This window comes from Modestobacter lapidis (genome assembly GCF_054780755.1).
This window is the reverse complement of the sequence record NZ_BAAGVS010000005.1, coordinates 1-56,465: the sequence shown is the minus strand read 5'-3', so window position 1 is coordinate 56,465 and position 56,465 is coordinate 1. Positions and strand designations below refer to the sequence as shown.

The 56,465-nt window shown below is 74.7% G+C and carries 53 protein-coding genes and 1 rRNA gene (1 of these 54 running past the window's edge); 27 read left to right on the top strand and 27 right to left on the bottom strand.

All coding sequences use genetic code 11. The annotated features are described in order from the left end of the window. Positions 1 to 791: the 5' portion of a saccharopine dehydrogenase family protein gene (locus ACYVG5_RS08685; protein ID WP_222049005.1), read on the bottom strand. It extends 316 nt beyond the left edge of the window; only the first 791 of its 1,107 coding nucleotides appear in the window; it begins with the start codon at positions 789 to 791; its stop codon lies off the left edge, out of view. A 123-nt stretch (positions 792 to 914) separates the two neighbouring features. Further along, positions 915 to 1,595 carry a response regulator gene (locus ACYVG5_RS08680; RefSeq protein ID WP_222049006.1) on the bottom strand — a complete coding sequence of 227 codons (681 nt, stop codon included), beginning with the start codon at positions 1,593 to 1,595 and terminating at the stop codon, positions 915 to 917. Positions 1,596 to 1,700: 105 nt separating this feature from the next. Here ACYVG5_RS08680 and ACYVG5_RS08675 point away from each other — a divergent pair, with 105 nt between their 5' ends. From ACYVG5_RS08675 to ACYVG5_RS08665, 3 genes are all read left to right on the top strand, one after another. Continuing rightward, on the top strand, positions 1,701 to 2,411 hold the full coding sequence (locus tag ACYVG5_RS08675) for a sensor histidine kinase (RefSeq protein WP_222049007.1): 711 nt from the start codon (positions 1,701 to 1,703) through the stop codon (positions 2,409 to 2,411). Positions 2,412 to 2,524: 113 nt separating this feature from the next. Beyond that, the gene (locus ACYVG5_RS08670; protein ID WP_222049008.1) at positions 2,525 to 3,388 is read left to right on the top strand and encodes a manganese catalase; all 864 of its coding nucleotides are present in this window, start codon (positions 2,525 to 2,527) and stop codon (positions 3,386 to 3,388) included. 116 nt (positions 3,389 to 3,504) lie between these two features. Then, a complete protein-coding gene (locus ACYVG5_RS08665) occupies positions 3,505 to 3,831 on the top strand; it encodes a hypothetical protein (protein WP_460683099.1) in 327 nt (108 codons plus the stop codon). Positions 3,832 to 3,936: 105 nt separating this feature from the next. Here the strand turns inward: ACYVG5_RS08665 and ACYVG5_RS08660 are convergent, their stop codons facing one another. From ACYVG5_RS08660 to ACYVG5_RS08650, 3 genes are all read right to left on the bottom strand, one after another. Further along, the gene (locus ACYVG5_RS08660; protein WP_222049009.1) at positions 3,937 to 5,550 is read right to left on the bottom strand and encodes a solute symporter family protein; all 1,614 of its coding nucleotides are present in this window, start codon (positions 5,548 to 5,550) and stop codon (positions 3,937 to 3,939) included. Further along, a complete protein-coding gene (locus ACYVG5_RS08655) occupies positions 5,543 to 5,917 on the bottom strand; it encodes a DUF485 domain-containing protein (protein WP_222049010.1) in 375 nt (124 codons plus the stop codon). The genes ACYVG5_RS08660 and ACYVG5_RS08655 overlap by 8 nt, the downstream gene beginning before the upstream one ends. 158 nt (positions 5,918 to 6,075) lie before the next feature. Further along, on the bottom strand, positions 6,076 to 7,305 hold the full coding sequence (locus ACYVG5_RS08650) for an MFS transporter (protein ID WP_222049011.1): 1,230 nt from the start codon (positions 7,303 to 7,305) through the stop codon (positions 6,076 to 6,078). A 160-nt stretch (positions 7,306 to 7,465) separates the two neighbouring features. Between ACYVG5_RS08650 and ACYVG5_RS08645 the strand changes: the two genes are divergently transcribed. From ACYVG5_RS08645 to ACYVG5_RS08620, 6 genes are all read left to right on the top strand, one after another. Further along, positions 7,466 to 8,701 carry a sensor histidine kinase gene (locus ACYVG5_RS08645; protein WP_222049012.1) on the top strand — a complete coding sequence of 412 codons (1,236 nt, stop codon included), beginning with the start codon at positions 7,466 to 7,468 and terminating at the stop codon, positions 8,699 to 8,701. Further along, positions 8,698 to 9,405 carry a response regulator gene (locus ACYVG5_RS08640; protein ID WP_222049013.1) on the top strand — a complete coding sequence of 236 codons (708 nt, stop codon included), beginning with the start codon at positions 8,698 to 8,700 and terminating at the stop codon, positions 9,403 to 9,405. Before ACYVG5_RS08645 ends, ACYVG5_RS08640 begins: the two co-directional genes overlap by 4 nt. A 72-nt stretch (positions 9,406 to 9,477) precedes the next feature. Then, the gene (locus ACYVG5_RS08635; RefSeq protein WP_222049014.1) at positions 9,478 to 10,656 is read left to right on the top strand and encodes an AAA family ATPase; all 1,179 of its coding nucleotides are present in this window, start codon (positions 9,478 to 9,480) and stop codon (positions 10,654 to 10,656) included. A gap of 219 nt (positions 10,657 to 10,875) precedes the next feature. Then, the gene (locus ACYVG5_RS08630) at positions 10,876 to 11,631 is read left to right on the top strand and encodes an ABC transporter ATP-binding protein (protein ID WP_246630377.1); all 756 of its coding nucleotides are present in this window, start codon (positions 10,876 to 10,878) and stop codon (positions 11,629 to 11,631) included. 5 nt (positions 11,632 to 11,636) lie between these two features. Then, complete coding sequence (locus tag ACYVG5_RS08625) at positions 11,637 to 14,099, top strand: ABC transporter permease (RefSeq protein WP_222049016.1); 2,463 nt, start codon at positions 11,637 to 11,639, stop codon at positions 14,097 to 14,099. 64 nt (positions 14,100 to 14,163) lie between these two features. Next, positions 14,164 to 15,363 (top strand): MBL fold metallo-hydrolase, encoded by a 1,200-nt coding sequence (locus ACYVG5_RS08620; protein ID WP_460683098.1) that lies wholly within the window; start codon positions 14,164 to 14,166, stop codon positions 15,361 to 15,363. Here ACYVG5_RS08620 and ACYVG5_RS08615 read toward each other — a convergent pair. Both ACYVG5_RS08615 and ACYVG5_RS08610 read right to left on the bottom strand, forming a co-directional pair. After that, entirely contained in the window at positions 15,360 to 16,127 is a 768-nt protein-coding gene (locus ACYVG5_RS08615) for a hypothetical protein (RefSeq protein ID WP_222049018.1), read from the bottom strand. The two genes, ACYVG5_RS08620 and ACYVG5_RS08615, sit on opposite strands and share 4 nt — an antisense overlap. Positions 16,128 to 16,182: 55 nt before the next feature. Next, positions 16,183 to 16,878: an HAD family hydrolase gene (locus tag ACYVG5_RS08610; protein WP_222049019.1), complete on the bottom strand. Its 696-nt coding sequence runs from the start codon at positions 16,876 to 16,878 to the stop codon at positions 16,183 to 16,185. Positions 16,879 to 16,968: 90 nt separating this feature from the next. Here ACYVG5_RS08610 and ACYVG5_RS08605 point away from each other — a divergent pair, with 90 nt between their 5' ends. Further along, entirely contained in the window at positions 16,969 to 17,817 is an 849-nt protein-coding gene (locus ACYVG5_RS08605) for a hypothetical protein (protein WP_246630378.1), read from the top strand. A 21-nt stretch (positions 17,818 to 17,838) separates the two neighbouring features. On the opposite strand, the gene ACYVG5_RS08600 is transcribed toward ACYVG5_RS08605, so the two are convergent. From ACYVG5_RS08600 to ACYVG5_RS08580, 5 genes are all read right to left on the bottom strand, one after another. Next, positions 17,839 to 18,711: an Fpg/Nei family DNA glycosylase gene (locus ACYVG5_RS08600; RefSeq protein WP_222049020.1), complete on the bottom strand. Its 873-nt coding sequence runs from the start codon at positions 18,709 to 18,711 to the stop codon at positions 17,839 to 17,841. 80 nt (positions 18,712 to 18,791) lie between these two features. Continuing rightward, a complete protein-coding gene (locus ACYVG5_RS08595; RefSeq protein WP_222049021.1) occupies positions 18,792 to 19,847 on the bottom strand; it encodes a MalY/PatB family protein in 1,056 nt (351 codons plus the stop codon). Positions 19,848 to 19,957: 110 nt separating this feature from the next. Further along, positions 19,958 to 21,436 carry an NAD-dependent malic enzyme gene (locus ACYVG5_RS08590; RefSeq protein WP_222049022.1) on the bottom strand — a complete coding sequence of 493 codons (1,479 nt, stop codon included), beginning with the start codon at positions 21,434 to 21,436 and terminating at the stop codon, positions 19,958 to 19,960. A gap of 108 nt (positions 21,437 to 21,544) precedes the next feature. Then, positions 21,545 to 22,054, bottom strand: a complete 510-nt coding sequence (locus ACYVG5_RS08585) for a DUF309 domain-containing protein (RefSeq protein WP_222049023.1) — start codon at positions 22,052 to 22,054, stop codon at positions 21,545 to 21,547. A gap of 6 nt (positions 22,055 to 22,060) precedes the next feature. Beyond that, entirely contained in the window at positions 22,061 to 23,023 is a 963-nt protein-coding gene (locus ACYVG5_RS08580) for an anti-sigma factor RsbA family regulatory protein (protein WP_222049024.1), read from the bottom strand. Between the two features lie 264 nt (positions 23,024 to 23,287). On the opposite strand from ACYVG5_RS08580, the gene egtA reads away from it, so the two are divergent. The 8 genes from egtA to ACYVG5_RS08540 all read left to right on the top strand — a co-directional run bounded on the left by egtA (position 23,288) and on the right by ACYVG5_RS08540 (position 31,013). Then, the gene (gene egtA / locus ACYVG5_RS08575) at positions 23,288 to 24,559 is read left to right on the top strand and encodes an ergothioneine biosynthesis glutamate--cysteine ligase EgtA (RefSeq protein ID WP_222049025.1); all 1,272 of its coding nucleotides are present in this window, start codon (positions 23,288 to 23,290) and stop codon (positions 24,557 to 24,559) included. Then, positions 24,547 to 25,863, top strand: coding sequence for an ergothioneine biosynthesis protein EgtB (gene egtB / locus ACYVG5_RS08570; RefSeq protein WP_222049026.1), 1,317 nt, complete (start codon positions 24,547 to 24,549; stop codon positions 25,861 to 25,863). Before egtA ends, egtB begins: the two co-directional genes overlap by 13 nt. Continuing rightward, positions 25,860 to 26,858 (top strand): L-histidine N(alpha)-methyltransferase, encoded by a 999-nt coding sequence (gene egtD / locus ACYVG5_RS08565; RefSeq protein ID WP_222049027.1) that lies wholly within the window; start codon positions 25,860 to 25,862, stop codon positions 26,856 to 26,858. The genes egtB and egtD overlap by 4 nt, the downstream gene beginning before the upstream one ends. 15 nt (positions 26,859 to 26,873) lie before the next feature. Next, entirely contained in the window at positions 26,874 to 28,016 is a 1,143-nt protein-coding gene (gene egtE / locus ACYVG5_RS08560) for an ergothioneine biosynthesis PLP-dependent enzyme EgtE (protein WP_222049028.1), read from the top strand. Positions 28,017 to 28,090: 74 nt separating this feature from the next. Further along, positions 28,091 to 28,912 carry a DUF4397 domain-containing protein gene (locus ACYVG5_RS08555; RefSeq protein WP_460683097.1) on the top strand — a complete coding sequence of 274 codons (822 nt, stop codon included), beginning with the start codon at positions 28,091 to 28,093 and terminating at the stop codon, positions 28,910 to 28,912. A 25-nt stretch (positions 28,913 to 28,937) separates the two neighbouring features. Further along, positions 28,938 to 29,624 (top strand): class F sortase, encoded by a 687-nt coding sequence (locus ACYVG5_RS08550; protein ID WP_222049029.1) that lies wholly within the window; start codon positions 28,938 to 28,940, stop codon positions 29,622 to 29,624. A gap of 50 nt (positions 29,625 to 29,674) precedes the next feature. After that, a complete protein-coding gene (locus ACYVG5_RS08545) occupies positions 29,675 to 30,277 on the top strand; it encodes a sigma-70 family RNA polymerase sigma factor (RefSeq protein ID WP_222049030.1) in 603 nt (200 codons plus the stop codon). Next, positions 30,258 to 31,013 carry an anti-sigma factor gene (locus tag ACYVG5_RS08540; RefSeq protein WP_222049031.1) on the top strand — a complete coding sequence of 252 codons (756 nt, stop codon included), beginning with the start codon at positions 30,258 to 30,260 and terminating at the stop codon, positions 31,011 to 31,013. Before ACYVG5_RS08545 ends, ACYVG5_RS08540 begins: the two co-directional genes overlap by 20 nt. A gap of 14 nt (positions 31,014 to 31,027) precedes the next feature. Here the strand turns inward: ACYVG5_RS08540 and ACYVG5_RS08535 are convergent, their stop codons facing one another. The 12 genes from ACYVG5_RS08535 to ACYVG5_RS08480 all read right to left on the bottom strand — a co-directional run bounded on the left by ACYVG5_RS08535 (position 31,028) and on the right by ACYVG5_RS08480 (position 44,137). Then, the gene (locus ACYVG5_RS08535) at positions 31,028 to 32,392 is read right to left on the bottom strand and encodes an 8-oxoguanine deaminase (protein ID WP_222049032.1); all 1,365 of its coding nucleotides are present in this window, start codon (positions 32,390 to 32,392) and stop codon (positions 31,028 to 31,030) included. A gap of 74 nt (positions 32,393 to 32,466) precedes the next feature. Beyond that, the gene (locus tag ACYVG5_RS08530; protein WP_246630379.1) at positions 32,467 to 33,300 is read right to left on the bottom strand and encodes a maleate cis-trans isomerase family protein; all 834 of its coding nucleotides are present in this window, start codon (positions 33,298 to 33,300) and stop codon (positions 32,467 to 32,469) included. Continuing rightward, positions 33,300 to 35,750, bottom strand: coding sequence for a xanthine dehydrogenase family protein molybdopterin-binding subunit (locus tag ACYVG5_RS08525; RefSeq protein WP_222049033.1), 2,451 nt, complete (start codon positions 35,748 to 35,750; stop codon positions 33,300 to 33,302). The genes ACYVG5_RS08530 and ACYVG5_RS08525 overlap by 1 nt, the downstream gene beginning before the upstream one ends. Beyond that, entirely contained in the window at positions 35,747 to 36,304 is a 558-nt protein-coding gene (locus tag ACYVG5_RS08520) for a (2Fe-2S)-binding protein (protein WP_222049034.1), read from the bottom strand. Before ACYVG5_RS08520 ends, ACYVG5_RS08525 begins: the two co-directional genes overlap by 4 nt. A gap of 11 nt (positions 36,305 to 36,315) precedes the next feature. After that, positions 36,316 to 37,362 (bottom strand): M29 family metallopeptidase, encoded by a 1,047-nt coding sequence (locus ACYVG5_RS08515; RefSeq protein ID WP_222049035.1) that lies wholly within the window; start codon positions 37,360 to 37,362, stop codon positions 36,316 to 36,318. Positions 37,363 to 37,387: 25 nt separating this feature from the next. After that, the gene (locus tag ACYVG5_RS08510; RefSeq protein ID WP_222049036.1) at positions 37,388 to 38,224 is read right to left on the bottom strand and encodes an alpha/beta fold hydrolase; all 837 of its coding nucleotides are present in this window, start codon (positions 38,222 to 38,224) and stop codon (positions 37,388 to 37,390) included. After that, on the bottom strand, positions 38,221 to 38,847 hold the full coding sequence (locus ACYVG5_RS08505) for a hypothetical protein (protein WP_222049037.1): 627 nt from the start codon (positions 38,845 to 38,847) through the stop codon (positions 38,221 to 38,223). Before ACYVG5_RS08505 ends, ACYVG5_RS08510 begins: the two co-directional genes overlap by 4 nt. Continuing rightward, positions 38,844 to 39,503, bottom strand: a complete 660-nt coding sequence (locus tag ACYVG5_RS08500; RefSeq protein WP_222049038.1) for a CoxG family protein — start codon at positions 39,501 to 39,503, stop codon at positions 38,844 to 38,846. The genes ACYVG5_RS08505 and ACYVG5_RS08500 overlap by 4 nt, the downstream gene beginning before the upstream one ends. Further along, positions 39,500 to 40,417 (bottom strand): FAD binding domain-containing protein, encoded by a 918-nt coding sequence (locus tag ACYVG5_RS08495; RefSeq protein WP_222049039.1) that lies wholly within the window; start codon positions 40,415 to 40,417, stop codon positions 39,500 to 39,502. Before ACYVG5_RS08495 ends, ACYVG5_RS08500 begins: the two co-directional genes overlap by 4 nt. Beyond that, the gene (locus ACYVG5_RS08490; protein ID WP_222049040.1) at positions 40,414 to 41,514 is read right to left on the bottom strand and encodes a PEP/pyruvate-binding domain-containing protein; all 1,101 of its coding nucleotides are present in this window, start codon (positions 41,512 to 41,514) and stop codon (positions 40,414 to 40,416) included. The genes ACYVG5_RS08495 and ACYVG5_RS08490 overlap by 4 nt, the downstream gene beginning before the upstream one ends. Then, positions 41,511 to 43,406, bottom strand: a complete 1,896-nt coding sequence (locus ACYVG5_RS08485; RefSeq protein ID WP_222049041.1) for a PEP-utilizing enzyme — start codon at positions 43,404 to 43,406, stop codon at positions 41,511 to 41,513. The genes ACYVG5_RS08490 and ACYVG5_RS08485 overlap by 4 nt, the downstream gene beginning before the upstream one ends. After that, entirely contained in the window at positions 43,403 to 44,137 is a 735-nt protein-coding gene (locus tag ACYVG5_RS08480; RefSeq protein ID WP_222049042.1) for an isochorismatase family protein, read from the bottom strand. The genes ACYVG5_RS08485 and ACYVG5_RS08480 overlap by 4 nt, the downstream gene beginning before the upstream one ends. 435 nt (positions 44,138 to 44,572) lie before the next feature. On the opposite strand from ACYVG5_RS08480, the gene ACYVG5_RS08475 reads away from it, so the two are divergent. The 7 genes from ACYVG5_RS08475 to ACYVG5_RS08445 all read left to right on the top strand — a co-directional run bounded on the left by ACYVG5_RS08475 (position 44,573) and on the right by ACYVG5_RS08445 (position 52,212). Beyond that, on the top strand, positions 44,573 to 45,979 hold the full coding sequence (locus tag ACYVG5_RS08475) for an ammonium transporter family protein (RefSeq protein ID WP_222049043.1): 1,407 nt from the start codon (positions 44,573 to 44,575) through the stop codon (positions 45,977 to 45,979). Between the two features lie 218 nt (positions 45,980 to 46,197). Then, on the top strand, positions 46,198 to 46,833 hold the full coding sequence (locus ACYVG5_RS08470; RefSeq protein WP_460683096.1) for a GntR family transcriptional regulator: 636 nt from the start codon (positions 46,198 to 46,200) through the stop codon (positions 46,831 to 46,833). An 18-nt stretch (positions 46,834 to 46,851) separates the two neighbouring features. Beyond that, positions 46,852 to 47,733, top strand: a complete 882-nt coding sequence (locus ACYVG5_RS08465; protein WP_222049045.1) for an FAD binding domain-containing protein — start codon at positions 46,852 to 46,854, stop codon at positions 47,731 to 47,733. Between the two features lies 1 nt (position 47,734). Next, entirely contained in the window at positions 47,735 to 48,217 is a 483-nt protein-coding gene (locus ACYVG5_RS08460) for a (2Fe-2S)-binding protein (RefSeq protein ID WP_222049046.1), read from the top strand. Beyond that, complete coding sequence (pucD, locus tag ACYVG5_RS08455; RefSeq protein WP_222049047.1) at positions 48,214 to 50,583, top strand: xanthine dehydrogenase subunit D; 2,370 nt, start codon at positions 48,214 to 48,216, stop codon at positions 50,581 to 50,583. The genes ACYVG5_RS08460 and pucD overlap by 4 nt, the downstream gene beginning before the upstream one ends. A gap of 102 nt (positions 50,584 to 50,685) precedes the next feature. Beyond that, positions 50,686 to 51,528 carry a DUF4397 domain-containing protein gene (locus tag ACYVG5_RS08450; RefSeq protein WP_222049048.1) on the top strand — a complete coding sequence of 281 codons (843 nt, stop codon included), beginning with the start codon at positions 50,686 to 50,688 and terminating at the stop codon, positions 51,526 to 51,528. Between the two features lie 12 nt (positions 51,529 to 51,540). Then, complete coding sequence (locus ACYVG5_RS08445; RefSeq protein ID WP_460683095.1) at positions 51,541 to 52,212, top strand: class F sortase; 672 nt, start codon at positions 51,541 to 51,543, stop codon at positions 52,210 to 52,212. Between the two features lie 111 nt (positions 52,213 to 52,323). Here the strand turns inward: ACYVG5_RS08445 and alc are convergent, their stop codons facing one another. Further along, entirely contained in the window at positions 52,324 to 53,460 is a 1,137-nt protein-coding gene (gene alc, locus ACYVG5_RS08440; RefSeq protein WP_222049049.1) for an allantoicase, read from the bottom strand. 31 nt (positions 53,461 to 53,491) lie between these two features. Then, positions 53,492 to 54,835, bottom strand: a complete 1,344-nt coding sequence (gene allB / locus ACYVG5_RS08435) for an allantoinase AllB (RefSeq protein WP_222049050.1) — start codon at positions 54,833 to 54,835, stop codon at positions 53,492 to 53,494. A gap of 279 nt (positions 54,836 to 55,114) precedes the next feature. Between allB and ACYVG5_RS08430 the strand changes: the two genes are divergently transcribed. Further along, the gene (locus tag ACYVG5_RS08430) at positions 55,115 to 56,020 is read left to right on the top strand and encodes an ATP-binding cassette domain-containing protein (RefSeq protein WP_222049051.1); all 906 of its coding nucleotides are present in this window, start codon (positions 55,115 to 55,117) and stop codon (positions 56,018 to 56,020) included. Further along, positions 56,017 to 56,190 carry a hypothetical protein gene (locus ACYVG5_RS08425; RefSeq protein ID WP_222049052.1) on the top strand — a complete coding sequence of 58 codons (174 nt, stop codon included), beginning with the start codon at positions 56,017 to 56,019 and terminating at the stop codon, positions 56,188 to 56,190. The genes ACYVG5_RS08430 and ACYVG5_RS08425 overlap by 4 nt, the downstream gene beginning before the upstream one ends. Positions 56,191 to 56,371: 181 nt before the next feature. On the opposite strand, the gene rrf is transcribed toward ACYVG5_RS08425, so the two are convergent. Next, a 5S ribosomal RNA gene (gene rrf / locus ACYVG5_RS08420) occupies positions 56,372 to 56,465 on the bottom strand; the annotation flags it as partial.

Below are 56,465 nucleotides of genomic sequence, written 5' to 3'. Positions count from 1 at the left end.
CGGGCGGCCCAGGGGGTCAGCGGCGCGAGCCGGTGGGCCACCGGGGCGGCCGGACCGAACCAGTCGAGGAAGACCCCGACCTCCTGCAGGGTCGGGGCGAGCGCCGGCAGCGTGAGGTGCTCGGAGCCGCCGACCGACAGCCCGCGCCGGACCCGTCCGCCCACCTCGAAGCGCCACAGCCGGGCCCCGGCGGGCTGCACCACCAGGCGCCCGCCGGTGAAGGCGTGGCCCGGTTCCAGCAGCACCCCGAGCAACGAGCGCAGCGTGCCGCGGGAGAACGCCTGCCCGCTCGTGCCGTCGGTGGTGTAGCCGACGTCCAGCCGGTGCGCCCGGTCCCCCGCCTCGGCGAGGGCCATCGCGCCGGCCAGCACCCCCGGCACGTAGTCGTGCCCGAACGCCGGCAGCAGCGCGGCCCCCGACCGCCGCGCCCGCGGGCCGGCGTGCTCGAACACCCGGCGCAGGAAGGGTGGCTCGCCGGTGGAGTCCAGGTACACCGCACCGGCGTCGACCGCGGCGGCCACGGCCGCCCCGCCCAGCTGCAGGAAGGGGCCGACCGTGGTCACCAGCACGTCACCGGGGCCCAGCAGCTCGCGCACCGTCGCCGGGTCGGTGACGTCGGCGGCCGCCGTCTCCAGCGGCTTGCCGTCCCCGGCCAGCCGCTCGGCGAGGGGTGCGAGCCGGGCCGGGTCGCGGCCGGCGAGCACCGGCCGGGCGCCGGCGGCCGTCAGCGCGCGGGCGGTCAGCCCGCCGGTGTGCCCGGTCGCGCCGAGCAGGACGATGCGTGCGGCCATCGCCGGACAGTAGCCAGCGCGCGCCGCGGGCGCCGCCGGTTCCGGAACCGTGCGTTCCTCTGCCGGCGCGCAGGCGTGTCGATCACCGCCCCGGGTAGCTGGGCGGCGATGAGACCGATCGGCTCACCCCCGGGACCAGTGCGCCGCGCTGCGGCCGCCGCCCTCGGGGTCGGCCTCGAGCCCGACCCGCCCGGCCAGCGCCGCGGCCTCCACCCGGGTGGCCACCTTCAGCTGTCGCAGCAGGTTGGCCACCAGCCGCTTCACCGTGCGCTCGGACACGTGCAGCGTGGTGGCGATGTCCACGGTGCTCGTGCCGGCCGACACCAGCCGCCACAGCCGGCGGTCCTCGCTGGTCAGCCGCTCGACGATGCCCTGGTCGTCGCTCGGCGCGGAGTCGGCCAGCAGCTGGCGCAGCAGCGGCTCGGGGATCACCGACCAGCCGTCGAGCACCGCCAGCAGCGGGAGCACCAGCGCCTCGGGCGTGGCGGTCTTGGGCAGGAACCCGGCCGCCCCGGCGCGCAGCGCCTCCAGCGCGGCATCCGGCTCGGCCAGCCCGGACAGCGCGATGATCCGGGTCATCGGCGCGGCCCGGCGGATGGCCGCGATCGCCCGGACGCCGCCGGGTGGCGGCATGTGCAGGTCGACGACGGCGACGTCGGCCATGTGCCGGCGGACCAGCGCCGCCCCGGCCGAGGCGTCGTCCGTCGTCCCGACGACCCGCACCCGGCCCTCGCTCACCGGCGGCAGCAGCAGCGACAGGCCGCGACTGAACAGCGGGTGGTCGTCGATGACCACCACGTCCACCGGAGGACCGTGCCCAGCCCCGGCACCGATCCCGTGTTCTCCCACGTCACTCCCTGAACGAGCTGCGCCCGGCGTGGCTGACCGACCGCACTCCCGGAGGTGCCCGTGACCCTGTCCGCCGACACACGCCCGTCCATTCCGACCGGACTGCTCACCGACCTGCTCCAGGCGGTCCGGTCCCGGCTGCGGCCCCGCCCCACCGAGCCGGTCGCCCCGGCCGACGCGCTGGTACGTGCGCTGTGCCACGACATGCGCAGCCCGCTCGCGTCGCTGGAGTCGCTGCTGGACCACCTCGACGGGAACACCCCTCCGCAGCTGGTGCAGCTGGCCCGGGACCAGGCGCACCAGCTCGCGTCCATGCTGCGCACCGCCGACGCCACCGGCGGGGCCCCCGAGCGGCGCGGCACCCGCCGGCTCGGCGACGTGGTGCGGGCCTCGGTGGCCTCCGCCGGCCTGCCCCGCGCCCAGCTCACCGTCGAGCTCGGCGAGGACGCCTGCAACGTGGTGGTGGCCGACGCCCGGGTGCAGCGGATCCTGACCAACCTGCTGGAGAACGCGCACCGGCACGGCCGTGGGGCCGCGGTGCGGCTGCGGGTGGACCGTCGGGACGTCTGGGTCGACCTCGCACTCACCCAGGCCGGCGTGCCGGCCGACCAGGTGCTCGGCCACCTGACCCGGACCGAGCCACCGGTGGACCTCACCGGGCTGGGGTTGTGGTCGGTGCAGCGCCAGACCCTCGAGCTGGGCGGCCGGCTGGCCTGGTACACCGACGACGACGGCGCCTTCACCCTCGTCGTCCGGCTGCCCGACCGTTGAACGACAGGTCGGCCCCGGCGGGCCACCGGACGGCACGGGGGTGACACCCGGCGCGGGCAGATCAGAGACGTCACCGCGAGGGCGGCGACAGCGACGACGCAGAGGAGACGCCCGTGTTCACGCACACCCACGCCCTGCAGTACGAGGCCAAGCCCGACGGCCCCGACGCCAACTACGCCCGCCGGCTCCAGGAGGTGCTCGGCGGCCAGTGGGGCGAGATGACCGTCGCCACCCAGTACCTGCTGCAGGGCTGGAACTGCCGGCTGCCCGGCAAGTACAAGGACATGCTGCTGGCCATCGGCACCGAGGAGCTGGCCCACGTCGAGATCCTGGTGACGCTGATCGACCGGCTGCTGGACCACCAGCCGCTCAAGCCGGACTCGGCCGACCACTCCAAGGAGAGCGCGGCCGCCTACGGGCAGAGCAACCCGCAGCACGCCATCGTCAACGGTGGTGGGGCCTCCTACATGGACAGCATGGGCGTGCCGTGGAGCGGCGGGTACGTGACCGCCAGCGGCAACCTGATGGCCGACTTCCACTACAACGCCACCGCCGAGATGATGGGCCGGCTGCAGGTCTCCCGGCTCTACAACATGACCGACGACCCGGGCGTGAAGGACACCCTCCGCTTCCTGATCACCCGCGACCACTACCACCAGATGCAGTGGCTGGCCGCCGCCGAGGAGCTCAAGGCGGACGGGCTGGACGGCATCCCGGTGCCGGAGGCCTACCCGCTGGAGGAGGAGCTGCCGGAGTTCGCCTACACGTTCCTCGACGCCTCCGACGGCCCCGAGGCCGCGGCCGGCCGGTGGGCGAACGGCCCGGCGCTGGACGGCACGGACAACACCATGCGGGCCGCCCCGATCGCCGCGCACGCCGACGCGCCGATCCTCCCGCCGGGTGACCCGCGCCTGTTCGGCACGCCGCCGGTGCCCGGGCAGTCGCTGCTGCAGCGCGCCAAGGACGCCCTCAAGTAGGGGGAGCTCTCCCCTGCGCCGTCGCCGTGCCGGCGCCCCGGACCCGCACCCGCACCCGCGGACCTGGGACGCCGGCACGGCGGGCCGCCCCACCTCGTTCCCGTGGAGGTCCCGCCGTGCACCTGTCCGTCCCCGCACCGCACGTTCCCGCACCGCACGTTCCCGCCCTGCACCTGTCGCTGCCCCGGCTGACCGGGCGGCGCCCGCCCGTGGCCACGGCCCTGCTGACCGCCGTCTACGCCGCGGCCGTCGTCGTGGCGCTGGCCGCGCCCGGTGCCGACACCCTGGCCGGGCTCGTCGTCCTGGCCGGCCTGACCGCCCGCTGGGCCGTGCACCGCCGCCGATCGACCGCCGGCGCGGTCGCCGTTACGACCGGGGCGGCGGACGCCGTCGTGCCGGAACCGGCCGTGGCACCCACCGCCGCCCCGGCGACCGCCGCCTGAAGCACGACGCGAGGCCCGCCCCACCAGGGACGGGCCTCGCGTGCGGCCTCGCTGCAGGGGCCCGCGGCGAACGTGCGAGCCGTGGGGGGGCAGCGAGGTCCTCTTTCAGTGCGGGACCGCCTTCTCCGCGCCGATGCCGGTCAGCGACCGGACCTCCAGCTCGGCGTACTTGTCGACGTCCGGGCGCTCCTTGGAAACCTTGGTGCCCAGCCAGCCGAGGAAGAACGACAGCGGGATGGAGACCAGGCCCGGGTTGTTCAGCGGGAACCAGGCGAAGTCCACGCTCGGGAACATCGACGTCTCCGCACCCGACACGACCGGCGAGAAGATGATCAGCCCGACGCAGACGATCAGCCCGCCGTAGATCGACCACAGCGCGCCCTGGGTGGTGAAGTTCTTCCAGAACAGCGTGTAGAGGATCGTGGGCAGGTTGGCCGAGGCCGCCACGGCGAAGGCCAGTGCGACCAGGAAGGCGATGTTCAGCCCGGCGCGCAGGGCCAGGATGCCCAGGCCGATCGAGACCGCCCCGATGACGACGGCGGTGATCCGGGCGACCTTGACCTCCCCGTTCGGCGGCACCTCGCCCTTCTTGATGACCGAGGCGTAGACGTCGTGCGCGAAGGACGCCGACGCCGTGATGGTCAGACCGGCGACGACGGCGAGGATCGTGGCGAACGCCACCCCGGCGATGATGCCCAGCAGCACGGTGCCACCGAGTTCGAAGGCCAGCAGTGGCGCCGCCGAGTTGACCCCGCCGGGTGCGCCGAGGATGGTCTCGGATCCGACCAGCGCCCCGGCGCCGTAGCCGATCACCAGGCTGAACAGGTAGAACGCGCCGATCAGCCAGATCGCCCAGACCACGGACTTCCGGGCGTCCTTGGCCGTGGGCACCGTGTAGAAGCGCATCAGCACGTGCGGCAGGCCGGCGGTGCCGAGCACCAGGGCCAGCGCCAGGCTGATGAAGTCCAGCTTCGTCGTGCCGGACAGGCCGTACCGCGCGCCCGGCTCCAGGACCTGCGGGCCCTCGGCCTCGACCGCCCCGCCCAGCAGCGAGGACAGGTTGAACCCGTACTTGCCGAGCACCCAGACGGTCATGACCAGCGCACCGGCGATGAGCAGCGTCGCCTTGATCATCTGCACGTACGTGGTGCCACGCATGCCACCGACCAGCACGTAGAAGATCATCAGCGCGCCGACGATGGCGACCACGGCCGCCTCGGCGACCGCGCCGCTCACCCCGAGCAGCAACGCCACCAGTCCGCCGGCACCGGCCATCTGGGCCAGCAGGTAGAACAGCGACACGAACAGCGTCGAGATGGCCGCGGCCGTCCGCACCGGCCCCTGCCGCATCCGGAACGCCAGGACGTCGGCCATGGTGAAGCGGGCGGTGTTGCGCATCAGCTCGGCGACCAGCAGCAGCGCCACCAGCCAGGCGACGAGGAAGCCGATCGAGTACAGGAAGCCGTCGTAGCCGTAGACGGCGATGGCCCCGGCGATGCCGAGGAACGAGGCGGCCGACAGGTAGTCACCGGCGATGGCCAGGCCGTTCTGGGTGCCGGTGATGTTGCGCCCGGCTGCGTAGTAGTCGGCGGCGCTCTTGTTGTTGCGGCTCGCCCGGAAGGTGATGAACAGCGTGATGACGACGAAGGCGCCGAAGATCGAGATGTTGATCGTCGGGTTGCCGATGGTGCCGCCCTCGGCGGCGAGCAGGTCAACCACGGGGAGGCTCCTCGGTACGGTCCGGGCCGGCGAACTCGTGGGCCTCGAGACGGTTGCGCATCTCGTCGGAGATGGGGTCGGTGTTCTTGCTCGCGTGCCGGACGTAGAGCTGGGTGATCACGAAGGTCGAGACGAACTGTCCCAGCCCCAGCAGGATGCCGAGGTTGACGTTGCCGAAGACCTCGGTGGACATGAAGTCCTGGGCGTAGGTCGAGAGCAGCACGTAGAGCAGGTACCAGGCGAGGAACGCCACGGTCATCGGGACGGCGAAGCTGCGGAACTTGCGGCGCAGCTCGGCGAACTCGGGCGAGTCCTGGGCGGCGCGGTACTCCGCCGGACTCAACAGCTTGCGTTCTGGCTGGGTCACGGGACGCCTTCCGTGTGCGTGGCCTGAGGAGTGATCGCCGTCACTTTAGGCGGCCCGCCCACCGGCGGGCAGCGGCCGGGTTCCGGAAAGTGATCGATAAGTGACCGGGAAGCCTTCCGGAACCAGCCCGGTCGACCCGGACCGGGCCGCCCCGCCGATCAGACCGGGACGGCGAAGGCCCCGGACACCTCGTTCCGGTGCGCGGCCAGCAGCCGCCACAGCGCCCCGGCGAGCACGAGCAGCGCGCAGCCGGCGACGACGAAGACCGCCGGCACGCTCGTGACGCCGGCCAGCAGGCCACCGGCCAGCGCACCGAGCGGGATCCCGCCCCAGACCAGGGTGCGGTAGGCGCCCTGCACCCGGCCGAAGAGCTCCTCCGGGATCAGCGCCTGCCGCAGCGACATGGTCAGCACGTTCCAGAAGAGCACTCCGGCCGCCCCCACCCCGAGCAGCACCCCGGCGACGACGCCGTGGGTGGTCAGCCCCAGCGCGAGGGTCATGGCCGCGGCCAGGCCGGCGCCCAGGACCAGCGTGGCGGAGCGCCCGATCCGGGCGGCCAGCGGAGCGGCGGCGAGCCCGCCGAGCACCGCGCCCACCCCGGAGGCGGTGAGCAGCAGCCCGAACCCGGCCTCGCCGATCCGCAGGGTCTCCAGCGCGTAGAGCACCAGGACGCCGGTGGTCATCGACTGCAGCAGCGACGTCGTCGCCGACACCGCGGTGAGCCCGCGGAGGAACCGGTGCCGCCACAGCCAGGCGACGCCCTCGGCGACGTCCCGGCGGATGGTGGTCGGCGGCCCCGCGGCGAGCCTCCCCGGCCGGTGGTTGCCGGCGATGCCCAGCACCAGGACGGCGCCGAGCAGGAACGCCCCGCTGGTGGTCAGCAGCGGCGCGGCGACGGCGAGGGCGAACAGCAGCGACCCCAGCGGCGCGCCGACGAACGCCTGGCTGGCCTCCTCGGCGACGGTGATCAGCCCGTTGCCGCGATCGAGCTGGTTGCGGTGGACGACCTGCGGCAGCATCGCCCGGGCCGCGCTGTCGTACACCGTCTCGGCTCCGCCGACGACGAAGGCGACGACATAGAGCACGGGCAGCGAGAGCGCGCCGGCGAGCACGGTCGCGGCCAGCGCGGCCAGCGCCAGGGCCCGCACGGTGTTGGCCGCGGCCATCGCCCGCTTCCGGTCCACGCGGTCCACCACCGCCCCGGCCGGCAGCGCGAACAGCAACCAGGGCAGGAAGGCCAGCGAGGTCAGCGCGGCGACCAGCACCGGGTCGCGGGTCAGCGTCGCCGCGAGCAGCGGCAGCGCCACCCGGTTCACCCCGTCGGCCAGGTTGGACGACGCGCTGGCGGCGAACAGCCGCCAGAACGCCGGGCCGAGGGAGCGGGACACGCCCGAACCCTGCCAGCCCCGGCGGTGTCCCCGGCACGCGCCGCGCGGAACGGGAGGGGACACCACCGGCACGCTGCCGACGGGGTCATCCCGGGGTGGGACCGGCGGCTCACCCCGCAGGACGACGACGCCGCCTCCCGCGCTACCTAAGGTCGGCAGCATGGACCAGCCGCTGCCCGAACGTCTGGCGGCCCGGCTCCGCAGGCACCCGTTCGCCGTCGACGTCGCGATCGCCGCGGCGCTGGTCCTGGTCGCGCTGCTGTTCCAGGACGGCACGCTCGACGGGGACACGCCGCTGGTCATCCTGCTGCTGCTGGCCCCGCTGGCCTGGCGCCGGCGGGCACCGGTCCCGGCGGCCGGCGTGGTCGTCGCCGTCGGGCTCCTGCAGCTCGTCATCGTCGACGACTTCCTGTTCGCCGACGTCGCCGCGCTGGTCATGGTCCACGCGCTCGCCGCCTACGCGCCCCGCTGGGCCGGCCGCGCCGGGCTGGGAGCCGGCCTCGTCGGCGCGGTGCTGGCGTCGGCCCAGTACTTCAGCGCCGGCGACGTCTACACCTTCGCAGCCAACGCCGGTGCGATCGGGGTGACCGTGGTCGCCGCCTGGGCGCTGGGCGACCTGCGCCGCGCCCGGCTGCAGCAGCTCGCCGGCCTGCAGGAGCGGGCCCGGCTGCTCGAGCTGGAGCGGGAGCAGGAGATGCGGCTGGCGGCGACCGCCGAGCGGGCCCGGATCGCCCGGGAGATGCACGACGTCGTCGCCCACTCCCTGTCGGTGGTGATCGCGCAGGCCGACGGCGGCCGGTACGCGGGGCGGTCCGACCCGGCCGCCGCGGCCGGCGCCCTGGAGGCGATCGCGGCCACCGGCCGGCAGGCGCTGACCGACATGCGCTCCCTGCTCGGGGTGCTCCGCGACGGCGGCGGCGAGGAGTACGCGCCCCAGCCCGACGTCGCGGCGATCGACCAGTTGGTCGCCGACGTGCGGGCCAGCGGCCTGGACGTCGACCTGATCGTGGAGGGCACGCCGCAGCCGCTGCCGGCCGGTCCGCAGCTGGCGGCCTACCGGATCGTGCAGGAGTCGCTGACCAACGTGCTCAAGCACGCGGGCCCGGCGAGCCGCGCCTGGGTGCGGCTGCACTGGCGGCCGGACGGGCTGGAGCTGGCGGTGCTGGACGACGGGCGGGGCGCCTCGGCCGGGTTCGCCGAGCGCGACACCGAGGTGCTGGACGGCGCGTCGGGGAACCGGCCGCGCACCGGGCACGGCCTCGGCGACGGGCTCGGGCAGGGGCTGCTGGGCATGCGGGAGCGGGCCGAGCTGCACGGCGGCCGGCTGACCGCCGCGCCGCGCACCGGCGGCGGCTTCGGGGTGCACGCCCTGCTCCCCTACCGTCCTCCCCGATGAACAGCAGCCCGATCCGCGTCGTCCTCGTCGACGACCAGCAGCTGGTCCGGGCCGGCTTCCGGATGGTCATCGACTCCCAGCCCGACCTGACCGTGGTCGGCGAGGCCGGGGACGGCGCCGCGGCGGTCGACGTGCTGCGCCGGACGGCGGCCGACGTGGTGCTGATGGACGTCCGGATGCCGGGTACCGACGGCATCGCCGCCACCGGGCAGGTCGCCGCGCTGCCCGACCCGCCGCGGGTGGTCGTGCTGACCACCTTCGACCTCGACGAGTACGTGGTGGCCGCGATCGGCGCCGGGGCCAGCGGGTTCCTGCTCAAGGACGCGCAGCCGGAGGAGCTGCTCGCCGCGGTGCGCACCGTGCACGCCGGCGAGGCGGTGATCGCGGCCAGCTCCACCCGGCGGCTGCTGCAGCACGTCGCACCGATGCTGCGCGGTTCGGCCGCGTCGGTGGCGGCCCCGGCCGACGACCGGTCGCTGGCCGAGCTGACCCCCCGGGAGCGCGAGGTCCTGGAGCTGATGGCCTACGGCGCGACCAACACCGAGATCGCCGGGCGGCTGTTCGTCAGCGAGGCCACGGTGAAGACCCACGTGGGGCGGGTGCTGGCCAAGACCGGCTCCCGGGACCGGGTGCAGGCCGTGGTGCTGGCCTACCGCACCGGCCTGGTGGCCCCGGCCGACCTGCTCCGCGACGCGACGAGCTGACGAGCAGCCGCGTGTAAGGAACGATAATGCCGCATAACGTTCTTCCATACACGCTTTGAGGATGAGTTACAGATGGATCCGGTGCTCAATCCGTACAGACCAGGTGCAGGGCGACGGCCACCGTTGTTGGCCGGCCGGGAGTCGACGCTCCAGGCGTTCGAGGTACTGCGCAGGCGGGCCGAGGAGTTTGGCGAGGGCGATCGCAGCTGGGTCCTCAACGGGCTTCGCGGCGTCGGTAAGACGGCGTTGCTCAACGAACTGCTGGCCCGCGCCAACGAGCGTCAGTGGATCACCGCGAAGGTCGAGGCCGGGGCAGGGACGGCGCTGCCCGTGGCGCTGAGCCAATCGCTCGTGCGAGCCACCCGGACGGCGACGGGGGCGCACCCCGGTGGAGGGCTGCAGCGGTGGCTGGGCGTACTCAAGTCGTTCAGCCTCAAGGTCGACCCCAGTGGGGCAGTCGGTGTCGGGGTGGACGTGGAACCGCTTCGCGGACTGGCTGACACAGGCCGATTCGGTGATGACCTCGCGATGCTGATGGAGGTCCTTGGCGACACCGCTCGGACACTCGGGATCGGAGTGCTCGTCCTCGTGGACGAGCTACAAGAAGCGGCGCCGGACGAGCTGCAGGCCATCAACACGGCGATCCACCACCTGGGTCAGCAGGATTCGCCGCCACCAGTCACCTTCGTCGGCGCAGGACTTCCCTCCCTGCCTGCTCAGCTGGCGGACGCGACCAGCTATGCCGAACGGCTCTACGACTACCGACCCATCGGGCTGCTGGGGGAGGACGCGGCACGGGCCGCACTGGTCGTGCCCGCTTCTGCTCGAGACGTCCTCTGGGACGAAGATGCCATCTCAGCAGCGCTGACGACGGCCGGCGGCTATCCCTACTTCCTGCAGTCAGTCGGCAAGCACGTATGGGACCAGGCGCGCTCGACACCGATCACGGCCGAGGACGTGGACATCGGGCTCGCGGATGCACGGCGCGAGGTCGACGACGGGCTCTACCGGTCACGCTGGGAACGGGCCACGCCCGCACAGCGGGATCTCCTGCGCGCCTTGGCTGTCCTCGGAGCGGCCGACCCCGCCTCCATCGCGGACATCGCCCGACACATGCGCAAGGCCAGGACATCAGACCTCTCCGTGGCGCGGATCGAGCTGATCAAGAAGGGTCTCGTGTACGCGCCTGAACGAGGACTGCTCGCGTTCACCGTTCCGGGCATGCACGACTTCGTCGATCGACAGGCGTGACCGTCGGCAGGTCGACCACCGTCGTCCCACCCGCGCTTCGATCGCCTCGACGAAAGACCTGCCTGCCCTACGACCGGGGGATGACGTCGGGTCAGCCCTGGAGGGCAGTCGGGACGGCGCCGAGACCAGCCCGTGCGGCGACGCCGGCGAACGCCTCCGCAGGAGAACGTGATCACGTCCCGATCACCGCCTCTGGAGGCCCTTGTGTCCGTACCCCTGATGACCGTTCCGGGTGAGCCCACGGCGTCGCTGTCCGCCGCCGTCCGCGCCACCGGCCTGCGCAAGATCTACGGCTCCGGTGAGACGGCGGTGCACGCGCTCGCCGGGGTCGACGTCGCCTTCGACCGTGGCGCCTTCACCGCGATCATGGGCCCCTCCGGCTCGGGCAAGTCGACCCTCATGCACTGCCTGGCCGGCCTCGACGCCGCCACCGCCGGCCAGGTCTGGCTGGGCGATACCGAGCTCACCGGCCTGCGCGACGACCAGCTGACCAGGCTGCGTCGCGAGCGGATCGGCTTCGTCTTCCAGTCGTTCAACCTGCTGCCCGTGCTCGACGCGCAGGACAACATGCTGCTGCCGATGCAGCTGGCCGGGCAGCGCCCCGACCGGGAGTGGATGGACGCCGTCATCGGCCGGCTCGGCCTGCGGAACCGGCTCGGGCACCGCCCGCACGAGCTCTCCGGTGGCCAGCAGCAGCGCGTGGCCGTGGCCCGGGCGCTGCTCCCCCGCCCCGACGTCGTCTTCGCCGACGAGCCCACCGGCAACCTGGACTCCTCCGCCGGCGCCGAGGTGCTGGGCCTGCTGCGCTCCAGCGTCCGGGAGACCGGCCAGACCGTCGTCATGGTCACCCACGACCCGGTGGCTGCCGCCTACGCCGACCGGGTCGTGCTGCTGGCCGACGGCCGGCTCGCCGGCGAGGTCCACCAGCCGACCACCGACGCGATCATCAACGCGCTGCGCGGACTGGGGCACTGAGACCGATGCGAGCAGTGACCCTGGCGAGCATCCGGGCGCACCTGCCCCGGCTGGTCGCCGCCACCCTGGCGATCGTCATCGCCGTCGGCTTCGTCGTCGCCACCCTGGTGCTCAACCGGACCGCGAGGTCGACCGTCCTGGAGGCGGCCGGCGCGCAGTACGTCGACACCGACGTCGTGGTCACCTCCGGCGACGGCACCGGCCTGACCGACGAGGTCGACGCCGTGGCGGCGCTGGACGGCGTGCAGGCGGTCGACCCCACCTGGCAGACGTCCGTGCAGGCCGTCGCCCCCGGGCGCACCGGTGCCCAGTACCTGCTGGTGGAGTCCGTGGCCACCGACCCGGCGCTGCGCTGGCAGCAGCTGGCCGACGGCTCGCTGCCGGTGCGACCGGGCGAGGTCGCGGTCAGCGAGCGCGTCGGCGCCGGCGTCGGCGACGTCCTCCCGGTGACCACCTACGACGTCGACGGCGTCGGGACGACGGTCGACGCGACCGTGACCGGCGTCGTCGACCTCCGCGGCGACCCCACCGCCGGCCTCTACGGGCGGGCGTACACCACCGCCGACCAGGCCCGGGCCTGGGGCGCGGTGGACCCGACCGAGCTGCGCATCGCCGGCGCTCCCGGCACCGACCCGGCCGCGCTGGCCGGCGAGGTGCGCGCCACGCTACCCACGGACGTGACCGTGCGCACCGGAACCGAGCAGGCCGCGGCGCAGGCCGCCCAGCTGACCGGGAACTCCGACGTCCTGACCGTGGTCCTGCTGGTCTTCGCCACCGTCGCGGTGCTGGTCGCCGGGCTGGTGATCGCCAACACCTTCGCCGTGCTGCTCGCCCAGCGCACCCGCGACCTGGCGCTGCTGCGCTGCATCGGGGCCACCGCCCGGCAGGTGCGCCGCAGCGTGCTCGGCGAGGCGGCGCTCACCGGGCTCGCCGCCTCCGCGCTGGGGGTGCTCGCCGGCATCGGCCTGGCGGCCGCCGTCTCGACGGTCGTGGCCTCCACCGACTCGCCCATCCCGCTGTCCGGGCTCTCCGTGCCGGTCTCCGCCGTGCTGGTCGGCCTCGCCGTCGGCACCCTCACCACGCTGGTCGCCGCGCTGGCCCCGGCCCGTGCCGCGACCCGGGTGGCGCCGCTGGCCGCGCTGCGGCCGGTCGACCCGGCACCACTGCGCTCGAGGGGCGGCGTCCTGCGGCTCGTCCTCGGCCTGCTGCTCCTGGTGCCCGGCGCCGCCCTCATGGGGGTGGGCGTCGTGCTGCCGAACATCCTGATCGCGCTGCCCGGTGGCGTGCTGAGCTTCCTGGGCGTCGTGCTGCTCGCCCAGCGGGCCGTACCGCCGGTGGTCGCCGCGGCCGGCCGGCTGCTCGGCCGGTTCGGTGGGGTGCCCGGCAAGCTGGCCACCGGCAACGCCACCCGCAATCCCCGCCGGACGGCGGCCACCGCCACCGCGCTGCTCATCGGCGTCACGCTGACCACGGCGATGGTGGTCGGCGCCTCCTCCACCCGGGCCACGGCGCAGGCAGGCCTGGCCGCGGCGTACCCGACGGATGTGATCGTCGACGGCAGCGGCACCCCGCTGCCGGCGTCGCTGCAGGGCCAGCTGGAATCGGTCGACGGCGTCGTGGCCACCACCACGCTCACCGGCGCGACGCTCACCGGGCCGGACGGCGCGGAGACCTGGGCCGCCGGGATCGACCCCGGGCAGGCCCGGCCGGTGCTGCGCTCGACGGCCGACACGACGCTGCCCGCGCCGGGCCAGGTGGTCGTGCCCGGATGGACCACCGACGCCTGGCAGTCGCAGGTCGGGAACCCGGTCACGCTGACCGCCGGCGACCGCTCCCGCACGCTGACCGTGGTGGCCGGGGAGACCGGCTCCCCGCTGCTGAACACCGTGGACCTCCAGGCGCTGGTGCCCGGTGCGCCGGACGCCACGGTCTGGCTGCGGCTGGCCGACGACGCCGACCAGACCGCGGCGATCGACGAGATCACCGACCTGGCCGGGGCCGCGGTGCCCACCGCGTTCGTCACCGGCGTGGCCAGCGAGCGGGCCGCGCTGGACTCGGTGCTCGACGTGCTGCTGCTGATCGTCACCGGCCTGCTGGGTGTGGCCGTGGTGATCGCGCTGATCGGGGTGGGCAACACGCTGGCCCTGTCGGTGGTCGAGCGGCGCCAGGAGAGCGGGCTGCTGCGGGCCCTCGGGCTGACCCGCGGCCAGCTGCGCGGGCTGCTGGCCTGGGAGGCGGTGCTGGTCGCCGGCGTGGCCGCGGTGCTCGGCGTCCTGCTCGGCGGGGTCTACGGGCTGGTCGGTGCGGCGTCGGTGCTCGGCGAGCTGGGGGAGATCGTGCTGAGCGTGCCCTGGCTGCAGGTGGCCGCGATCGTCGTCGTCGCGACGGTGGCCGGGCTGCTGGCCTCGGTGCTCCCGGCCCGCCGCGCGGCGCGGACGCCGCCGGTCGCCGCCATCGCCGGCTGCTGAAGGACCCTGGGAGCGCCCTGACCCCGCGCTCCACGAGGCCGGCGGGCGGGGGATGCTGGCGGACGTGTCCTCCGCTCTCCCGCCCGCCCTCCGCGGCGCCGTCCTGCCCGCCGCGCTCGCCCTCGCCGTCGCCGTGCCGGTGAGCTGGGTGGCCCGGGCCGCCTGGGGCCTGCCGACCGCCCTGGGGGCCGGCCGGCGGCGGCTGCGGCCCACGGTCACCGGCTCCCCGCACTTCAGCGAGGGCAGGTTCCACAACACCCTGCCCACCCCGGTGCTGCCCCCGACCAGCGCCCGCACGGGCCTGCTGCGGCAGATGCACGACGAGCGGCACGTCGGCCTCCCGGCCGCGCCGGTGCCGGTGGTGCCCGCCGCGTTCCCCGCGGCGGCCGGCGACCTCGCGGTCACGTGGTTCGGGCACTCCAGCGCCCTGCTGGAGGTCGACGGCCGCCGCGTGCTCGTCGACCCGGTGTGGAGCGAGCGGGTGTCGCCGTCCCCGCTGGTGGGCCCGCGCCGGCTGCACGGGCCGCCCGCGCCGATCGACGCCCTGCCGCCGGTCGACGCGGTGCTGATCAGCCACGACCACTACGACCACCTCGACCTGCCGACGATCCGGGCGCTGGTGCGCGGGCAGTCCGCGCCGTTCGTCGTCCCGACCGGCATCGGCGTCCACCTGCGCGGCTGGGGCGTGCCCGAGGAGCGCATCGTCGAGCTGTCGTGGGACGACGCCACCACGGTCGCCGGGCTCACCCTGACCTGCACCGAGGCCCGGCACTTCTCCGGCCGCTTCCTGGCCCGCGACACCACCCTCTGGGCGTCCTGGGCGATCGCCGGGCCGCGGCACCGGGTCTACTTCGGCGGCGACACCGGCTACACCCCGGCCTTCGCCGGCATCGGGGCCCGGCTGGGGCCCTTCGACCTGACCCTGCTCCCGATCGGCGCCTACAACGACGCCTGGAAGCACATGCACATGACGCCGGAGGAGGCGCTGCGCGCGCACGGCGACGTCGGCGGCCGGGTGCTCGTGCCGGTGCACTGGGCGACGTTCAACCTGGCGTTCCACCGCTGGGCCGAACCCGTGCAGCGGCTGGCCGCCGGCGCCCTGCGCAGCGGCGTGCAGCTGGTCGTGCCGCGGCCGGGCGAGCGGGTCGACGTGCTGGCCCCGCCCCCGCTGGCCGACTGGTGGTCGGCCGTCGGGTCCGGGAACGACGCACCGGCCGCGCGGCCGGCCGGCCCGGCCGCCCGGACGCCACGGGCGCGGCGCTAGCCGACCAGCAGCGCGCTCCGGTCCGATCGGGTCAGCGCCCGGGCGGTCAGGGCCACGACGACGATGGCCGCCGCGCTGATCGCGGCCACGCTGACCGGGCGTGGGCCGCCGGCCGCGGCGATGGCGACCAGACCCCAGACCACGGCGGCGGCGAACGGCCCGGCGGCGACGTAGGAGCCGAGGACCACCGCCGCGGCGATGCCGGCGACCAGCACCAGCGCCGCCACCGCCCACGCCCGGGACGCCAGGGTCGTGGGTGAGATCCCCAGGGCCACCCCGGTGCTGCCCACGTTGGCCACCGGCGCCACGGTCACCCAGCCCAGCAGCAGCCCGGTGACGGCCCGCGGCAGCAGCCGGGCCGGCCCGTCCACCGGCACCGTCTGCAGGCGGATGTAGGCGACCGCGGCCGCCGCGGTGATGCCGAAGATGAGCACCTGCGCCACGTACAGCCAGACCCCGCCCTGCGGGTAGACGACCTCCCAGACCGCGTTGCCGGCGAACGCCGCCGCCAGCGGCCAGCCGGTGCGCCGGTGCACCTCGCGGTCCCGCTGGGCGGGCAGCGCCTGGTACACCGCCCAGGCCAGCGACCCGGCGAAGATCAGCCCCCAGATGCTGAAGGCCCAGCCGGCCGGGGTCACCAGCGAGCGGGTGTCGCCGCTGACGTCGCCGACGCTGCGGCCGGCGAGCGCCGAGCCCAGCGGGCTGCCGACGATCTGGGCGACGGCTGCTGCGACCACCGCGACGATCCGGGGGGTGTCCCTCATCGGTTCCTCCTCGTTCCGCGCGGCCGTCGGAGCCGGCCACGTCCTCCTCCGGCCGCTACCCGGTCAGCGTGGCCAGCACCCGGGGGAGGTCGGTGAGATCGGTGATCTCGTGCTGCGGCTGCGGCCCGTCCGGGTCGACGCGGTGGCCCGGCCGCTCGACCCGGACGACGGTGAGCCCGGCCTCCAGCGCCCCCCGGGTGTCGCGGGCCGACGCCGGTACGTGCACGTCGACCCCCGCCCCGGCCGCCCGCCGGTAGAGCCGGGCGGCGGGCTTGTAGGCACCCAGCCGCTGGCTGGTGAGGACCGCGGCGTCGTCGGACAGCTCCGCGACCAGCGGCGCCACCCGGGTGCGGGCGAACAGGTCGTCGTCGACGTTGGAGAGCACACCCACCCGGTGGGACCGGGCAACCTCGGGCAGGGCGGCCGCCACGTCCGGCCACAGCGGCCAGTCGGCGAGGGTGCCCAGCAGCGTTCCGGTGTCGGCCGCCGCGTCGTCGTCGGTGGCGAGGCCGCGGGCGGCGTAGGTGGCGGCGAGCGCGCGGCGGCTGTGCTCGGCGAAGGAGACCCAGGGAGCGCCGTCCCCGGCGGGGGTGTCCTTCTGGCCGGCCTTGCTGCGGGTGTCCCACTCGTCGTAGAGGTCGGTTCCCGGCACGCTCCAGCCGTGGGTCGCGGCAATCGCCGACAGCGCGGCCGAGCCACCGGTGCGCGCGTCGATCAGCGCGCTGAACAGGTCGAAGGTCACCCATGCCATGGGGCCATGGTCCACGCTGACGGTTGATCGTGCCGGTTCACGGGCACCACCCGGACGACGATCCAGCCCGGGTCGACCAGGAGGACCGACATGCCCGGCCACCGCCGCGACAACGACCCCGACGATCCCACCCGCGGGCAGGACGCCGTCCCTGGCGCCGCAGCGCCTGGCGGGGCGGCCCCGGGAGGCGACGCGCACGGCAGCACCGCGGTGAGCGGCCCCCCGGCGGATCCGCCGACGCTGGTCCAGCCCGCCGTGGCCCCGACCGACCGGACGCCGACCGCCCCCGTCGCCCCGGTCGCGCCGGTCGCGCCGGTCGCGCCGGTGGCCGGGTCCACGGGGCCGCCCGTCCAGGACACCGGCTTCCACCCGGCGCCGACGGCCGGCCGCGCGGAGGTGGTCGCCGCCCAGCGGGCCGAGTACGGCGGGATCTCCTGGGGCTCGGCGTTCTTCGGCTGGCTGTCGGCCAACGGGGTCGCCGTCCTGCTCATCGCGCTGCTGTCGGCCCTGGGCGTGGCGTTCGGCCTCACCGCGGGCGTGGACGACGCCCGGTCGGCCACCGACCAGGCCACCAGCGGCATCGGCCTGGGCGCGGGCATCGCGCTGCTCGTCGCGCTGTTCCTGGCCTACCTGGCCGGTGGGTACGTGGCCGGCCGGATGGCCCGCTTCGACGGCGCCAAGCAGGGCGTCGCGGTCTGGGTGATCGGCCTGCTCGCCGTGCTGCTGCTGGCGCTGGCCGGGTTGGTCTTCGGCTCGCAGTACAACGTGCTGTCCGAGCTGGACCTGCCGCGCATCCCGATCGACGAGGGCAGCGCGACCACCGCCGGGGTCATCGCACTGGTCGCCGTCCTGGTGGTCACCCTGGTGGCCGCCGTCCTGGGCGGGCTGCTCGGCGCCCGGTACCACCGCAAGGTCGACAAGGTCGGCTTCGACCACTGAAGAAGGACGGGGCCGGGTCCTTCATTTCAGGAACTTGGACAGCCGGCGGTCGGCCAGCGGCTTGCCGCCGGTCTGGCAGGTCGGGCAGTACTGCAGCGACGTGTCGGCGAAGCTGACCTCGCGCACCGTGTCGCCGCACACCGGGCAGGGCAGCCCGGTCCGGGCGTGCACCGTCAGCCCCGAGCGCTTCTCGCCCTTCAACGTCGCGGCGCGCTGACCGACCTGCCGGGCGAGGGCGTCGGCGAGCGTGCCCTGCATCGCGTCGTGGAGACGGACCAGTTCGTCGTCGCTGAGCCGGTCGGCGGGCTTGAACGGCGAGAGCCGCGCGGCGTGCAGGATCTCGTCGGAGTAGGCGTTGCCGATGCCGGCGATCAGCGTCTGATCGGTGAGCGCGCCCTTGAGCTGCCCGTGTTTCCCGGCCAGCAGCGCGGCGAACTGCTCGCGGTCCACGGCCAGCGCGTCCGGGCCGAGCCGGGCCACCCCGGGGACGTCGGTCACCGACCGGACGACGTACACCGCCAGCCCCTTGCGGGTGCCCGCCTCGGTGAGGTCGAACCCGTCGGGCAGCCCGCCGTCCTCGGCCGGGCTCAGGTGCACCCGGAGCGCGAGCGGCCCCTTCCCCGGCTTGGGCGGTGCGGAGGGCAGCGCGGTGCGCCAGTGCAGCCAGCCCGCCCGGGCCAGGTGGACGACCAGGTGCAGCCCGGAGACATCGAGGTCGAGGAACTTGCCCACCCGTGAGGCGCCGGTGAGCTCGAGCCCGCCGAGCGCCGACAGCGGCGGGTCGAAGGTCTTGATGGCCTGGACGGCGGCGAGGTCCACCCGCGTCACGACTCGGCCGACGGCGTTCTCCCGCAGGAACGCCGCCAGCGCCTCCACCTCGGGCAACTCGGGCACCCGGCCATGATCCACGCCGGACCCCACCTGCGGACCCGCCGTCCCCCCGAAGGGCCAAAGTCGCGACTTTGGCCCTTGGGTCAGCCGACGGCGGCGGCCATCCGCTCCACGATCGTCGTGAGCACCGGTCGCGGGGTGGCCAGGTTCAGCCGCACGTGACCGGCTCCCGGCGGCCCGCACTCCAGCCCCTCGACCAGCGCGACACCGGCCCGCTCGAGGAAGAACGCGCCGGGCGGCCCCTCGATCGGGAGCTCGCGGCAGTCCAGCCAGGCCAGGTAGGTGCCCTCCGGCGGGGTGTACCGCACCTGCGGCAGGTGCTCGGCGAGCAGGTCGGCCAGCAGCCGCCGGTTGCCGTCCAGGTAGTCGAGGACGCCGGCCAGCCACGGGCCGCCCCCGGTGTACGCGGCGGTGTTCGCCAGCACGCCCAGGGTGGCGGCGCCGTGCGCGGCGACGTGCCCGACCTCGGCCCAGTGCGCGGCGTCCGCCTCGTTGGACACCAGGAACTGGGCGGCCTTGAGCCCCGGCAGGTTCCATGCCTTGGACGCCGACGTGGCGGTGACCGTGTGCGCCGCGGTGACCGGGGACAGCGACGCGTAGGGCAGGTGCCGCGCCCCGGGGTGCACCAGCGGCGCGTGGATCTCGTCGCTGAACACCCGGGCGCCGTGCCGGTGCACCACCTCGGCGAGGGCCAGCTGCTCGGTGGCGCTGAACACCCGGCCGGTGGGGTTGTGCGGCTGGACGTGCACCAGCAGCCGGCCACCGGCGGCGAACGCCCGGTCCAGCCCGTCGAGGTCGTGGACCGGCCGTCCGTCCGGCCCGGGAACCATCGGCACCTGGATGGTGTCCCGGCCCAGCAGGCCGGGCAGCCAGAGGAACGGCATGTAGGCCGGGGTGGGCAGCACGACCGGCGAGCCGGGCGGGCTGAAGTGCTCGACGGCGGCCTGCAGCCCGGCGAGGACGTCGGGCAGCGGCGTCACCCACTCGGCCGGCAGGTCCCAGCCGTGGTGCTGCCGCTGCCAGTCCGCGCACGCGCGGGCCATGTCGAGGGCGGCCGCGTCGGGCAGGTAACCGAAGGCCGCGGCATCGACCGCGGCGTGCAGGGCCCGGGTGACGGCGGGCGCGGTGCCGAAGTCCATCTCGGCGACGAAGGCACCGATCGCCGGGCCGTACCGGGTCCACTTCAGGCTGCCCGCCGAGCGCAGCGCGTCCTCGGTGAGCGCGTCGAAGGCGGTGGGCGGCCCCTCGGTCAGCTGGTGACCCCCCGGTCCTCGTCGAGGTCGACCGTCGCCCCGGGCTCGGACCGGGCCTCCTCCGCGACGGCGGCGGCCACCGCCGGGGTGACGGCGGGGTCGAAGACGCTCGGGATGATGTAGTTCTCGTTGAGCTGGTCGTCGCGGACGACGGCGGCCAGCGCGTCGGCCGCGGCCAGCAGCATGCCCGGGCGGATCTCCTTGGCCCGGGCGTCGAGCAGCCCGCGGAAGACACCGGGGAAGGCCAGCACGTTGTTGATCTGGTTGGGCAGGTCGGAGCGGCCCGAGGCGACGACGGCGGCGTACTTCCGCGCGCCCACCGGGTCGACGTCCGGGGTCGGGTTGGCCATCGGGAAGACCACCGCCCGCTCGTTCATCCCGGCCAGCGACTCGGCCTGCAGCACGTTGGCCGCGCTCACGCCGATGAACACGTCTGCACCGACCAGCGCGTCGGGCAGCTCACCCCGGCGGCAGCCGGGGTTGGTGCGCCGGGCGAGGTCGAGCTTGGCGGGGGAGAGCCGCTCGTCGTCGGGGGAGAGGATGCCCTCCCGGTCCCAGACCAGCACGTTGGTGGCGCCGGCGGCCAGCAGCAGCGAGACGATCGCCGTGCCGGCCGCACCGCCGCCGGCGACCACGATCGCCACGTCCTCGAGCTGCTTCTCCACGACCCGCAGCGCGTTCCGCAGCGCGGCCAGCACGCAGATCGCCGTCCCGTGCTGGTCGTCGTGGAACACCGGGATGTCGAGCTTCTCGCGCAGCCGGGCCTCGATCTCGAAGCAGCGCGGCGCGGAGATGTCCTCCAGGTTGATCCCGCCGAAGCCGGGGGCGATCAGCTCGACGGTGCGCACGATCTCGTCGACGTCCTGGGTGTCCAGCGCGATCGGCCAGGCGTCGATGTCGGCGAACCGCTTGAACAGCGCGGCCTTGCCCTCCATGACCGGCATCGAGGCTCCCGGGCCGATGTCACCGAGGCCGAGCACCGCCGAGCCGTCGGTGACGACCGCGACGGTGTTGCCCTTGATGGTCAGCCGGCGGACGTCCTCGGGGTGCTCGGCGAGCGCCATGCAGACCCGCGCCACGCCGGGGGTGTAGGCCATCGAGAGGTCGTCGCGGGTCTTCAGCGGAACCTTGGAGGCGACCTCGATCTTGCCGCCGAGGTGCAGCAGGAAGGTGCGGTCGCTGACCTTGTGCACGTGCACGTTGTCGACGCCATCGAGGGCGGCCACCACCTCCTCGGAGTGCGCTGCATCCGCGGCCGAGCAGGTCACGTCGACGGTCAGGCCGTCGGGCCGGGACTCCACCACGTCGATCGCGGTGACCGCGCCGCCGGCGCTGCCGACGGCGGTCGCGATGCGGCCGATGCTGGACGGGTCGCCGTCGGCGGAGAGCCGGACGGTGATCGAGTAGGACGCCGAGGTGACCGGGCCGCGCACGGGGGCTGCGGCAGCGGTGCCGTTCTGGATGTCGATGCTCATGGCACGTGCATCCTGACACTCCTGCCGCTTACTTTCCATTACGCGGGCCGGCTATCCCGCTTGGTGGAAACCACAAGGCCCATCGACCTCACTGGGCACCGCGTGGGGTCAGGGCCGCTGCAACCGCGGCGGCCGCAGCTCCAGCAGGGCGTCCGTGTCGGCCGCGGCCGCCAGCGCGGTCGCCCACGCGGTCAGGCCGCGGGCATCCACGCCGAGCAGGTCGGCCACCCCGGCCGCCGGACCGAGCGACGCGACCCCGCGGGCCAGCAGCGTCTGCGCGCCGGCGCGATTGCCCCGCGCGGCGTGGGTCAGCCCGACGGCCAGCTGAGCCAGGCCCCGCCACAGGTCGCGCTGCTCGGCCGGCCCGGTCTTCCAGGCGTCCTCGAGCACCTCGTGGGCGTGGAAGGGGCGGCCGGCGTCGAGCAGCTCCTGCGCCGCGGCCAGCGTCTCCGCCGGCGTCCGGACGACGCCCTCCGGAGCGCGCTCCTCCCCGGCCGCACCGTGCGGCAGCGGCCGGCCGAGCGCGTCGCGGGGGCGGGCGCTGCGCGCCCGCCCCTCGGCGTCCCGGTCCCGGTCGGCGTCCCGGTCAGCGGCCCGGGGCCGGTCCGGCGTGGCCACCGCCGGTCACTCCAGGACGGTGGTGAGCCGCACGTGCACGCCGTCGCCACCGCCGTCGGGGGTGATGTCGACGTGGTCGCACAGCTGGCGGGCGAGCCACAGGCCCATGCCGCCCAGCGACAGGTCCGAGCCGTGCGCCGGGCCGTAACCGATGAACGGGTCCTCGAAGCCGGCACCGCGGTCGGTGATGGTGCACACCAGCCGCTCGCCGTTCGCCCACAGCCGCAGGCTGACCGGCGGCCGGCCGTGCCGCAGGGCATTGGTGGTCATCTCGTCCACGGCGAGCAGGAAGTCCTCGAGCGCGGGCGCGGAGCCGGGCGCCAGCGCCGCGTCGGCGGCCCGCTCGGCGAGCTCTCGGCGGAGCCCCCGCAGGTCGCGCACCGAATCGGCCCACAGCAGCGGCTCGGTGTCCTCCAGCGGCTCGTGCGGCACCGGCAGCGACTCGAGGTAGGCCGCCGGGTCGACGTGGGCGGGGTTGGGCTGCTCCCGCTCGCCGACCACCAGCAGCGGGTGGGTGGCCCGCGCCGTCTCGACCAGCGCCGGGGGCACCCGGCGGGTGTCGGTGATGCAGAGCGTGAGCAGCGGCTCGTTGTGCACCTCGTGGTCGAGCACCGCCTCGTAGCGCTGCCACTCGCGCCACTCGTCCGGGTTCTCGCCGGGCTGCGGCTCCAGGACGATCCGGACCGGCCTGCCGTCCGCACCGCGGTGCCGCTCCGCGAGCCGGCGGACGGCGGTCACCGCGGCGGCCGCGCCGCTGCCGAAGACGTCGGACCACTCGGCCCAGACCACCGTCGGCGAGTCGGCGAGCGCCGGCCGCAGCAGCTCGGCCATCGGCGCCGTGCACGCGATGACGACCGGCTGCCCGGCCGCCAGACCCTCGGCGACGAACGCCACGGCTCCCGCGCCGAGATCGGCGTCCGAGCCCGCGATGAGCGCACGGTGCACGCCGGCCCCCGTTGCCCCGTCCATGCGTCGCGAGCTCCCGTCCGTGCGGTCCTGCTGCTCGAGCTGGCAGCCGTGCACGGCACCCCTACCCGGCCGGACCGGGACCTAGGCCTCCCCGCGCGATCGGGCCCGACCTCGCCGTCCGGGGCGGGAAATTCCGCCACCGGGGTTGCACACAACCGAGTTCGGGGCAGGATGGCGGTGAGGACGGCAGCTCCCGTGTGACTCGCCGCCCCCGCACCGACCCGCGGTCGAATCCTGACCGGTCCGGACCTGGAGGGGGTGGCCATGGCCACGTCAGCACCACATCCCGACGCCGCGCTCCCCGACCTGGACGCCGCCCGGGCGCAGGTCGCCGCCGGCGCCCTGCGCGCCGGCCCGCTGGGCCAGGTGGGCCTGGAACTGGAGTCGCACCTGGTCGACCTCGGCTCCCCCGCCGACCGGGTGCCGTGGGCACGGCTGCGTGCCGCGGTGGCCGGCCTGCCCCTGCTGGCCGGGGGCAGCCGGGTGACCCTCGAGCCCGGCGGGCAGGTGGAGCTGTCCGGTCCCCCGGCCCGGGACGTCGCGGCCGCGGTCGCGGCGCTGCGGGGCGACACGGCCGCCGTCCGCACGCACCTCGCGGCGGACGGGCTGGCGCTGGCGACCGTCGGCGCGGACCCCTGCCGGCCGCCCCGGCGGGTGGCTCCCGCCGCGCGCTACCTGGCGATGGAGGAGCACTTCGCCGCCGTCGGCTGCCTGCCGGCCGGAACGGCGATGATGACCTCGACCGCCTCCCTGCAGGTCAACCTGGAGGCGGGGCCGGCCGCCGGGTGGGACGCGCGGGTGCGGCTGGCCCATGCCCTCGGTCCGGTGCTGGTCGCCGTCTCCGCGTGTTCCCCGCTGCTGGCCGGCCGGGAGACCGGCTGGCGGTCCAGCCGGCAATCGGTGTGGGGTGCGCTGGACCAGTCGCGCTGCGGTCCGCTGCTCGGGCGCGACGCACCCGCGGCGGAGTGGGCGGCGTACGCGCTGGCCGCACCGGTGATGCTGGTCCGGGACAGCTCCGGCGGCGCCGTTCCGGTGTGCAGCCGGACGTCGTTCGCCGACTGGGTCACCGGGGCACGGCTGGGCGACCGCCGGCCCACCGCCGCCGACCTCGACTACCACCTGACCACGCTCTTCCCGCCGGTCCGGCTGCGCGGCTTCCTGGAGATCCGCTACCTCGATGCGGCGCCCGAGCCCTGGTGGCCGGCGCTGGCCGCGGTGACCGCGACCCTGCTGGACGACCCGGTGGCGGCCGACGTGGCCGCCGCCGCCACCGAGCCCGTCGCCGGCGCCTGGGACCGGGCCGCCCGCGCGGGGCTGGCCGATCCCGCGCTGCACGCCGCGGCGGTGACCTGCCTGGACGCCGCCCGCCGGCGCGCCCCCGCAGCCCTGGCTCCGGAGGTGGCGGCGCTGGCCGACCTGGTCGACCAGCGGTGCTGCCCCGGCGACGCCCTGCTGCACACCGCCCGCACAGCGGGCCCGCGCGCGGCCCTGCACGCCGCCGCACGCCACCACGAGGAGGAGCCGTGCCCGAGTTGACCGACCTGCTGGCCCGCGAGCTGACCACCGCCCGGGACCGCACGCTGCTGCTCACCGACCACGACGAGCCCGAGCTGCTCCGCCAGCACTCGCCCCTGATGAGCCCGCTGGTCTGGGACCTGGCGCACATCGGCCAGCAGGAGGACCTCTGGCTGCTGCGGGCCGGGGACACCCGCCGGGCGGGGGTGCTGCCCCCCGCCGTCGAGTCGCTCTACGACGCCTTCACCCACCCCCGTGCGGTGCGCGCCCGGCTGCCGCTGCTGCCCCCGGTGGAGGCACGCGCCTATTGCCACGAGGTCCGCGGCCGGGTGCTCGACCGGCTGGGGCGTGCCGGCGCCGACCGCGACCCCTCGAGCGGGCCGGCGTTCGAGGTCGCCATGGTCGTGAGCCACGAGCAGCAGCACGACGAGACCATGCTGCAGGCGCTGCAGCTGCGCGCCGGCCCCCCGCTGCTCGGCGCGGGAGCGCCGCTCCCGGCCGGGCGGCCCGGCCTGACCGGCACGACCGTGCTGGTGCCCGGCGGCGCCTTCATCCTCGGTGTCGACGGCGCCGACGAGCCGTTCTCGCTGGACAACGAGCGCCCCGCCCACCGCGTCGACGTCCCGGCGTTCCGGATCGGCCGGGTGCCGGTCACCAACGCCGAGTACGCCGACTTCGTCGCCGACGGCGGGTACGACCAGCCCCGCTGGTGGTCGGCGCGGGGCTGGCAGCACCGGTGCGACGCCGCGCTGACCGCGCCCCGGTGCTGGGGCCCCGACGGCACCCGCACCCGGTTCGGGCTGGTCGAGGACCTGCCGCCGGACGAACCGGTCCAGCACGTCACGTTCTTCGAGGCCGAGGCGTACGCCGCCTGGGCGGGCGGGCGGCTGCCCACCGAGGTGGAGTGGGAGAAGGCCGCGGCCTGGGACCCGGTCGCCGGACACCGCCGCCGCTTTCCGTGGGGCGCGGCCGACCCGACGGCGGCGGTGGCCAACCTGGGCGGGTCGGCGCTCCGGCCGGCACCGGCGGGGGCCTATCCCGCCGGCGCCTCGGCCTACGGCGTCGAGCAGCTGATCGGCGACGTCTGGGAGTGGACGTCCTCGCCGTTCCGGCCCTGGCCCGGGTTCACCCCGATGCGCTACGCCGACTACTCCGCACCCTTCTTCGGCGGCGACTACCGGGTGCTGCGCGGCGGCTCGTGGGCGGTCGGCGCCTCGATCCTGCGGCCCAGCTTCCGGAACTGGGACCACCCGGTCCGTCGCCAGGTGTTCAGCGGCATCCGGCTGGCCTTCGACGTCGACCCCGGTTCGGCGGGAACCCCGTGACCGTCACCCTGACCGACCACCTCGGGCCGGTGGACGTCGCCGCCGCCCTGCGGGCCGACGTGCGTGCCGGCCTCACGGCGACGCCGAAGCACCTGCCGCCCCGCTGGCTCTACGACGCGCGGGGCAGCGAGCTGTTCGACGAGATCACCCGGTTGCCGGAGTACTACCCGACCCGCACCGAACGGTGGCTGCTGTCCGCGCACGCCACGGACATCGCCGCCGCGTCCGGCGCCGACACCCTGGTGGAGCTGGGCAGCGGAACGTCGGAGAAGACCCGGCTGCTGCTGTCGGCGCTGGCCGCGGCGGGCACGCTGCGCCGCTACGTGCCGGTCGACGTCGACCCCTCGGTGCTGCGGCTGGCCGGCGCGGCCATCGCCGGTGAGCACCCGGACCTCGCCGTCGACGCGGTGGTCGCCGACTTCACCGCCCACCTGGGCCTGCTCCCGGCCGGCGGGCGCCGGCTGGTGGCCTTCCTCGGCTCCACGATCGGCAACCTGGAGCCCGGGCCGCGCGCGGACTTCCTCGGCACCCTGGCCGGCACCCTGGCCCCCGGCGACTCCTTCCTCCTCGGCACCGACCTGGTCAAGGACCCCGGCCGGCTGGTGCGCGCCTACGACGACGCGGCCGGGGTGACCGCGGCGTTCGACAAGAACGTGCTCGCCGTGCTCGACCGGGAGCTGGGGGCCGACTTCGACCCCGCCGCCTTCACCCACGTCGCGGTCTGGGACCCCGCGGCGGAGCGGATCGAGATGCGGCTGCGGTCGGCCCGCGACCAGGTGGTGCGGGTGGCCGCGCTCGACCTGACGGTGCCCTTCGCCGCCGGCGAGGAGATGCGGACCGAGGTGTCGTCGAAGTTCCGGCGTCCCGGCGTGGCGGCCGAGCTGGCCGCAGCCGGGCTGCGGATGACCCACTGGTGGACCGACCCGGCCGGCGACTTCGCGCTCTCGCTGTCCACGCCCGACCGACCGGGCCGGTCGGATCCCGGCCGGCGCTGACCTAGCGTCGGGCGGGTGAGCACCCTTCCGCACGACGACCTCGCCACCACCTGGCGCACCGCCCGGCCCCGTCCCGCCGGCGTCCACCTGGACAGCGCCGCGTGCAGCCGGCAGAGCACCGCCGTGCTGGACGCCGTCGCCCGGCACGCCCGGCACGAGGCGGAGATCGGCGGCAGCGCGGCCGAAGCCGCGGCCGAGGGGCTGCTGCAGCAGGGCCGCTCGGTGCTGGCCGGGCTGCTGGGCCGGGCCGCCGCCGACGTCGCCTTCACCGAGAGCGCCTCGGCCTCGCTGCGCACGCTGGTCGGCCGGTGGCGGCTCGCGCCGGGCACCCGGGTGGGGGTGCTGCCGGGCGAGTACTGGCACAACCTGGCCGCGCTGACCGACGCGGGGCTGGTGCCGGTGGTCCTGCCGGCCGACGGCCCGGGCCGCGCCGACCTGGCCGGCGTGGAACGGATGCTGCGCACCGACCCGCCGGCGCTGCTGCACGTCACCCTGGTGGCCAGCCACCGCGGCGTCGTCCAGCCCGGCCGCGAGCTCGCCGCGCTGTGCCGGGCCGCCGGCGTGCCGCTGGTCCTGGACGTCGCGCAGGCGCTCGGCCACGTCGACTGCGACCTGGGCGCCGACGTCGCCTACGGCACCTCGCGCAAGTGGCTGGCCGGCCCGCGGGGCGTGGGCTTCCTGGTGCTGGCGCCGGCGGTGAGCGCCCGGCTGACCCCGGTGGTCGGCCCGGAGCGGTACGACGACGGCGGCGCGGGCACCGACCATGCCCGCTGGTACGAGTCGCACGACGCGCACATCGCCGGCCGGGTGGGGCTGGTGCTGGCGGTCGGCGAGCACCTGGCCGCCGGGCCGGACCGGGTGCGGCAGCGGCTGGCGGCGCTGGGCCGGGCCACCCGGGAGCGGCTGGACGGGCGCGGCGGCTGGTCGGTGGCCGAGCCGGTGGACGAGCCGACGGCGATCACCACGCTGCGCGCCCCGGCCGGGGTGGACGTGCGGGCGACCGCCGCCCGGCTGCGGGCGGAGCACGGCGTGCTGGTGACGGCGGCCGGCCGGGAGCGCGCGCCGGCGGAGCTGACCGGGCCGGTGCTGCGCGTGTCGCCGCACCTGGACGCCACCGAGCAGGAGCTCGACGTGCTGGCCGCCGCGCTCGCTTCCTAGGCAGCACTGCATCCAGGGTGGCGGGGAGCGCGGAAGAGGTGGTGCAAGCCCCCCCTACCGGAAGGACCACCACCGTGAGCACTGTTCGTCGCCCCCTGGCCGTCACCGCCGGCGCCGCCGGCACCTTCGCGCTCCTGTTCGCCGCCACCCCCGCGATGGCCGACTCGCACACCGCCACCGTCTCGATCCTGCACGGCGTCCCCGGTGTCACCGTGGACGTCTACGCCAACGGCGAGGAACTGATCCCCGACTTCGCGCCCGGCACGCTCACCGACCCGCTGTCGCTGCCGGCCGGCGAGTACGACCTGGCCATCTACCCGGCGGGCGCCGACCCGTCGTCGACCGAGCCCGCGGCCGCAGCCGAGGACGTCGCCGTCCCGGCCGGCGCGAACGCCACGGTGGTCGCGCACCTCACCGCCGACGGCGCCCCGGTGCTCACGCCCTTCGTCAACGACGTCTCCCCGGTTCCCGCGGGTGAGGCCCGGGTCACCGTGCGGCACACCGCCGCTGCGCCGGCCGTGGACGTCCGCGCCGGTGGCACCGTGGTCGTTCCCGGGTTGACCAACCCGAACGAGGCCAGCCTGGTCGTGCCGGCGGGCACCATCACCGCCGACGTCACGCTGGCCGGCACCGACACCGTGGCGATCGGCCCGGCCGACCTCGCCCTGGCCGAGGGCACGAACACCATCGTCTACGCCTGGGGGAACGGCGACGCCGGCTACCAGCTCGCCGTCCAGACGGTGAGCGGCATGCACTCCTCGCCGTCCGGCGTCCCCGGCGGTTCGGCCGGCCTGACCGACGACAGCGGCCTGCCGCTGCCGGTGGTCGCGCTGTCCGCGCTCGGGCTGGGTGCCGCTGCGCTCGGCGCCCGCCGCCTGGCGACCAGCCGGGGCTGACCGACCCGGACCCGGGACGACGACCGTGCGCACCCCTGCCGCCGTGCTGGCGCTGGGTCTCACCCTGGCGATCGGGACACCGGCCGCCTGGGCGCTGACCCGGCCCGACCCGGCGGCGGGGGTGCCGGTCGCCGCGGCGCTGGCCGCGGCGCCCGAGACGGCGCCCGAGGCGGCGCCCGAGCCCGGGCCCGTCACCGGCCCGCTGCCCGACCGGTTGCCGACGGCGACCGCCCGGCCGGCCGCACCGGCCCCGGCCGCCACCGTCGTGCCCCCGGTGCGGCTGTCGGTCCCGGCCCTCGGGATCGACGCACCGGTCGACCCGGTCGGGGTCGAGCCGGAGGGCGAGATGACCCTCCCCGGCGACGTCGACCGGGTGGGCTGGTACCGGTTCGGGCCGGCGCCGGGAGCGGCCGAGGGCACCGCCGTCGTCGCCGGCCACGTGGACGACGCGGAGCAGGGGCTCGGCGCCCTGGCGCCCCTGCGGGCGGCCGAGCCGGGCGACGAGCTCCTGGTCGAGGCCGCGGACGGCGCCGTCAGCCGCTGGCAGGTCGTCAGCCGGGAGCTGATCAGGAAACCCGGCGTGCCGCTCGGCGACCTCTTCACCCGGTCCGGACCGGCCCGGCTGGCCGTCATCACCTGCGGCGGACCGTTCGACGCCGAGCTGCGCAGCTACCGGGACAACGTGGTCGTCGTCGCGGTCCCGGTGCCGTGAGCGCGGGGGCGGGGCTGGGCCTGCGATCGGTTGCCCCCTACGGTTCGGGGATGGGAACGGAGCCGACACCGCTCCACCGGGCGCCGTCCGACCCCGACGACGCGGAGGTCGCCCGGCGGTTCAGCGCCGGCGACGAGCAGGCCCTGGCCTGGGCCTACGAGCGGTGGGCCGGCCAGGTGCACGGCATGGCGGTGCGCGCCTTCGGGCCCGGACCGGACGCCGAGGACGTCACCCAGCAGACGTTCATCGCGGCCTGGACGGGCCGGGCGGGCTACGCCGCCGGGCAGGGTCCGCTGCCGGGCTGGCTGGTCGGCATCTGCCGGCACAAGATCGCCGACACCTGGGCCCGCCGGGACCGGCAGCGCCGCTCGGCCGACGCCGCGGCCGACGACGCCCGGTCCCGCCCGCCCGGCTCCGGCAGCGTCGAGGTCGACAGCGTCGTCGCCGACCGGGTGCTGCTGCTGGGCGAGCTGAACCGCCTGGGACAGCCGCAACGAAGCATCATCGAGCTGGCCTTCTTCGACGACCTCACCCACGCCCAGATCTCGGCCCGCACCGGCATCCCGCTGGGCACGGTCAAGAGCCACATCCGGCGCACACTGGAGCGCCTGCGCAACCGATTGGAGGCCGACGGTGCCGCACTGCAGCCCTGAGCAGCTCGCACTGGCCGCTCTCCACGAGGAGCTGCCCGCCGACGACGCGGCGCACCTGGCCGCGTGCGCGCAGTGCCGGGAGGAGGTCGCCTCCCTGCAGCGGGCGGTCGACGCCCTGGCGGTCCCGTCGATGGCCGCCCCGGGCCCCGCCGTCCCCCCGCCGGCGCGGGTCTGGGACGCGATCGCCGCCGCCACCGGCGCCACCACCGCCCCGCGGCCCGAGTTCGTGCCGGCCGAGGCGGTGCCGGCCGAGGCGGTGCCGGCCGAGGACAGCGGGGCCGACGTCGTCCCGTTCCGCCGCCGGGCCCGGCCCGCCCGCCGCTGGCTGACCGTCGCGGCGGCGCTGCTGGTCGGTGGCGTGGTCGGTGCCGGTGCCGTCGCGGTGGTCCGCGGGCAGGACGAGGGCGCGCTCGTCGCGCAGACCGCCCTGGCCCCGCTGGACGACGACGGCTCCGCCGGCCGCGCCGAGGTGCGGGAGCAGGCCACCGGACGGGTGCTGGCGGTCGACCTGGACGCGCCGGAGCTGGACGACGGCTACTACGAGGTCTGGCTGCTGCAGTCCGACGCGCAGCGGATGGTCCAGGTGGGCGTCGTGCAGCGCGGGGCCACCGTGCTGCCGCTGCCCGACGGCATCGACCTGGGGGCCTACCCCCTCGTCGACGTCTCGGTGGAGCCGCTCGACGGCGTCCCCACGCACTCCGGCGTCTCCGTGGCCCGCGGCGAGCTGGAAACCTGAGGAAGGCCCCGTCCTCAGGCCTGCATGCGGGTGGCCACCCGCCGGTGGACGGCGAGCTGCTCGTCCAGCCCCGGGTGGGTGAGGACGCCGTCCTCGACGACGAACGCGCCGGCGACGACGGTGTGCCGGGCCGACACCGGCCCGCAGCGCAGCCACGCCTCCACCGGATCGCTCAGCGCGCCGGCGAACCGCACCCCCTCGAGTGACCACACCGCCAGGTCACCGCAGGCGCCGACCGACAGCTCCCCCACCTCGCCGGCCCGGCCCAGGCACGCGGCACCGCCGCGGGTGGCCATCTCCAGGGCGTCGCGGGCGGGCATCGCCGCCGCGCCGTGCCGCAGCTTGCCCTGCAGCATCGCGGTGCGGGCCTCCAGCCACAGCGAGGCGGAGTCCGCCGACGCCGAGCCGTCCACGCCCAGCCCGACCGGTGCGCCGGCGGCGCGCAGCTCGGCGATCGGGGCCAGCCCGCTGCCCAGGATCATGTTGGACGACGGGCAGTGCGCCGCCCCCACCCGCGCGGCGCCCAGCCGGGCGATCTCGCCCGCCGAGGGCCACACCACGTGCGCCAGCCACGTGCGGTCGGTCAGCCAGCCGACGTCGGCCAGGTGGTCGACCGGTCGGCGACCGAAGGTCCCCAGGCAGAAGGCCTCCTCGTCCTGCGTCTCGCACAGGTGGGTGTGCAGCCGGACGTCGAGCCGCTCGGCGAGCTCCGCCGTCCGCGCCATCAGCGACGCCGAGACGCTGAACGGCGAGCAGGGGGCCAGCGCGATCCGGGTCATCGCGGTCGGCGAGCGGTCGTGGTGGGCCGCCACCAGGCGCTGCGAGTCGGCCAGGATCGTGTCGTCGTCCTGGACGACCGAGGCGGGCGGCAGGCCACCGTCCTCCACCGACAGCGACATCGACCCGCGCGTGGGATGGAAGCGGACGCCGAGCTCCCGGGCCGCGGTGACCTCGGCGGTGATCAGGTCACCGGCGCCGCGCGGGTGCACGTACAGGTGGTCGGCGCAGGTGGTGCAGCCCGACAGGGCCAGCTCGGCGAGGCCGACGAACGCGCTGACGTGCGCGGCCTCCTCGTCCAGCCGGGCCCACAGCGGGTAGAGGGTGACCAGCCAGTCGAACAGCCCGCCGGTCAGCGCGGGCGCGTACGCCCGGGTGAGGTTCTGGTACAGGTGGTGGTGGGTGTTGACCAGCCCGGGGGTGACCAGGCAGCCGCGGGCGTCGACCCGGCGGGTCGCGTCCGGCTGCGGGTCGGCCGGACCGCCGACCCCGCTGATCACCCCGTCGGTGACGGCCACCCACCCGCCGGGCAGCTCCCGCCGGGCGGCGTCGACGGTGGCCACGAGCTCGGCGTCGTGCACGAGCAGGTCTGCGGTCCGCACGGGCGCATCCTGCCCAGCCCGGGTGACCGTCGTGCACCCGGTGGGCCCGGCCGGTCGGGCCGGGCCCACCGGCGTCACAGCGCGCCGGTCAGCAACCGCCCGGCGCCCGGGATGGCCGGGGTGTGCCCCAGCGCCCGCAGCACCTCGTAGGTCGTCGCGGTCGCGGCGGTGACCACGGGGAGCCCCAGCTCGTCCTCGACCCGCTGGACGGCGGCCAACGAGGGCATCTGGACGCAGGCGGAGAGCACGATCGCCTCGGCGCCCTCACGCTGTAGACCGCGGGCGATCGCCGGCAGCCCCTCCGGGTCCAGCCGGCCCACGGCCAGGTTGTCCGGCACCTCCAGGGCCACCGCGTCCACGACCTCGACGCCTTCGGCCTCGATGTACTCGCGCACCATCTGCGTGAGGGGCGCCATGTAGGGCGTCACGATGGCGACGCGGTGCGCACCGATCGCCTGCAGCGTCCGCACCAGGGCGCCGGCGCTGCTGACCACCTCGGCCGGGTGCCCGTTGGCCCGCGCCGCCTCGGCGATGACCTGCTCGGACTCCTTGTGCGCGCCCGGGCCCTGCGCCATGACGGCGACCAGACAGGCGTAGGCGATCACCTCGACGTCGGCGTCGGACACCGTGGCGGCGCAGTCGGCGGCCTTGCCGACCATCGCGAGCAGCTCCTCGCGGTTGACCTGCTTCATCGCCGCGCGGGCCGAGTGGAACGTGTAGCGGTGCCCGGTGGCCTCGGTCTGCCGGCGGAACAGCTCCGGCAGCTCGGTCTCCATGGTCGTGTTCGAGCTCGGCACGATCAGGCCGACCCGCGAGGAGTTCGGCGCCTTCGGCGCCGGACTGTCCTCGCAGGCCACGGCCTCCGTGCTCAGATCCGTGCTCAGGTCCGTGCTCAGGTCGGTGCTCATCAGTAGCCAACTCCTCCGTCGGGCAGGTCCCCCGGGGTGGGGGCGAGATGGTCGTCCGGGGTCTCGGACGCGGCCCGGTCGGCCAGTGCACGCCAGACCGCCTCCGGGGTGATCGGGAGACTGCTCAGCTCCACGCCGAAATCGGCGAGGGCGTCGCAGACGGCGTTGGCGACCGCGGCGCCGGGCGGGATGGTCCCCACCTCGCCCACGCCGCGGATGCCGAAGGGCGTCACCGGGGACGCCACCTCCGTGTGCAGCAGTTCCATCGGCGGCAGGTCCGCGGCGGTCGGCACGAAGTAGTCCAGCATGGAGCCGTTCACCAGCTGGCCGGTGTCGCCGTCGTAGCGCAGCTCCTCGCTCAGTGCCGCGCCGAACCCCTGGGCCAGCGCACCACGCACCTGCCCCTCGACGACCGTCGGGTTCACCACCGTGCCGGCGTCGTGCACCATCACGAACCGCTCGACGTCGAACTCGCCGGTGCTCGGGTCGACCGACACCAGGGCCGCCGCGGTGCCGAAGGAGTAGGCGGCGTCGGACGGCTCGAAGTGCGACGTCGACTCCAGCCCGGGGTCCTCCCCGGGCGGGATCCCCTGGCCGGTGATGGCGGTGGTGAACACCTCGGCGAGCGGCACCTGCACGCTGGCGTCGTCCCGGCGGCGGACCAGCGACCCGGTGATCGTCAGGGCCGCGGCCTCGGTCTCCAGCCGCGCGGCGGCCAGCCGGAGGGTCTTGGCCGCCAGCTCCTCGGCCGCCTCCTTGAGCGCGCCGGCCGCGGCGATCATCGTCCGTGAGGCGAACGCGCCGGTGTTCAGCGGCGAGGCCCCGGTGTCGCCGGCGTGCACCTTCACCGCCGCGTAGTCGATGCCGAAGACGTCGCTGACCACCTGGGCGAACGCCGTCTCCGCGCTCTGCCCCATCGTCGACACCCCGGTGTAGACGTCGATGCCGCCCGACCGGTTGGCCCGCAGCGTGACGCTCTCGTGCGCGCCGAACTGCGATCCGCGCTTGGCCAGGAACCGGGCGCTGGCGTACCCGGTCCGTTCCACGAAGGACGAGAAGCCGATGCCCACGAAACGGCCGTCGGCGCGCAGCACCCGCCCGGCGGCCCGGTGCGCCGACCAGCCGATCGCCTCGGCGGCCATCCGCAGGCAGCGCTCGTAGTCACCGCTGTCGTAGACCGCCCCGGTCGGGTTCCGCCACGGCAGGTCTTCCTGCTTGACCATGTTCTGCGCCCGCAGCTCGACCGGGTCCCGGTCCAGCCGGCGGGCCAGGGTGTCGATCAGCCGCTCGTAGGCGAAGTTCACCTCCGGCTGCCCGTACCCGCGATAGGCCCCGATCGGCGTCTTGTTGGTCAGCGTCACCCGCCGTTCGGCGTAGCCGTCCTCGACCCGGTACGGCCCGTTCAGGACCACGCTGGACAGCTGCGCCGACCCGAACGGGGAGTTCCACCCACCGATGTCGGTGGCGTAGACGTCGGTCATCGCGAGGATGCGACCAGAGGAGTCGGCCGCGATCCGGTAGTCGTGCACCGACTCCCGGGCGTGCGTGCTGGCCCGGAAGTGCTCGGCCCGGTCCTCCACCCACTTCACCGGACGGCGCAGCGCCATGGCGTGCAGGCAGGCCAGCACGTCCTCGGGGAAGACGCCCAGCTTGAGGCCGAAGCCGCCCCCGACGTCCGAGGCGACCGCCTGCACGTCGCTCTCGTTGAGCCGCAGAGTCTCGGCGAGCTGCTTGCGGACCAGGTGCGGCACCTGGGTGGAGATGTGCACGGTCAGCTCCCGCGCACCGGGCCGCCATTCGGCGACGACGGCCCGCGTCTCCATCGGCAGCGCGGTCACCCGGTTGATCCGGAACCGTCCCTCGACGACGACGTCGGCCTCCAGCATCCGTCGCTCGGGGTCGCCACTGCCGTCGGAGTTGGCCGCCAGCAGGTTCGAGTCGAGCACCGAGGGGTGCAGCACCGGGGCGTCCGGCTCCAGTGCGGCGAGTACGTCGACGACGTGCGGCAGCGGCTCGTACTCGATGTCGATGAGCTCGAGGGCGTCCTCGGCGACGTGCCGGCTGGTGGCCGCCACGCTGACCACCGGCTGTCCCTCGTGCGTGGCGACGTCCTGGGCCAGCGCGTAGTAGGGCAGCGCGGGGGCACCGGGGACCGGGCGCAGCACGGACAGCGGCTCGGTCGCCGTCCGGACGTCGGTGCCGACGAGCACGTGCTTGACACCGTCGAGGGCCAGGGCGCGCGAGGTATCGACCCGGACGACGCGGGCATGCGGGTACGGACAACGTCCGACGGCCATGTGCAGCAGGTACGCCGGCTCGACGTCGTCGGTGAACCGGCCGTCGCCGCGGAGCAGCCGGTCGTCCTCCTTGCGCGTCACCGACGTGCCGATCACCCCGCGGGGCGCCGCCGGGGTGTCTGCGGCCGGGAGTGGCCGTTCCAGGGTCGTCACCGCACACCTCCCGGGACGTCGACGACCGTGGCGCCGTCGCCGGCCTCGTCGGCGGCAGGCGGGGCTGATCCGGCGAACCAGTTCTCGATGGCCGAGACGATGTTCTCGTACCCGGTGCACCGGCAGAGCACCCCGGCGATCTCCTCGCGGATCTCGGCCCGGGAGGGGCAGCTCCCCTGATAGCCCAGCGCGGTGGCGGTCATCAGGAAGCCCGGTGTGCAGAAGCCGCACTGCAGCGCGTGCGCGTCCTTGAACGCCTGCTGGAGCGGGGCGAGCCGGTCGTCGGTGGCCAGCGACTCGACGGTCTGCACGGTCCGGCCGTCGAGCTGGCAGGCCAGCATCAGGCAGGACTTCACCGCCTCGCCGTCCACCACGACCGTGCACATCCCGCAGGAGCCCTGCTCGCAGCCGATGTGGGTGCCGGTGAGGCCGAGCTTCGACCGCAGGAAGTCCGCGGCGTGCAGCCGGGGTGGCACGGTCGCGGTCACCTCCTCGCCGTTGACCGTGGTGGTGAGCTCCACCAGCAGCTCGGTGCTGGCCGGGTTCGCTGTCATCTCGGAGCCGGTCACCGTCGGGTGGCCGGGCGCATCTCCGGGACGGTGAGCTCACCGGCGTCGACGATGAGCTGGTCGTCGAGGTAGAGGCTGCAGCCGCGCATCGGGATGTCGAAGTGGCAGGGGGTGTCGTTCGGGCCACCGAGTTCGTTGTTGGGGCCGATGGAGAACATGACGTTGCCGTAGAAGGAGCGCAGCTCCATCCCCATGCCGCCGCCGAACTGGGTGAGGCCGTGCCAGTGGGCCCGCTCGTCCAGGCCCCAGCCGACGTGCGACATGCCGTAGCCGCGCGGGTCGTCGAAGCTCTCGATGTAGGAGCGCAGCAGGTCGGCGTCCAGGCTGGGCTGCCCGCCGGCGCCGCGGATGTCGCGGATGAACCCGGCCTCCACGGTGAGCACCACCGGGGTCTGGACGTAGGTGTTGAACGGCAGGAGGACGTCACCGGGGGAGAGCACGATCGTGCCGTCCACGCCGTCGTCGGCGCCGCCGGTGAACACGAACGCGGCGGGCCAGTGGTCCCAGCGGCCGGGAGTGTCGGTGAACCCGTACTCCGACAGGGTCGGGTAGACGCCCAGCCGGTAGGTGACGTCGGTGCCGGCCGGGCTGGTGATCCGCATGGTCCGCGCCTTGGCCAGCAGCTCGGCACCGATCTCCACCCGTTCCCGCAGTTCGCGGGTGGGCATCAGCCGAGCCAGCAGCGGCGCGGGCTCCACGGCGGTGAGGATGCGGGTGCCGGCGTCCTGGATGGCGAACTGCTCCTTGCTGAACAGCAGGAAGGTCAGATCCACCACCATGTCGGCGGCCTGCAGCGCCTGCACGGCCAGCGGGTTGGTCGCCAGGCCGGACTCGCCGACGGCCCAGGCGCCCTTCGCCGAGGACGGCGCCGGCAGCCGCATGTGGTAGGTCGCCGCACCCAGCTGCTGGGCGGCCCACAGGAACGCGTCGGCGTACTCGCCGCGCTCGGCCCCCCGGGAGAGGACGGCGACGGTCTCGCCCTCGTGCACCGCGGAGAGCCTCAGCTGCTGCAGGCAGATGTCGTTGAACAGGTTCTGGTCCATGGTCGTCTCCAGGTCGGTGGACGGGTCAGTGCGGAGCGGAGCTGAGCTGAGCGAGCAGGTGCGGGCGGACGGCGCCCAGGAAGCCGTCGAGGGCGTCCCAGGGCACCATGTGGCCGGCCCCGGGCACGGTGACGATCTCGACGTCCGGGCGGTCCCGGCGCAGGTCCGCCACGGCCGGCACCGGGACCACCGGGCTGTCGCCCCCGCGGATCAGCAGCGCGGGCTGCGCGAGCTCCGCCCAGTAGGGGAAGAAGTCCTCGGTCTCGAAGCCCTCGTGGGTCTCCAGCACCGCGGTCTCGTCACAGCTGGCCAGCAGCTCGGCGCGCAGCTGGAGCTCCCGCTCCGGCCACTTCGGGTAGAAGCGGCGCACCGCATCGGCGTCGGTACCCGCCTGCGCCTCGTGCAGCTGCTGCAGGAAGGCGTCCCGGCTCGTGGGATACGGGCCGCGGCCCGGACCGGAGACCGGCGGGTCGACCAGCACCACGAGCCCGCGGTGCGCCGGGGCGTGCAGCACCGCCCACGCCGCGGCGATCCGGGCCCCCATCGAGTGCCCGAGCACCACCGGGTCGACGAGGTCCAGCGCGTCCACCAGGCCGGCCACGTCGGCGGCGTAGTCGGTCAGCCGGTACCGGCCGGTACCGGCGCGGTCGCTCTGCCCCCGGCCGCGCACGTCCGGGACGGTCACCCGGAAGCCCAGGTCGGCGAGCAGCACCGCCAGGAAGTCCGCCGTCTCGGCCGGGCTGGTGATGCCGGGCAGGAACAGCAGGTCCCGGGCGCCGGGCGCGCCGTAGCGGAGCACCCGGTGCCGCAGGCCGTTGGCTTGCACGAAGCTGCTCTCGCCGCGGATCTCGACGGTGCTCATCGGCCGGCCTCCGTGACGGGTCCGGCGGGGAGCTGGTCCAGGGCCCAGGCCAGCCACGGGCCGGCGAGCTCACGGGCTGCCGGAACCCGGATCCGGTCGGCCATGTAGGCGAGCTTCTCGGCCGCCTTGTCCCGCGAGCAGGCGCCGCTGGCCACCCAGTCCCGGGTCAGCCCGGCGAGCGTCTCCAGGAAGGACAACGAGTCCCCGGCCTGGACGTCGTCGGCGCCGCGCAGCCCGCCGACCTCGTGCAGGCCGACCAGCCGGCGGACCTCCGCCAGGCTGACCTGCGCCGCGGCCGGGCCGATGCTGCCCAGCCACACGCCGACCGACTCCGCCGAGCGCAGCGAGTGCGGGTAGAGGTAGAAGGGGCTGTCCCACTCCATGACGGCGTGGTCGAGCCGCGGACCGCCGGGGAACATCCGCTCGATGTCGTGGGTCATCGCGGCCAGCCGCATCTCCACGGTGGCGGCCGGGTTCAGCTGCACCAGCCAGTCCCGGGCCCGCATCAGGTGCAGCGCCTGGTCGTAGGGGCGCACCCACTCCGCCGCGAGGACCTCGATCTCGGTGTCCAGCGGCACCTCGGGGGCGGCCTCCGGCGTCTCGAGCGCCGTCGACGCCGTCACCGCCGGGACCCCCGGGATCGCCGGCGCGGGCGCGAGCGCCGCAGGGCGGCGATGCTGAGCACCACCGACACGGCGCTGAGCGCGGCGGCCACCTTCGACCAGGGGTCGGCCGCCGCCGGCGCACCGCTGACCGGCGGGAGCACCCGCAGCGGGCCCGGCCGCTCCCCGGTCGGTCGCTGCTCGCGGGTGTCCCCGGCGGACGTCGCGGCACCCCCACCGAGCGCTGCCTCGAGATTGCGGGAGAACTGCGCGGTCACCTTGCCGGCCTGCTTGGCCACGACCTTCTGCCCGACGCTGCCCAACGCCCCGGCCAGCGCGACGTCGCCCTCCACCAGGACGACGGTGCGCTCGCCGACCGGCTCCAGCTGCACGGTCACCGTGGCCCGCACGTTGCCCATCGCGCCACCGACGCTCTTGCCGGTGGCGGTGAAGGCGATCAGCTTCTCGGGAACCCGCTCGACGATCTTCACCGAGGCGGCGAAGGTCGCCGTCATCGGGCCGACGCTCTGGGTCAGCCGGACGTCGATGTCGTCCGGGGTGACCACGGTGAGCTGCTCGACGCCGGGCACGCACCCGGCGACGGCCTCCGGCTGTTCGAAGAACGTCCACACCGAGGCCACCGGCTCGGCGACCTCGAACTCCTCACGCAACTTCACGGCTTGGCTCCTCCAGTAGCGGGGTCGGTCTCGGCTGCACCGTCGGCCGGCGGGCCGGTTCCGGCGTCTCTCAGGTCGGCGAGGACCCGCCGCACGTGGACGGGGACCAGGTGGCGGCGGTACTCGGCCGAGGCGCGGATGTCCGACGGCGGATCCACCACCTCCAGCGCCGCCTCGGCGGCGGCGAGCAGGTCGGCGTCGGCGAGCTCGCTGCCCTCCAGCAGCGCCGCGGCCGCCGTCGCCAGGGCGGGGCTGTCGGCGACGCCGCCGAGCGCGATCCGCACGTTGCCCCACCGACCGTCAGCGGCCCGGTCGCCGGTCGCGACGACGCTCAGCAGGGCGAAGTCGTTGTGCTTGCGGGTCACCTCCCGGAACGCCACGTGCTGGGGGTGGGCGGGGAACTCGACGGCGGTCACCAGCTCCTCGGGCGCCAGCACGGTGGCGTAGGAGCCCTCGTAGAGCTCGGCCAGCGGAATGCGGCGGCTGCCCGCCGGCCCCACGGCGGTGACCACCGCACCGAGCACCAGACAGGCCAGCGGCATCTCACCGGTCGGGTCGCCCTGGACCAGCGAGCCGCCGACGGTGCCGCGGTTGCGCACCTGGCGGTCGCCGATGTGCCGCACGACCCGGGCGAGCAGCGGCAGCCGCTCGGCGATCAGCGCGGACCGCTCCAGGGTGGAGTAGCGCACCAGCGCACCGATCACGGTGCGCTCGCCGTCCACCCGGACGTCGTCGAGCTCGTCGACCTCGTTGATGTCGATCAGCGCGCTCGGCCGCCACAACCGCATGTTCAGCATCGGCACCATGCTCTGGCCGCCGGCCAGCACCCGGGCCGTTCCCTCGTACTCGGCCAGCCGGGCCACGGCCTCGGCGACCGACGTCGGTCGGTGATAGGCGAAGGCAGCTGGCTTCACGAGGGCCGGCCGCCGTTGGAGGCGACGCCCACCCCGGCGAAGCGGGCCAGCACGTGGCCGACCGCGGACTTGCGCTCGGTGACCAGCTGCTCGGCCGGCCGGTGGCTCCACACCGTCTCCGGGCGGACCTGCAGGACGTGCACGTCGCCGGCCTCGCTGACCGCCCACTCGACGTCCTGCGGCGCACCCCGGTGCCGCTCGATCTTCTTGGCCAGCTCGGCGAGGGCGTGGATCTGGTCGTCGGCCAGGCAGGGGGCGTCGCAGCGCTCGGTCGCGACCGGCACCAGCCCGACCGCGGCGACGGCCGGGTCGAAGCTGTACATCGACTCCTGGTGCGCCACGTCGCGCTTGAGCACCTCGAAGGTCACCTTGTCCACGACGTAGCGGCTCGGGGTGACCCCGCCGCTGACCACGCCCTCGCCCAGGCCCCAGCACCCCTCGATGACCACCTTGGAGCGGTCCCCGGTGACCGGGTCCAGGGTGAACATGACGCCCGCGGCGCGCGCCTCGACCATCTGCTGGATGCCGACGCAGATGCCGTGGTCGGCGGTGGCCGCCGCCGGGTCGGAGTCGGGGCGGTAGGTCAGCACTGCGGCGCCGAACATGCCCGCCCAGCAGCTGCGCACGTACCGGAGCACCTCCTCGGCGCCGCGGATCCACAGGAAGGTGTCGTACTGCCCGGCGAAGCTGGCCCCGGCGAGGTCCTCGGACTCACCGCTGGAGCGCACGGCAACCGGCAGCCCGGCCCGTCCGGTGCGCCGCTCGAGCTCGGCGTAGGCCGTCCGGATCGCCGTCTCCAGGTCGGCCGGCAGCGCAGCGGCCTCGATCGCGGCGGTGAACTCCGCACTGATCGCCTGCACCTGGGCGAGGTCCGCGCCGACCGCCTGGGCCCGCACCTCGCGGGCCCGGTCGGCCAGCCCGGCGGACTCCAGGAAGTACCGGTAGGCGGTCGTGGTGATGCCGAACCCGCCGGGCACGGCGAACCCACCGGCGGTCATCTCGGCGAGGCTGCCGAACTTCCCGCCGAGCAGCCGGCTGCCGACGGCGGCGGGGTCGTCGATCCAGAGGACGAACGGGGAGGTGGTGGGGTCGGTCATGCGGACACGTCCTCGAGAACGCGGACGACGCCGGTGTTGCCGTCGACCTCGATGAGCTGGCCAGTGCGGATGGAGGTGGTGGCGAAGCCGGTGCCGACGACCGCCGGCAAGCCGTACTCGCGGCACACGATGGCGGTGTGGGCCATGATCCCGCCGACGTCGGAGACCGCCGCCGAGAGCCGCGAGAACACCGGCGCCCAACTGGGCGCCGTGATCCGGCAGACCAGGATGTCGCCGTCCTCGATCTCGTGCAGCTGCTCCGGGTCGATGATCACCCTGGCCCGGCCGGTGGCCTTGCCGGCCGAGGCCGCGACGCCGCGCAGCTCGCCGCCGTCGGAACCGTCGACGCCGAGCCACTCCTGCACCGACTCCTGGGTGATGCCCCAGAGCATCACGGTGAGCGGCTCGGTGATGAACTCCGGCGGTGCGCCCAGCGCGGGCGCCGGCGGATTGGCCTTGAGCACGTCGCGGATGCGGCGGCGGCGTTCCACCTCCGGGCGCCAGTAGGTGACGCCGCGGGCCTCGGTGCCGGTGGCCCAGCCGATGTTCAGGTCGTAGAGCGCCGAGTAGATCTCGTTGCGGTGCAGGTAGAACACGTCCTCGCGGTCGTCGAGGAAGCCGTGCGCGACGAACACATCACCGAGCTCGCGCACCTTCGACCAGAACAGCGAGTGGTGCCAGTGCTCGACGTAGAAATTGTGGTTCTCGACGAACGGGAAGACCTGGCGGGCGAGCTCGACGAGCCCGTCGAAGGACTCCCGGTCGGCCTCGGTCGGCAGGTACGTGCGGTACTCCGCGGTGACCCGGACCCGCTCGGCGAGGATCTCGTCCAGCGGGCGGCGGATGTCCTCCCCGTCGAGCAGGCCCTGCACGTACCCGCGGAGCGCGGTGAACGGCAGCCGCAGGTCATCGATCCACGCCCGGTCGCTGTGGGTGTAGCCGGCACCGGTGGAGAACCAGAACCAGGGGTCCTTCGCCTCCTCGAAGGCCGCCAGCCACCGGGCGCCGTTCGGGTGGGCCCCGATGGCCTTCAGCGCGGCGGCCGGGTCCTCGTTGCCGAGCACGAGGTCGGTGAGCTCGAGTTCGACGGCCAGCTTGGCCAGCGAGCGCACCTCGTCGTCCGGGCGGAACAGCAGGATGTCGATGCCCGACACCATGCTGGCGATCGTCTGGTCGCTGATGCCGGGGAAGGCGGCCTGGCAGAACTCCCGGAAGGTCAGGTAGGCGCCGTAGCCGAGGTTCAGCATCTCGAAGTGATAGGAGCCCATCTCGAACAGGTTCTCGATGAGTGCCCCGTAGCTGGTCAGCAGCTGGTAGCTGCTGTACACGCCGCGGTGCTCCAGGACGCTCTCCAGCGGCTCCATCTCCGGCAGCGGGGCGAACGTGATGGCCTTGAGCCGCTCGATGCAGTCGGTCGCCTTCGCGACCCACTGCTCGTAGATCTCGTCCCAGTTCTCGTAGTAGTGCCCGGCCCGGACGGCGAAGTCCTCCGCGCGGCGGGCGACCGCCGCCGGGTCGGTCACCGCGTTGGGGCTGATGTAGAGGTAGCCGTTGATGATCCGGTGGTCGATCCCGCCGGCCGGCGGCACCGGCCATACCCGCGTCGACATCTGGCTGGCCGCGACCCACCAGTTCTCGGTCATGATCGTGTCGAACGGGTAGAGCGGCTCGGGGTTGTGCATCCCGTCGAAGAACCAGAACTTGCCGTCCTCGAGCTCGCGCCGCGCGTCGCTGAGCAGCGCGTAGTAGGGGTACATGCGCTGCCACCCCTCGGCACCGGCCGGGGTCTGCACCGCGAACGGGCTGGCGAACCGCTTGCCGGGGACCGCCTGAGCGGCTCCCTCGGAACTCGGCACGCCGTCGGTCGAGGAGTTCGAACTGGTGAGCGTCATGCGGGCGCCTCCGCCTGGGACAGGGTCGTGGACCGGTGGCACGGCGCGGGAGGACCCGGCCGCTGTGCTGCTGGAACGGGGGGAACTGCGCCGGCGGTGCCGGGCAGCGCCTGCAGGTAGGCCACGACGTCGTCGCTGTCGACGACGTCGCCGTACTTCTCGTTGATGTCGAACAGGCTCGCGTCGTGGGGCGCCTGCGCCCGGTCGCCGACGCAGTCCCGCGGCACCAGGGTCGGATAGCCGTACTGGACCGCGTCGACGACGGTGGCGCGCACGCAGCCACTCGTCGTCGCGCCGGTGACGATCACCGTGTCGGCCCGGACGGAGGCGAGGTAGGACGCCAACGCGGTGCCGAAGAAGGCCGAAGCGCCGGTCTTCACCACCAGGTGCTCGTCGGTCCGCGGCGTCAGCCGCTCGTCGACGTCCACCAGCCTGGAGCCGAGCTCCAGGGCCGCCATGCCGGTGGCCTTCTGGAGCCAGGCGAGGCTGCGGATCTGCCCGGGGTCGTAGGCGATCGTGGTGAAGACGACCGGCACACCGCCGGCCCGTGCCACCTCGAGCAGGCGGGCCGTGGCCAGCACCGGACCGGTCAGGTCGGCACCGGTCGGGTAACGGTCGTCGGTGAACCCGTAGCTGAAGTCGACGACGACGAGCACCGGACGACTGCCCCGTTGCACTGGTCGGCCGAAGCCGGCCCGGTCGTAGACGCCGGCGGTCGAAGCGAGGTCCACAGCTGCCCTCTTCCGTGTCGTGGTGCATCGGCCGCCGCCCGGTGACGGTGTGCGCGACGCCACCGTCGTGATGTGGCATACATGTATACCAAGACTGTCCAGAGTCACCAGTAGCGCCGGACGCCGACCTCACCTTCCGGCATCCGGACCCGGAACGGAAGACGTCCGAGCGGACGTAACGACGTCGAAATCGGACGTAACCCCACCGCCATCGACGGCGCCGGCGGGCCCGTGACCTGCGAGCGAGGCTCTTGTCGAGCGATGGCATACCGGTATACGTTCCCGCCTCAATCGATCCCGCGCCGTCTACTGCCGCGGATCGGGGCTCCCTCTCCCCCCGCCCGTCCGACGCCGGTCCGGCCGGTCGGCTCCACCCACCTCAGCCGCCTGCGCGCCTCCGCGCCGTCGGCTCCTTTCCGCTGCACAGGAGACGCAATGGAACAGTTCCCCGAACAGGCGTCCACCAACTGGATCATGGCGACGTTCATCTACACGCTCGGCGCCGTGGCCGTCCTGCTGGTGCTCATCGGCCTCGTCCTCGTGGACATGGGCATGGTCCGCCGGCGCAACGTCCTGGACACGGTCGTGCAGAAGATCGGCGCCGCCATGATCGGCGGTCTCGGCACCCTGCTGATCGGCTACCCGATCTGGCAGTGGCAGTTCAACCAGGCCTTCGGCGTGCCCTCGCCGCTGTGGCAGGCGGTCAAGGACTGGTGGCTGGGCGGCAACTTCACCACCACCGCCTCGCGGTACATCGACCCCGCGGCGCTGCCCGAAGCCGACGTCCTGCAGATCTTCCTGGTCTTCTTCGTGACCTTCACGATGGCGACCATCGGCCTGATCCACACCGGCGTCGTCGAGCGGATCAAGCCCCTGCCGCTCTACGTGATGTCCTTCGTCATCGGCGCCGTGCTGTCCCCGCTGGTCGGCTACCTCTGCTGGGGTTCGCTGTCCCCGCTCACCCTGCGCGGCACCCACGACTTCGACGGCATCTTCCCGCTGTACATCACCGCCGGGACGTTCGTCCTGGTGCTCGCCTGGCGGGTCGGCCCACGCCTGGGCGCCTTCCGCCCGCACGCCAGCAGCGCCCGGCCGGTCGGGCACAACATCGGCCTGGTGGGCGTGGGCGTGCTGCTGATCCTGTTCGCGCTTCCGTTCGTCACGATCGGCAGCGGCTTCATCGTCGCCGACGTCGGCTTCTTCGGGATCTCGTTCACCGAGAGCGGCATCGGGATCGTCATCATCAACCTGTTCGCCGCCGTCCTCGGCGGTGCCACGACGGGCCTCGTCCTGGCCTACGTCCGCCGGGAGGCCACCTGGGCACTGCTGGGCCCCATCGCCGGGATGGTCATGGGCGGGACGATGTTCGACGTCAGCACCGCCTGGGTCTGCCTGCTGGTGGGCGCGGTCGGCCCGTTCGTCGCCCTCGGCACCGCCGCCCTGATGCGCCGGGCGCGGATCGACGACCCCAAGGTCGTCCCCCTCGCCCTGGGCCCCGGCATCCTGGGCGCCCTGCTCTGCGGCTTCCTGGAGTGGGGCACCCCCACGGGTGGCTACATCGGCCTGGAGGGCGACTACGCCGTCGGGGTCGCCGAGATCACGCCGTGGTGGCAGCTGGCCGGCGTCGTCGCCACCGTGCTGGTCGTCGGCGTACCGGCGCTGCTGATGTGCCTGGTCTTCGAGAGGTTCGGCGGTCTGCGCGTCTCGGCGGAGGCCGAACTCGTCGGCATGGACGTCACTCAGTGGGGGGTGTCCAACTTCGGGGACGATCTCGGGGGCTCCCGCCCGGGCGCCGCTGCGGCCTCGACGCCGGCGGCGGCTCCGGACATCGAGCCGGTCTGACCTGCTCGTCCCGCCCGACGGGGGCGCGCCCGCTGCCGGGCGCGCCCCTGTTCGCCGTCCGTCCGGGGCGCCACGGACCCGCGCAGCCGTATCCTCCGCTGCACGCCATGCGATGCAGGCGATGCGGTCGGCAGCCGCCCGCCCTGCCAAGGACGGAGCACACCATGCAGCCCCTGGGACGTGGCCTCGTCCCCATGTCCCAACGGACGAGTGAAGGAGTGGCCCGCATCCTGCGCACGGAGATCTTCTCCGGGCAGCTGAAGCCGGGCGCGCCGCTGCCCGAACGGCTGCTCGCCGAGCAGCTGGGGGTCAGCCGCACCCCGGTCCGGGAGGCGCTGTTCACCCTGCAGAGCGAGGGGCTGGTGGAGCTCACCCCGAACCGCGGTGCCACCGTCCGGACCATCACGTCGCACGACATCGTGCAGATCTACTCGCTGCGCGGCGTGCTGGAGTCCTACGCCGCGCGCGAGGCCGCCCAGACGCGCAGCCGGCAGGACCTCGACGCGCTCGAGGACGCGCACGCGAAGCTCGAGCGGATCAGCGCCTCGGGGTCGGCCCCGGATCAGGCGCTCGCCGACCTCGCGTTCCACTCCGTCATCAGCGAGGCGACCGGCAGCCGGCTGCTGCAGACGATCATGGGCCAGGTCCTGGCCTTCACGGTGAGCTATCGCTCCAACTACGCCTATCCCGCCGACCGGGCCGAGGCCGTGCTCACCGAGCACCGCGCCATCCTCGACGCGCTGCGCGACCAGGACGCGGACCGGGCCGAGCAGCTGATGCGCGAGCACGTGGGCTCCTCGAGCCGGTTCGCCCTGAAGCACTTCAGTGACGCGGAGCACGCCGTCATCCACTGAGCACCGACGAGGAGCGACATGGACTTCCTGCGACCCACGACGTGGGCGGAAGCGCTGGAGGCGCGGGCGGCCTTCCCCGGCGCCGTGGCGATCGCGGGGGGCACCGACGTCATGGTGGGCATCAATTTCGGCCGCCTCCGCCCCGCGTCGCTCCTCGACCTCACCCGGGTCGCCGGCCTGCAGGAGTGGGGCACCGAGGACGGCGCGGTCCGGCTGGGCGCAGGGGTCAGCTACGCCCGGGTGATCGGCGAGCTCGGCGACCGGCTGCCCGGCCTGGCGATGGCCGCCCGCACGATCGGCTCCCCGCAGATCCGCAACCGCGGCACCGTCGCCGGCAACCTGGCCACCGCCTCACCGGCCGGCGACGCGCACCCCGCCCTGCTGGCCGCGGACGCCGAGGTGGAAGTGGCGTCGGTGCGGGGTACCCGGCGGATGCCGGTGCGCGACTTCTACACCGGGGTCAAGCGCACCGCGCTGGCCCCCGACGAGCTGATCGCCGCCGTCTCCGTCGTCCCGCCGAGCGGCCCGCAGCAGTTCAGCAAGATCGGCACCCGCAACGCGATGGTAGTCTCCGTGGCCGCCTTCGGCCTGGCCCTGCACCCCGACCGCCGCGCGGTCGGCACCGGCATCGGCTCGGCCGCGCCCACCCCGCGGCGCGCGCCGGCCGCCGAGGAGTTCCTGGCCGGCGAGCTCACCAGCGCCGGGCTGTGGGAGTCCCGCGCCGAGCTGCCCGAGGCCACGGCCGCCCGCTTCGGCGAGCTGGTCGCCGCCGCGGCCGCCCCCATCGACGACGTCCGCGGCACGGCCCGCTACCGCGTCCACGCGCTGTCCGTGATCGCCCGCCGCGCCCTGACCTGGGCCTGGGCCGACTACCGCAACGACCCGGCGAAGGAGATCTGACGTGCGGCTGACCTGCACCGTGAACGGCGCCTCCCAGCAGGTGGACGACGTCTGGGAGGGGGAGAGCCTGCTGTACGTCCTGCGCGAGCGGATGGGGCTGCCCGGGTCCAAGAACGCCTGCGAGCAGGGCGAGTGCGGCTCGTGCACGGTCTACCTGGACGGGCTGCCGGTCTGCGCGTGCCTGGTCGCCGCCGGCCAGGCCGAGGGCCGGCAGGTCGGCACCGTCGAGGGCCTGGCCGGCGCCGCGGCGCTCTCCCCGGTGCAGCAGGCGTTCCTCGACGCCGGCGCCGTCCAGTGCGGCTTCTGCACCCCTGGCCTGCTGGTGGCCACCCACGACCTGCTCACCCGGAGCGGGCGGCCCAGCGACCCGGAGATCCGGGAGGCGCTGGCCGGGAACCTGTGCCGGTGCACCGGCTACGAGAAGATCCTGGACGCCGTCCGGCTGGCCGCCGAGCGCATGTCGGAGCCGGGAGCGCACCGGTGAGCGCCCCGACCCGGGTACCGGCCGGGGCGCCCGAGCACCTGACCGGCCCGGGCAGCGGCGGGGTCGGCGACGACGCCGAGCGCCCCGACGGCGTCCTCAAGGTCCGCGGCGAGTTCGCCTACGGCAGCGACCTGTGGATGGCGGACATGCTCTGGGGGGCCACGCTGCGCAGCCCGCACCCCTACGCGCGGATCCGCTCGGTCGACACCAGCGCCGCGCTGGCCACTCCCGGCGTCCGCGCCGTGCTCACCGCGGACGACGTCCCGGGCGAGAAGGTCTACGGCCTCGAGCTGGCCGACCAGCCGGTGCTCGCGCTGGACGTCGTCCGCTACCAGGGCGAGCCGGTGGCGCTGGTCGCCGCCGACCACCCGGAGACCGCCCGGCTGGCCGCCACCCGGATCCGGGTCGACTACGAGGTGTGGGAGCCGGTCACCGACGCGCGCACCGCGCTGGGGCACCGCACGGGCAACCAGGTGCACGACTCCGCCCCCGAGGTCACCGAGCTCAGCCGGGAGAACGCCCACCTGCACCCGCAGGGCAACCTGGTCCGGCACCTGAAGATCCGGAAGGGCGACCCGGCGCCGGCCGCCGACGTCGTGGTGGTGGGCGAGTACGAGGTCGGTATGCAGGATCAGGCCTTCCTGGGCCCGGAATCCGGTCTGGCCGTGCCCGCCGAGGACGGCGGCGTGGAGCTCCACGTCGCGACCCAGTGGCTGCACGTGGACCAGCGGCAGATCTGCTCGGCGCTGGGCCTGCCGCCCGGGCAGGTGCGGCTGACGCTGGCCGGCGTGGGCGGGGCCTTCGGCGGCCGCGAGGACCTGTCCATGCACGTGCACGCCTGCCTGCTGGCCCTGCGCACCGGCCGGCCGGTGAAGATGTCCTACAACCGCGAGGAGTCCTTCTTCGGCCACGTGCACCGGCACCCGGCGACCATGCGGTACGAGCACGGCGCCACCCGGGACGGTCAGCTGGTCTACGTCAAGGCCGAGATCTACTTCGACGGCGGCGCCTACGCCTCCAGCACCCCGGCCGTGGTGGGCAACGGCGGGACGATGGGGATCGGCCCCTACGTCGTCCCCAGCGTGCACGTCGACTGCTACGGGGCGTACACCAACAACCCGCCGTGCGGCGCCATGCGCGGCTTCGGGTCGGTGCAGACCGCGTTCGGCTACGAGTCGCAGATGGACGCCCTCGCCGCCGAGCTGGGCATGGACCCGGTGGAGCTGCGCTGCCGCAACGCGATGGAGCAGGGCTCGACGACGCCCACCGGCCAGGTCGTGGACAGCCCGGCACCGGTGGCCGAGCTGCTGCGCCGGCTGGCGGCCATGCCGCTGCCCACGCGGGACGACGGCGGCGAGGTCGACCTGCGGGACATGCCCGGCGGGGTCTCCAACACCACCCACGGCGAGGGCGTCCGGCGCGGCGTCGGGTACGCGGTCGCCTACAAGAACGTCGGCTTCTCCGAGGGCTACGACGACTACTCGACCGCCCGGGTGCGCCTGGAGGTCGTCGGTGGTGAGCCGACCGCGACGGTGCACACCGCGGCGGCGGAGGTCGGCCAGGGCCTGGTCACCGTGGAACAGCAGATCGCCCGCACCGAGCTCGGGGTCGAGCGCGTCGTCGTGCACCCGAAGGACACCACCGTGGGGTCGGCCGGCTCGACCTCGGCGTCCCGGCAGACCTACGTCACCGGCGGCGCGGTCAAGGCCGCCTGCGAGGCGGTGCGCGAGCAGGTGCTGGCCCGCGCGCAGCGGCTGGTCGGCCGCACCGTGCCCGACCTGCGGCTGGCCGGCGGTGCCGTGGTGTCCGACAGCGAGGACATCACCGTCCCGCTGGCCGACCTGCTGGGCGATGACGTGCTGGAGGAGACCCTGGAGTGGCGGCACCGCCCCACCGAGGCGATCGACCCGGAGACCGGCCAGGGCTTCGCGCACGTGCAGTACGCCTTCTCCGCGCACCGTGCGGTGGTCGACGTCGACACCGAGCTGGGGCTGGTGAAGGTCGTCGAGATGGCCTGCACCCAGGACGTCGGCAAGGCGATCAACCCGCAGGCGGTGATCGGCCAGATCCAGGGCGGCACCGCGCAGGGCCTCGGGCTGGCCGTCATGGAGGAGATCCTGATCAAGGACGGCACGGTGCGGAACCCGTCGTTCACGGACTACCTGATCCCGACCATCCTGGACATGCCGCCGATGCGCATCGAGGTGCTCGAGTACGCCGACCCGCACGCCCCCTACGGCCTGCGCGGGGTCGGGGAGGCGCCGAACATCTCCTCCGGCCCCGCGGTGCTCGCCGCGATCCGGGCCGCGACCGGCCTGCCGCTGGCGCGCGTCCCGGTCCGACCCGAGCACCTCACCGGCACCTGACCGTGATCCGGGCGCTCCTCTCCGCAACACAACTGTCATGGGTCCCGCGGTGACGGGTGGGCACCGGAGGTGGTGACCGTCGCCCCTGAGGAAGGACCCGCCATGCGCAGGACCCGCACGATCACTCTGGTGACCGGTACCGCCGGCGCCCTGGTCCTCGGAGCAGGGGCCCCCGCCCTCGCCGCCCCGGGCGACGACGTAGCCACCGACGCCACCGACCCCGCCACGGTGACCGTCCTGCACGCCATCCCCGACGTCCCGGTGGACGTCTACGCCAACGGCGAGGAGCTCATCGCGGACTTCGCGCCGGGAACGCTCACCGACCCGCTCGAGCTGCCTGCGGGCGAGTACGACCTGGAGATCTTCCCGGTCGACGCGGACCCGGCGACCGCCGAGCCCACGGCCGAGTTGGCCGACGTGGCCCTCACCCCCGGGCTGGACGCCACCGTCACCGCGTTCCTGGCCGAGGACGGCAGCCCGGCGCTGGTGCCCTTCGTGAACGACGTCTCGGTCGTGCCGGCCGGGCAGGCGCGCCTGGTGGTGCGCCACGTGGCCGCCGCGCCCGCCGTCGACGTGCGAGCCGACGGCACCCCGCTGGTGGAGGACCTGGCGAACCCGGACGAGGAGATGCTGCTCGTCGACCCGGGCGTGGTCAGTGCGGACGTGGTCCTCGCCGGGGAGGACACGGGGGTCGTGGACCCGGTCGACCTGGAGCTGGCCGAGGGCGTGGTGACCACCGTCTACGCGTACGGCGACGAGGAGTCCGGCTACCAGCTGGCCACCCAGACCAGCACGAACACGGCCTCGGCTCCCAGCAGCGTGCCCACCGGCACGGCCGGCCTGGTCGACGACGACGGGCTGCCGCTGCCACTGGTCGCGGTCTCCCTGGTCGGCCTGGTCGCTGCGGCCGCCGCCGGCCGCCGGCTCGTGACCACCCGGGCCTGATCCGGGGTTCCGGTGGCGAGGCTGCGGGGTGCCCACGTCGTGCTGGTCCTGGGCCTCGTCGGTGGGCTGGGGGCGCCGGCGGCGTGGGCGGTCGGCCGGCCCGCGGACGCCGCGGGGCCGGCGGTCGCCGAGGTGCTGGCTGCTGCGCCGCCGGGTGCCCCCGCGCCCCGCGCACCGGCGGACTGGGTCCCGGAGGTGACCCTCCGGTCGGCGATGGCGCCGCCGGTTCCGGAAGTCCCGGCCCCGGCCCGCCTGGTGGTGCCGTCGATCGGGGTCGACGCGCCCGTCGATCCGGTGGGGGTGTCGGGGACCGGCGCGATGCGGATCCCGGCCGACGTCGACCGGGTGGGCTGGTACGAGCACGGGCCGGCCCCCGGGGACGGCGCCGGTTCCGTCGTCCTGGCCGGCCACGTCGACAGCCGGACGCAGGGGCTCGGTGCGATGGCTGCCCTGCGCACCGCGGAGGTGGGCGCCGAGGTCCGGGTGCTCGACGAGGCCGGCACGGTCTCCCGCTGGCGGGTGGTCGCCAGGGAGACCCTGCACAAGCAGCAGCTGCCGACCGCGGAGCTCTTCACCCGCTCCGGGCCGCGCCGGCTGGTGCTGCTGACCTGCGGTGGCCCCTTCGACGAGGAGCTGCGCAGTTACCGCGACAACGTGGTGGTGCTGGCCGAGCCGGTGCCCTGAGCCAGCTCACCGGGCGGGTGGCCGGCTGCTGCAGGTCCGGCAGCGGCATGACGTCCCGCGCGCTCCGTCCGGCATCCAGCCGACCGTCGCGTTCCGGCGGTCACACGGCCGTCAGGCAGCGGGCCCCGCCAGCAGGCGCAGCACCGCGTCCGGCAGCCCGGCCGGGAGCGCGGCGGGCAGCGGGCGGCCGCCGACCAGCCGGCCCGCGACGGCCGGCTCCGTGCCGAGCGAACCCAGCACCTCCAGCGCCTGGACGTCAGGCAGCGTGTCGAACCAGCGCCGTCCCAGCTGCTCACGCCCGCGCGCCGTCGGGCGGCCCCACAGTCGCAGCCGGGCCATCCCGCCGTCGGGGAAGACGTCCAGCCGGACCCGGTCGACACCGATGGCGCCGTCGAGCACGAAGCGGTGCCGGGTGTCGGGCTGCAGCCGGGTGCGGGGCAGCAGCGCCACCTCCTCGCCGTCGGCCGTGCGACCGGTGAGCGCGGCGGCACCCGGGGCGTTGCCCAGGAACCAGGAGGTGTCCAGCTCCGCCAGGGTCACGCCGCCCTCGCAGGCGAGGGCCAGGTCCACCCAGTCGTTGCCCGGGCCACGGCGGCGGGCGTTCTCCCAGCCCTCGCCCATCGACCGGGCCAGTCCGCGGCCGACCAGCTGGTGCGGGCTGCCGTAGAAGGCGTCGCTGACCGCGGTGATCCGGCCACCGTTCTCCAGCGCGGCCAGGTCGAACGGTCCGGCGTCGACGAGCCGGGGGTCGGGGACGACGGTGCCGTGCACCCGCAGCCGGGCCACCCCGCCGTCCGGGTGGATGGCCAGCCGCACGTGGGTGACCCGGCGGTCGGTGACGACCGGGAAGACGTTGGCGGTGTCGCCGGCCAGGTCGCTCAGCGGCAGCAGCGGTTCCCAGGTCGCCCGGGTGAGCTCGTCGACCGAGGGGTGGCCCTCCACCGCGGCGCCCTCGACCGACGCCTGCGGCGGGTAGTTGCCGGTGAAGAACGCGGTGTCGACGACGACGGCCGCCACGATCCCGGGGGCACCGAGCCGGACCACCGCCCAGTCGTGCCCCGGGCTGCGCCGGCGGCGGGTCTCCCAGCCGTCGTACTCCTTGCCCCGGTGCCCGAACTCGCTGCGGGCGATCGCCGGGTGCGGGAGGACGAGGTTCTCCTTGGCAGCGAAGAACTCGTCGTTGGCGGCGACCACGGCCCCGCCGAGGGCTCTTCCGGCCAGATCGGGCAGCTGCAGCGGGTCGGTCATCGGTCTCCAGACGGCGAGCGGTCGGGCGGGGTCACTGTGGCACGGGCCGGCCGCCGGCACCCCGGTCCAGCAACCGGCCGAGCGGGACGCCGTCCGGCTCCACCACCTGCCCGCGCAGCCACGTCCGGCGGACGACGCCGTCGAGCTCCCGGCCGGCGTACGGCGTGATCGGGCTGCGGTGGTGCAGGCGGCCCACCGGCCGGCGCTCGTCGGGGGCGAACGCGACCAGGTCGGCGTCCCGACCCACCGCGATGCCCCCCTTCGTCGGCAGCCCGGCGAGCCGAGCCGGGGCCGCCGACATCCACCGGACGACGTCGGCCAGCCCCAGCCCGCGGGCCCGGGCGCCGGTCCACACCGCCGGGAGCGCGAGCTGGAGCCCGGCGATGCCGCCCCAGGCCAGCCCGAAGTCGCCGACCTCGAGCCCCTTGAGCTCCGGGGTGCACGGCGAGTGGTCGCTGACGACCAGGTCGATGTCGCCGGCGGCGAGCGCGGCCCACAGCGCCTCGCGGTGCACCGCCTCCCGGATCGGCGGGCAGCACTTGAACGAGGTGTCGCCGTCGGGGACCTCCTCGGCGCTGAACGTCAGGTAGTGCGGGCAGGTCTCGACGGTGATCCGGACCCCCTCAGCCCGGGCGGCGCGCAGCAGCGGCAGCGCGCCGGCGCCGGCCAGGTGGACGACGTGCACCCGGGCGCCGGTGTTCCGGGCGGCCGCGACGAGCCGGCCGATCGCCGTCTCCTCCGCCGCGCCCGGCCGGCTGGCGAGAAACGCCGGGTAGCTGGCGCCGCGGGGGTCGGGTGACGCAGCGATGACGTCGCCGTCCTCGCAGTGCGCGATCAGCAACCCGTCGACGGCGGCCAGCGCGGTGAGCGCGGTGCGCAGCTGCTGGTCGTCCAGCGGGGGGAACTCCGGCACTCCGGAGTCGAGCAGGAAGCACTTGACCCCGACCGCGCCGGCGTCGAGCAGGCCCGGCAGCTGGCCGGCGTTGCCCGGTACCGCGCCGCCCCAGAAGGCGACGTCCACCCGCACCTGCCCGGCAGCGGCCTGGCGTTTCACGTGCAACGCCGCCAGATCGACCGTCGGCGGGACCGAGTTCAGCGGCATGTCGACGATCGTGGTGACCCCACCGGCGGCCGCGGCCCGGGTGGCGGAGTCGAACCCCTCCCACTCGGTGCGACCGGGCTCGTTGACGTGCACGTGGCTGTCGACCAGGCCGGGGAGCAGCACCTCGTCGTCGGCGAGCGTGACCGGCGCACTTCCGGCGTCGGCGTAGCCGGTGACCGCGCCGATCCGGCCACCGGCCACGTGCACCGCGGCGGGGCGCTCACCGTCGGGGAGGACGACCCGCCGGGCCCGGACGACCAACGACCCGCCCACCGGCCACCTCCTGCGCCCCGCGGGGCGCGACGACGCCCCTGAGGCAGAGACGTTAACCGGCGGGGAGGGCAGCGGGACGGCGCAGGGGCTTGCCGACCGAGTAACGAACCCATGAGCCGGGGGGCTCGCGCCATGGGAACCGGGTCGGCGTGAACGAGGACGGCGGCCCCATCTTCCGGCAGGTCGCCACCCAGCTCGAGGACGCGATCGTCGACGGCTCCCTCCCCGAGGAGGGCCAGGCTGCTCAAGCGGCGGCGCAGCGACTTCGCCGAGCAGTTCGTGACCCCCCTGCTGGCCGAGGCGGCGAAGGTCGGCATCTCCGTCGCCGAGATCACCGCCATCGAGGCGGACACCATCACCGGCCTGCTCGGCCGCAACGGCGCCGGCAAGACCACCCTGATGCAGCTGCTCACCGGGCACCGCGCGCCCACCTCGGGCCGGGTGGCGGTCTTCGGCCGCTCGCCCTACGAGGACGACGACGTCCTGAGCCGGATCTGCTTCATCAAGGAGAGCCAGCGCTACCCCGACCACTTCCGGGTGGGCGACGCCGTCTCCGCTGCCGCCTGCCTGTACCCGGGATGGGACGGCGACCTGGCGGCCACGCTGCTCGCCGACTTCGACCTGCCATCCAAGGGGCCGATCAAGAAGCTGTCGCGCGGCATGACGTCGGCGGTCGGGATCGTGCTGGGACTGGCCTCTCGTGCGCCGGTGACGCTGTTCGCCAAGCCCTACCTCGGCCTGGACGCCGTGGCCCGCCAGCTCTTCTACGACCGACTGCTGGCCGACTACGCCGAGCACCCGCGAACGGTCGTGCTCTCCCCGCACCTGATCGAGGAGATCAGCGACCTGCTGGAGCACGTGCTGCTGATCGACCGTGGGCGGGTGCTGCTGGACGCCGACGCGGAGTCGCTGCGGGCGACCGCGCTGACCGTCACCGGGCCGGCCCGGCAGGGCGCCACGTTCGGCAGCGTGCACCGCGTGCTGCACCTGGAGTCGATGGCCGGGCAGAGCCGCGCGGTGGTGCGGGCCAGCTCCGCCGCCGATTCCCGGGTGGCCACCGATCTCGGGTTGACGGTCGAACCCGCGTGCATCCAGCAGCTGGTGGTGGCCCTCGGCCGGAACGCCCGCGGCGCAGCCACCACGTCCACCACGCCCGCCGCCGATCTGGAAGGGGTCGTCCGATGAACCGCGTCCTCGGCGGTGCCCGCGTGCACCTGGCGCACCCCCTGGTGATCCTGGGCGTCCCCTGGATGGTGGTGAGCATCTCCTTCGCCATCAACGTGGCCATCTGGGGCCTGGTCGACGTCGCGGCGCAGGACGCGAACGCGGCCACCGGCGGGGTGACCTCGCTCTAGCTGGCTGGTCGGCCAGTCGATCGGCACCCTCGCCGCGGGCCTTCCGGCCGCGCTCGCGCTGCTGCTCGCGGGCATCTCGTTCGCGGGGCTCCGCCGCGCCGTGCCCTGATCCGTCCCCACCCGGGGTGGACGCACGAAACGGGGTCACAGCAGTTGCTGTGACCCCGTTTCGGGAAAAGATGTCCGGCGGCGTCCTACTCTCCCACCCGGTCCCCCGGGCAGTACCATCGGCGCTGAAAGGCTTAGCTTCCGGGTTCGGAATGAGACCGGGCGTT

Bases quoted from the DNA above. Each gene is read 5' to 3' on its own strand.
- ACYVG5_RS08590 (WP_222049022.1), bottom strand. From the start codon at position 21,436: ATGAGCATCGACATCCAGAACGGCACCGCTGCCGCAGCCCCCGTGCGC.
- ACYVG5_RS08425 (WP_222049052.1), top strand. From the start codon at position 56,017: ATGAACCGCGTCCTCGGCGGTGCCCGCGTGCACCTGGCGCACCCCCTG.
- ACYVG5_RS08475 (WP_222049043.1), top strand. From the start codon at position 44,573: ATGGAACAGTTCCCCGAACAGGCGTCCACCAACTGGATCATGGCGACG.
- ACYVG5_RS08640 (WP_222049013.1), top strand. From the start codon at position 8,698: ATGAACAGCAGCCCGATCCGCGTCGTCCTCGTCGACGACCAGCAGCTG.
- ACYVG5_RS08645 (WP_222049012.1), top strand. From the start codon at position 7,466: ATGGACCAGCCGCTGCCCGAACGTCTGGCGGCCCGGCTCCGCAGGCAC.
- ACYVG5_RS08515 (WP_222049035.1), bottom strand. From the start codon at position 37,362: ATGGACCAGAACCTGTTCAACGACATCTGCCTGCAGCAGCTGAGGCTC.
- ACYVG5_RS08485 (WP_222049041.1), bottom strand. From the start codon at position 43,406: ATGACGCTCACCAGTTCGAACTCCTCGACCGACGGCGTGCCGAGTTCC.
- ACYVG5_RS08610 (WP_222049019.1), bottom strand. From the start codon at position 16,878: ATGGCATGGGTGACCTTCGACCTGTTCAGCGCGCTGATCGACGCGCGC.
- ACYVG5_RS08520 (WP_222049034.1), bottom strand. From the start codon at position 36,304: ATGACAGCGAACCCGGCCAGCACCGAGCTGCTGGTGGAGCTCACCACC.
- ACYVG5_RS08605 (WP_246630378.1), top strand. From the start codon at position 16,969: ATGCCCGGCCACCGCCGCGACAACGACCCCGACGATCCCACCCGCGGG.
- ACYVG5_RS08615 (WP_222049018.1), bottom strand. From the start codon at position 16,127: ATGAGGGACACCCCCCGGATCGTCGCGGTGGTCGCAGCAGCCGTCGCC.
- alc (WP_222049049.1), bottom strand. From the start codon at position 53,460: ATGACCGACCCGCTGCAGCTGCCCGATCTGGCCGGAAGAGCCCTCGGC.
- ACYVG5_RS08630 (WP_246630377.1), top strand. From the start codon at position 10,876: ATGACCGTTCCGGGTGAGCCCACGGCGTCGCTGTCCGCCGCCGTCCGC.
- egtA (WP_222049025.1), top strand. From the start codon at position 23,288: ATGGCCACGTCAGCACCACATCCCGACGCCGCGCTCCCCGACCTGGAC.
- ACYVG5_RS08625 (WP_222049016.1), top strand. From the start codon at position 11,637: ATGCGAGCAGTGACCCTGGCGAGCATCCGGGCGCACCTGCCCCGGCTG.
- ACYVG5_RS08530 (WP_246630379.1), bottom strand. From the start codon at position 33,300: ATGAGCACCGACCTGAGCACGGACCTGAGCACGGATCTGAGCACGGAG.
- ACYVG5_RS08465 (WP_222049045.1), top strand. From the start codon at position 46,852: ATGGACTTCCTGCGACCCACGACGTGGGCGGAAGCGCTGGAGGCGCGG.
- ACYVG5_RS08510 (WP_222049036.1), bottom strand. From the start codon at position 38,224: ATGAGCACCGTCGAGATCCGCGGCGAGAGCAGCTTCGTGCAAGCCAAC.
- ACYVG5_RS08635 (WP_222049014.1), top strand. From the start codon at position 9,478: ATGGATCCGGTGCTCAATCCGTACAGACCAGGTGCAGGGCGACGGCCA.
- ACYVG5_RS08490 (WP_222049040.1), bottom strand. From the start codon at position 41,514: ATGACCGACCCCACCACCTCCCCGTTCGTCCTCTGGATCGACGACCCC.
- ACYVG5_RS08450 (WP_222049048.1), top strand. From the start codon at position 50,686: ATGCGCAGGACCCGCACGATCACTCTGGTGACCGGTACCGCCGGCGCC.
- ACYVG5_RS08545 (WP_222049030.1), top strand. From the start codon at position 29,675: ATGGGAACGGAGCCGACACCGCTCCACCGGGCGCCGTCCGACCCCGAC.
- ACYVG5_RS08595 (WP_222049021.1), bottom strand. From the start codon at position 19,847: ATGGACTTCGGCACCGCGCCCGCCGTCACCCGGGCCCTGCACGCCGCG.
- ACYVG5_RS08580 (WP_222049024.1), bottom strand. From the start codon at position 23,023: ATGGACGGGGCAACGGGGGCCGGCGTGCACCGTGCGCTCATCGCGGGC.